This window comes from Bartonella sp. bp_1 (genome assembly GCF_055808085.1).
In genome coordinates, this window is sequence record NZ_CM147851.1 from 2,072,306 (window position 1) to 2,129,513 (window position 57,208).

The 57,208-nt window shown below is 46.8% G+C and carries 60 protein-coding genes and 1 tRNA gene (2 of these 61 cut by a window edge); 36 read left to right on the forward strand and 25 right to left on the reverse strand.

Annotated features, from left to right (window positions below):
* The 3 genes in view from ACYZ97_RS10325 to ACYZ97_RS10335 are tightly spaced (at most 9 nt apart) and all read right to left on the reverse strand, a layout consistent with a single transcriptional unit that may run on beyond the window.
* Positions 1–19, reverse strand: partial view of a c-type cytochrome gene (locus ACYZ97_RS10325; protein ID WP_473298641.1) — the start only. The gene continues 1,292 nt to the left of window position 1, outside the view; only the first 19 of its 1,311 coding nucleotides appear in the window; the start codon lies at positions 17–19; its stop codon lies off the left edge, out of view.
* Between the two features lie 9 nt (positions 20–28).
* Positions 29–1,795: a GMC family oxidoreductase gene (locus ACYZ97_RS10330; RefSeq protein ID WP_473298643.1), complete on the reverse strand. Its 1,767-nt coding sequence runs from the start codon at positions 1,793–1,795 to the stop codon at positions 29–31.
* 3 nt (positions 1,796–1,798) lie between these two features.
* Positions 1,799–2,515 carry a gluconate 2-dehydrogenase subunit 3 family protein gene (locus tag ACYZ97_RS10335; protein ID WP_473298644.1) on the reverse strand — a complete coding sequence of 239 codons (717 nt, stop codon included), beginning with the start codon at positions 2,513–2,515 and terminating at the stop codon, positions 1,799–1,801.
* A 238-nt stretch (positions 2,516–2,753) separates the two neighbouring features.
* On the opposite strand from ACYZ97_RS10335, the gene ACYZ97_RS10340 reads away from it, so the two are divergent.
* From ACYZ97_RS10340 to ACYZ97_RS10350, 3 genes are all read left to right on the forward strand, one after another.
* A complete protein-coding gene (locus ACYZ97_RS10340) occupies positions 2,754–3,134 on the forward strand; it encodes a hypothetical protein (RefSeq protein WP_473298646.1) in 381 nt (126 codons plus the stop codon).
* 9 nt (positions 3,135–3,143) lie between these two features.
* On the forward strand, positions 3,144–3,938 hold the full coding sequence (gene thiD, locus ACYZ97_RS10345) for a bifunctional hydroxymethylpyrimidine kinase/phosphomethylpyrimidine kinase (RefSeq protein ID WP_473298648.1): 795 nt from the start codon (positions 3,144–3,146) through the stop codon (positions 3,936–3,938).
* Positions 3,939–4,258: 320 nt separating this feature from the next.
* The gene (locus ACYZ97_RS10350) at positions 4,259–5,752 is read left to right on the forward strand and encodes a glucosyltransferase domain-containing protein (protein ID WP_473298650.1); all 1,494 of its coding nucleotides are present in this window, start codon (positions 4,259–4,261) and stop codon (positions 5,750–5,752) included.
* Between the two features lie 102 nt (positions 5,753–5,854).
* Here the strand turns inward: ACYZ97_RS10350 and ACYZ97_RS10355 are convergent.
* A tRNA-Gly gene (locus tag ACYZ97_RS10355) sits at positions 5,855–5,929 on the reverse strand.
* A gap of 187 nt (positions 5,930–6,116) precedes the next feature.
* On the opposite strand from ACYZ97_RS10355, the gene ACYZ97_RS10360 reads away from it, so the two are divergent.
* The 8 genes from ACYZ97_RS10360 to modC all read left to right on the forward strand — a co-directional run bounded on the left by ACYZ97_RS10360 (position 6,117) and on the right by modC (position 13,321).
* Positions 6,117–7,082: an ABC transporter substrate-binding protein gene (locus tag ACYZ97_RS10360; protein WP_473298652.1), complete on the forward strand. Its 966-nt coding sequence runs from the start codon at positions 6,117–6,119 to the stop codon at positions 7,080–7,082.
* Between the two features lie 68 nt (positions 7,083–7,150).
* Positions 7,151–8,047 carry an ABC transporter permease gene (locus ACYZ97_RS10365; protein ID WP_473298654.1) on the forward strand — a complete coding sequence of 299 codons (897 nt, stop codon included), beginning with the start codon at positions 7,151–7,153 and terminating at the stop codon, positions 8,045–8,047.
* Positions 8,040–8,834, forward strand: coding sequence for an ABC transporter ATP-binding protein (locus ACYZ97_RS10370; protein ID WP_473298656.1), 795 nt, complete (start codon positions 8,040–8,042; stop codon positions 8,832–8,834). Before ACYZ97_RS10365 ends, ACYZ97_RS10370 begins: the two co-directional genes overlap by 8 nt.
* 15 nt (positions 8,835–8,849) lie before the next feature.
* On the forward strand, positions 8,850–9,896 hold the full coding sequence (gene holA, locus ACYZ97_RS10375; RefSeq protein ID WP_473298658.1) for a DNA polymerase III subunit delta: 1,047 nt from the start codon (positions 8,850–8,852) through the stop codon (positions 9,894–9,896).
* 97 nt (positions 9,897–9,993) lie between these two features.
* Entirely contained in the window at positions 9,994–10,779 is a 786-nt protein-coding gene (locus tag ACYZ97_RS10380) for a TOBE domain-containing protein (protein WP_473298660.1), read from the forward strand.
* Positions 10,780–10,790: 11 nt separating this feature from the next.
* Positions 10,791–11,540, forward strand: coding sequence for a molybdate ABC transporter substrate-binding protein (modA, locus tag ACYZ97_RS10385; protein ID WP_473298662.1), 750 nt, complete (start codon positions 10,791–10,793; stop codon positions 11,538–11,540).
* Positions 11,541–11,552: 12 nt separating this feature from the next.
* On the forward strand, positions 11,553–12,239 hold the full coding sequence (gene modB, locus ACYZ97_RS10390; protein WP_473298664.1) for a molybdate ABC transporter permease subunit: 687 nt from the start codon (positions 11,553–11,555) through the stop codon (positions 12,237–12,239).
* Positions 12,236–13,321, forward strand: coding sequence for a molybdenum ABC transporter ATP-binding protein (modC, locus tag ACYZ97_RS10395; protein ID WP_473298666.1), 1,086 nt, complete (start codon positions 12,236–12,238; stop codon positions 13,319–13,321). Before modB ends, modC begins: the two co-directional genes overlap by 4 nt.
* 78 nt (positions 13,322–13,399) lie before the next feature.
* Here the strand turns inward: modC and ACYZ97_RS10400 are convergent, their stop codons facing one another.
* The 3 genes from ACYZ97_RS10400 to metX form a co-directional block, all read right to left on the reverse strand.
* Complete coding sequence (locus tag ACYZ97_RS10400) at positions 13,400–13,723, reverse strand: hypothetical protein (protein WP_473298668.1); 324 nt, start codon at positions 13,721–13,723, stop codon at positions 13,400–13,402.
* Positions 13,724–13,810: 87 nt separating this feature from the next.
* Positions 13,811–14,431: a methionine biosynthesis protein MetW gene (gene metW / locus ACYZ97_RS10405; protein WP_473298670.1), complete on the reverse strand. Its 621-nt coding sequence runs from the start codon at positions 14,429–14,431 to the stop codon at positions 13,811–13,813.
* A gap of 15 nt (positions 14,432–14,446) precedes the next feature.
* Positions 14,447–15,625: a homoserine O-acetyltransferase MetX gene (gene metX, locus ACYZ97_RS10410; RefSeq protein WP_473300685.1), complete on the reverse strand. Its 1,179-nt coding sequence runs from the start codon at positions 15,623–15,625 to the stop codon at positions 14,447–14,449.
* 168 nt (positions 15,626–15,793) lie between these two features.
* On the opposite strand from metX, the gene hisC reads away from it, so the two are divergent.
* Both hisC and ACYZ97_RS10420 read left to right on the forward strand, forming a co-directional pair.
* Positions 15,794–16,900 (forward strand): histidinol-phosphate transaminase, encoded by a 1,107-nt coding sequence (hisC, locus tag ACYZ97_RS10415; protein WP_473298672.1) that lies wholly within the window; start codon positions 15,794–15,796, stop codon positions 16,898–16,900.
* A 6-nt stretch (positions 16,901–16,906) separates the two neighbouring features.
* Positions 16,907–17,845: a prephenate/arogenate dehydrogenase family protein gene (locus tag ACYZ97_RS10420; RefSeq protein ID WP_473298674.1), complete on the forward strand. Its 939-nt coding sequence runs from the start codon at positions 16,907–16,909 to the stop codon at positions 17,843–17,845.
* Positions 17,846–17,862: 17 nt separating this feature from the next.
* Here the strand turns inward: ACYZ97_RS10420 and ACYZ97_RS10425 are convergent, their stop codons facing one another.
* Both ACYZ97_RS10425 and ACYZ97_RS10430 read right to left on the reverse strand, forming a co-directional pair.
* A complete protein-coding gene (locus ACYZ97_RS10425; protein ID WP_473298676.1) occupies positions 17,863–18,165 on the reverse strand; it encodes a hypothetical protein in 303 nt (100 codons plus the stop codon).
* Positions 18,166–18,184: 19 nt separating this feature from the next.
* On the reverse strand, positions 18,185–19,225 hold the full coding sequence (locus tag ACYZ97_RS10430; RefSeq protein WP_473298678.1) for a DUF2125 domain-containing protein: 1,041 nt from the start codon (positions 19,223–19,225) through the stop codon (positions 18,185–18,187).
* 54 nt (positions 19,226–19,279) lie between these two features.
* Between ACYZ97_RS10430 and ACYZ97_RS10435 the strand changes: the two genes are divergently transcribed.
* Complete coding sequence (locus tag ACYZ97_RS10435) at positions 19,280–19,798, forward strand: gamma-glutamylcyclotransferase (protein ID WP_473298680.1); 519 nt, start codon at positions 19,280–19,282, stop codon at positions 19,796–19,798.
* A 17-nt stretch (positions 19,799–19,815) separates the two neighbouring features.
* On the opposite strand, the gene ACYZ97_RS10440 is transcribed toward ACYZ97_RS10435, so the two are convergent.
* The 6 genes from ACYZ97_RS10440 to hemC all read right to left on the reverse strand — a co-directional run bounded on the left by ACYZ97_RS10440 (position 19,816) and on the right by hemC (position 25,647).
* Entirely contained in the window at positions 19,816–20,550 is a 735-nt protein-coding gene (locus tag ACYZ97_RS10440) for a glutamine amidotransferase (RefSeq protein ID WP_473298682.1), read from the reverse strand.
* Positions 20,551–20,564: 14 nt separating this feature from the next.
* A complete protein-coding gene (locus ACYZ97_RS10445) occupies positions 20,565–21,035 on the reverse strand; it encodes a tellurite resistance TerB family protein (protein WP_473298684.1) in 471 nt (156 codons plus the stop codon).
* 21 nt (positions 21,036–21,056) lie between these two features.
* Positions 21,057–22,601, reverse strand: coding sequence for a heme biosynthesis HemY N-terminal domain-containing protein (locus tag ACYZ97_RS10450; RefSeq protein ID WP_473298686.1), 1,545 nt, complete (start codon positions 22,599–22,601; stop codon positions 21,057–21,059).
* Entirely contained in the window at positions 22,598–23,929 is a 1,332-nt protein-coding gene (locus ACYZ97_RS10455) for a COG4223 family protein (RefSeq protein WP_473298688.1), read from the reverse strand. The genes ACYZ97_RS10450 and ACYZ97_RS10455 overlap by 4 nt, the downstream gene beginning before the upstream one ends.
* Positions 23,930–24,029: 100 nt before the next feature.
* Positions 24,030–24,779 carry a uroporphyrinogen-III synthase gene (locus tag ACYZ97_RS10460; protein ID WP_473298689.1) on the reverse strand — a complete coding sequence of 250 codons (750 nt, stop codon included), beginning with the start codon at positions 24,777–24,779 and terminating at the stop codon, positions 24,030–24,032.
* Entirely contained in the window at positions 24,721–25,647 is a 927-nt protein-coding gene (gene hemC, locus ACYZ97_RS10465; protein ID WP_473298691.1) for a hydroxymethylbilane synthase, read from the reverse strand. Before hemC ends, ACYZ97_RS10460 begins: the two co-directional genes overlap by 59 nt.
* A 56-nt stretch (positions 25,648–25,703) precedes the next feature.
* Between hemC and tsaD the strand changes: the two genes are divergently transcribed.
* Genes tsaD through ACYZ97_RS10490 form a run of 5 tightly spaced genes read left to right on the forward strand, consistent with a single transcriptional unit; the run spans position 25,704 to position 29,154 of the window.
* Positions 25,704–26,783 (forward strand): tRNA (adenosine(37)-N6)-threonylcarbamoyltransferase complex transferase subunit TsaD, encoded by a 1,080-nt coding sequence (gene tsaD / locus ACYZ97_RS10470; protein WP_473298693.1) that lies wholly within the window; start codon positions 25,704–25,706, stop codon positions 26,781–26,783.
* Between the two features lie 10 nt (positions 26,784–26,793).
* The gene (locus tag ACYZ97_RS10475; protein ID WP_473298695.1) at positions 26,794–27,774 is read left to right on the forward strand and encodes an NAD(P)H-dependent glycerol-3-phosphate dehydrogenase; all 981 of its coding nucleotides are present in this window, start codon (positions 26,794–26,796) and stop codon (positions 27,772–27,774) included.
* A 12-nt stretch (positions 27,775–27,786) separates the two neighbouring features.
* Positions 27,787–28,074, forward strand: a complete 288-nt coding sequence (locus ACYZ97_RS10480; RefSeq protein ID WP_473298697.1) for a YciI-like protein — start codon at positions 27,787–27,789, stop codon at positions 28,072–28,074.
* 1 nt (position 28,075) lies between these two features.
* Positions 28,076–28,501 carry an EVE domain-containing protein gene (locus ACYZ97_RS10485; protein WP_473298699.1) on the forward strand — a complete coding sequence of 142 codons (426 nt, stop codon included), beginning with the start codon at positions 28,076–28,078 and terminating at the stop codon, positions 28,499–28,501.
* Positions 28,456–29,154 (forward strand): class I SAM-dependent methyltransferase, encoded by a 699-nt coding sequence (locus tag ACYZ97_RS10490; RefSeq protein ID WP_473298701.1) that lies wholly within the window; start codon positions 28,456–28,458, stop codon positions 29,152–29,154. The genes ACYZ97_RS10485 and ACYZ97_RS10490 overlap by 46 nt, the downstream gene beginning before the upstream one ends.
* A 2-nt stretch (positions 29,155–29,156) precedes the next feature.
* Here ACYZ97_RS10490 and ACYZ97_RS10495 read toward each other — a convergent pair whose 3' ends face one another.
* Positions 29,157–29,723 carry a L,D-transpeptidase family protein gene (locus tag ACYZ97_RS10495; protein WP_473300686.1) on the reverse strand — a complete coding sequence of 189 codons (567 nt, stop codon included), beginning with the start codon at positions 29,721–29,723 and terminating at the stop codon, positions 29,157–29,159.
* A gap of 86 nt (positions 29,724–29,809) precedes the next feature.
* Here ACYZ97_RS10495 and ACYZ97_RS10500 point away from each other — a divergent pair, with 86 nt between their 5' ends.
* Together ACYZ97_RS10500 and ACYZ97_RS10505 are read left to right on the forward strand one after the other, a co-directional pair.
* Positions 29,810–30,493 carry a response regulator transcription factor gene (locus tag ACYZ97_RS10500; protein ID WP_473298703.1) on the forward strand — a complete coding sequence of 228 codons (684 nt, stop codon included), beginning with the start codon at positions 29,810–29,812 and terminating at the stop codon, positions 30,491–30,493.
* 70 nt (positions 30,494–30,563) lie between these two features.
* Positions 30,564–31,028, forward strand: coding sequence for a Crp/Fnr family transcriptional regulator (locus tag ACYZ97_RS10505; protein WP_473298705.1), 465 nt, complete (start codon positions 30,564–30,566; stop codon positions 31,026–31,028).
* On the opposite strand, the gene ACYZ97_RS10510 is transcribed toward ACYZ97_RS10505, so the two are convergent.
* A complete protein-coding gene (locus ACYZ97_RS10510; RefSeq protein WP_473298707.1) occupies positions 30,988–31,764 on the reverse strand; it encodes a class I SAM-dependent methyltransferase in 777 nt (258 codons plus the stop codon). The genes ACYZ97_RS10505 and ACYZ97_RS10510 overlap by 41 nt on opposite strands.
* 40 nt (positions 31,765–31,804) lie before the next feature.
* Positions 31,805–32,074 (reverse strand): hypothetical protein, encoded by a 270-nt coding sequence (locus ACYZ97_RS10515; protein WP_473298708.1) that lies wholly within the window; start codon positions 32,072–32,074, stop codon positions 31,805–31,807.
* Between the two features lie 275 nt (positions 32,075–32,349).
* On the opposite strand from ACYZ97_RS10515, the gene cysK reads away from it, so the two are divergent.
* Both cysK and ACYZ97_RS10525 read left to right on the forward strand, forming a co-directional pair.
* Positions 32,350–33,312 (forward strand): cysteine synthase A, encoded by a 963-nt coding sequence (gene cysK, locus ACYZ97_RS10520; RefSeq protein ID WP_473298709.1) that lies wholly within the window; start codon positions 32,350–32,352, stop codon positions 33,310–33,312.
* 188 nt (positions 33,313–33,500) lie between these two features.
* Positions 33,501–33,923 carry a DUF3830 family protein gene (locus ACYZ97_RS10525; RefSeq protein ID WP_473300687.1) on the forward strand — a complete coding sequence of 141 codons (423 nt, stop codon included), beginning with the start codon at positions 33,501–33,503 and terminating at the stop codon, positions 33,921–33,923.
* A gap of 37 nt (positions 33,924–33,960) precedes the next feature.
* On the opposite strand, the gene ACYZ97_RS10530 is transcribed toward ACYZ97_RS10525, so the two are convergent.
* Both ACYZ97_RS10530 and ACYZ97_RS10535 read right to left on the reverse strand, forming a co-directional pair.
* Entirely contained in the window at positions 33,961–34,833 is an 873-nt protein-coding gene (locus ACYZ97_RS10530; protein ID WP_473298711.1) for a 3-hydroxybutyryl-CoA dehydrogenase, read from the reverse strand.
* A gap of 86 nt (positions 34,834–34,919) precedes the next feature.
* Entirely contained in the window at positions 34,920–35,489 is a 570-nt protein-coding gene (locus ACYZ97_RS10535) for a cob(I)yrinic acid a,c-diamide adenosyltransferase (RefSeq protein WP_473298712.1), read from the reverse strand.
* Positions 35,490–35,569: 80 nt separating this feature from the next.
* On the opposite strand from ACYZ97_RS10535, the gene ACYZ97_RS10540 reads away from it, so the two are divergent.
* A complete protein-coding gene (locus ACYZ97_RS10540) occupies positions 35,570–36,526 on the forward strand; it encodes a YihY/virulence factor BrkB family protein (protein ID WP_473298714.1) in 957 nt (318 codons plus the stop codon).
* On the forward strand, positions 36,523–36,993 hold the full coding sequence (locus tag ACYZ97_RS10545; protein ID WP_473298715.1) for a YaiI/YqxD family protein: 471 nt from the start codon (positions 36,523–36,525) through the stop codon (positions 36,991–36,993). The genes ACYZ97_RS10540 and ACYZ97_RS10545 overlap by 4 nt, the downstream gene beginning before the upstream one ends.
* Position 36,994: 1 nt before the next feature.
* On the opposite strand, the gene ACYZ97_RS10550 is transcribed toward ACYZ97_RS10545, so the two are convergent.
* Positions 36,995–37,699 carry a TlpA family protein disulfide reductase gene (locus ACYZ97_RS10550; RefSeq protein WP_473298716.1) on the reverse strand — a complete coding sequence of 235 codons (705 nt, stop codon included), beginning with the start codon at positions 37,697–37,699 and terminating at the stop codon, positions 36,995–36,997.
* A gap of 117 nt (positions 37,700–37,816) precedes the next feature.
* On the opposite strand from ACYZ97_RS10550, the gene argH reads away from it, so the two are divergent.
* From argH to ACYZ97_RS10570, 4 genes are all read left to right on the forward strand, one after another.
* Complete coding sequence (argH, locus tag ACYZ97_RS10555; RefSeq protein ID WP_473300688.1) at positions 37,817–39,190, forward strand: argininosuccinate lyase; 1,374 nt, start codon at positions 37,817–37,819, stop codon at positions 39,188–39,190.
* A gap of 85 nt (positions 39,191–39,275) precedes the next feature.
* Positions 39,276–39,458: an LPS translocon maturation chaperone LptM gene (gene lptM, locus ACYZ97_RS10560; RefSeq protein ID WP_473298717.1), complete on the forward strand. Its 183-nt coding sequence runs from the start codon at positions 39,276–39,278 to the stop codon at positions 39,456–39,458.
* Between the two features lie 21 nt (positions 39,459–39,479).
* Positions 39,480–40,745, forward strand: coding sequence for a diaminopimelate decarboxylase (gene lysA, locus ACYZ97_RS10565; RefSeq protein WP_473298718.1), 1,266 nt, complete (start codon positions 39,480–39,482; stop codon positions 40,743–40,745).
* Between the two features lie 98 nt (positions 40,746–40,843).
* The gene (locus ACYZ97_RS10570) at positions 40,844–43,360 is read left to right on the forward strand and encodes a TIGR02302 family protein (protein ID WP_473298720.1); all 2,517 of its coding nucleotides are present in this window, start codon (positions 40,844–40,846) and stop codon (positions 43,358–43,360) included.
* A 26-nt stretch (positions 43,361–43,386) separates the two neighbouring features.
* On the opposite strand, the gene ACYZ97_RS10575 is transcribed toward ACYZ97_RS10570, so the two are convergent.
* From ACYZ97_RS10575 to ACYZ97_RS10585, 3 genes are all read right to left on the reverse strand, one after another.
* Positions 43,387–43,941, reverse strand: coding sequence for a TetR/AcrR family transcriptional regulator (locus ACYZ97_RS10575; RefSeq protein ID WP_473298721.1), 555 nt, complete (start codon positions 43,939–43,941; stop codon positions 43,387–43,389).
* Complete coding sequence (locus ACYZ97_RS10580; protein ID WP_473298722.1) at positions 43,934–44,428, reverse strand: HPP family protein; 495 nt, start codon at positions 44,426–44,428, stop codon at positions 43,934–43,936. The genes ACYZ97_RS10575 and ACYZ97_RS10580 overlap by 8 nt, the downstream gene beginning before the upstream one ends.
* A gap of 181 nt (positions 44,429–44,609) precedes the next feature.
* Complete coding sequence (locus ACYZ97_RS10585) at positions 44,610–49,397, reverse strand: NAD-glutamate dehydrogenase (protein ID WP_473298723.1); 4,788 nt, start codon at positions 49,395–49,397, stop codon at positions 44,610–44,612.
* A gap of 292 nt (positions 49,398–49,689) precedes the next feature.
* On the opposite strand from ACYZ97_RS10585, the gene pdxY reads away from it, so the two are divergent.
* Genes pdxY through ACYZ97_RS10600 form a run of 3 tightly spaced genes read left to right on the forward strand, consistent with a single transcriptional unit; the run spans position 49,690 to position 52,118 of the window.
* Complete coding sequence (pdxY, locus tag ACYZ97_RS10590; RefSeq protein WP_473298724.1) at positions 49,690–50,568, forward strand: pyridoxal kinase; 879 nt, start codon at positions 49,690–49,692, stop codon at positions 50,566–50,568.
* On the forward strand, positions 50,565–51,206 hold the full coding sequence (locus ACYZ97_RS10595) for a carbonic anhydrase (protein ID WP_473298726.1): 642 nt from the start codon (positions 50,565–50,567) through the stop codon (positions 51,204–51,206). The genes pdxY and ACYZ97_RS10595 overlap by 4 nt, the downstream gene beginning before the upstream one ends.
* Positions 51,207–51,236: 30 nt before the next feature.
* Complete coding sequence (locus ACYZ97_RS10600) at positions 51,237–52,118, forward strand: AEC family transporter (protein WP_473298727.1); 882 nt, start codon at positions 51,237–51,239, stop codon at positions 52,116–52,118.
* A 63-nt stretch (positions 52,119–52,181) separates the two neighbouring features.
* On the opposite strand, the gene ACYZ97_RS10605 is transcribed toward ACYZ97_RS10600, so the two are convergent.
* Positions 52,182–53,000, reverse strand: a complete 819-nt coding sequence (locus ACYZ97_RS10605; protein WP_473300689.1) for a lytic murein transglycosylase — start codon at positions 52,998–53,000, stop codon at positions 52,182–52,184.
* 349 nt (positions 53,001–53,349) lie between these two features.
* Here ACYZ97_RS10605 and ffh point away from each other — a divergent pair, with 349 nt between their 5' ends.
* The 4 genes from ffh to ACYZ97_RS10625 form a co-directional block, all read left to right on the forward strand.
* Complete coding sequence (ffh, locus tag ACYZ97_RS10610) at positions 53,350–54,903, forward strand: signal recognition particle protein (protein ID WP_473298728.1); 1,554 nt, start codon at positions 53,350–53,352, stop codon at positions 54,901–54,903.
* A gap of 5 nt (positions 54,904–54,908) precedes the next feature.
* On the forward strand, positions 54,909–55,211 hold the full coding sequence (locus ACYZ97_RS10615) for a chorismate mutase (RefSeq protein ID WP_473298729.1): 303 nt from the start codon (positions 54,909–54,911) through the stop codon (positions 55,209–55,211).
* Between the two features lie 41 nt (positions 55,212–55,252).
* Positions 55,253–55,708 carry a 30S ribosomal protein S16 gene (rpsP, locus tag ACYZ97_RS10620; RefSeq protein WP_473298731.1) on the forward strand — a complete coding sequence of 152 codons (456 nt, stop codon included), beginning with the start codon at positions 55,253–55,255 and terminating at the stop codon, positions 55,706–55,708.
* A gap of 295 nt (positions 55,709–56,003) precedes the next feature.
* On the forward strand, positions 56,004–57,208 hold the 5' portion of the coding sequence (locus tag ACYZ97_RS10625; protein ID WP_473298733.1) for a sensor histidine kinase. Its footprint extends 163 nt past the window's final position; the window shows 1,205 of its 1,368 coding nt (coding positions 1–1,205); it begins with the start codon at positions 56,004–56,006; its stop codon lies beyond the right edge, outside the window.

Genomic DNA, 57,208 nt, shown 5'->3' on the forward strand with positions numbered 1-57,208 from the left:
CTTTGAGAATTTTTTTCACCCTATCCTCCTATACCAATGGCCGGGGGTTTTTAAGATAATCGCGCTTCAATGCATCGATCATCCAATAAGTCAACGCTCCGACTGTACCGGTCGGATTATATTGAATATTCTGCGGGAAAGCGTTAGCACCCGGCACAAAAAGATTGTGGTAATCCCAATGCTGCAAGTAACGGTTCAAAGCCGATGTCTTACGGTCCGCACCCATAATAGCACCACCCGTCGTATGGGTGGACTGATAAGGACGCACATCGTATGGATGATCATCTTTCCATGGTGTTGACTGATAGTGATCGGGACCAATCTGCTTGGCAATTTCCACAATTTTCGGTGTAAGATATTGTGTCAATTTTATATCATTGGCATTCCAGTTAAATGTCATACGCATCAACGGGCGGCCATATTTATCCTTATAGGTAGGATCAAGATCAAGATAGGTATCACGATAGGACATATTGGTACCGCTCTGACCAATGCTCATACTATGGCCATACCACTTTCCAATACCTTCCTTCCAACCCGCACCCCATGATGGCGTACCTTTAGGCAACGGCATAGAGCGTGTCGGCTGACCATGATACTGGGTTGACGTAACGCGGCTGCCGCCAATAAAGCCTTCTTTGGCAAAATCAATCTGGTTAATACCAAAGTCATCAATGGCAACACCGTTGGAACCATGCCCGACAAATGGATTGAATACTTTATCTTTGAAGAACAGAGTCGCTCCGCCACCACCGGTCTGATAGGAATAATTACGTCCGATTACACCTTCTCCAGTGTAGGGATCGTAAGGCTGTCCAAGCTCGGATATCAACAATAAATGCACATTATTGAGCTGGAAACCGGCCAGAATCACCAAATCAGCGGGCTGAAAAAATTCCTCACCCTTTTCATTAACATAAGTCACACCACTGACTGTTTTTCCATCTGCCGATTTTTCAACTTTTAAAACATCTGATTTGACACGATATTCAAAAGTTTTCTCACGCTTCAAGGCACCTAATACGCATACCTGGGGCGATGCCTTTGAATAATTCAGACAACCATAGCGCTCGCAGAACCCACAAAAATTACACGGCCCCATCTGCATGCCATAAGGATTAGTATAGGCTTCAGACGCAATTGATGAAGGATAGGGAAAAGGATGATAACCCAATTCCTTGGCCGCTTTTGAAAAGAGCCGCCCATGATACGTCATTTTTGTTGCCGGCATAGGATATGCATTGGTGCGCTTTCCTTCAAACGGATTGCCACCCTCTATGATTTTGCCATTGACATTACCAGCCGTACCGGAAACACCGGCAACCTTTTCAAACATGTCATAATGCGGCTCCAGCTCGTCATAGGTAACACCCCAATCCTGTAGCGCCATATTTTCCGGCACGATATTGCCGAACGTACTCTCTGTATAGGAGCGCAAAACAAATTCTTCCGGATGCGCACGCCAATTCTGACCATTCCAGTGGATGCCGGCGCCACCAACGCCGGTACCCGGCAAGAACGAACCAAGCTGACGATAAGGCAATGCCTTATCGTCCAATCCGTGACGTACTGTAATCGTATGATCTTTCGGACGTACTGCCGTATCAAGTCGAACACCATATTTCAGCTCATCGGCAGGCTTTGGATAAGCCCAGTCTGGCACTGTATCGCGATCTTCACCGCGTTCCAATGCCAAGACTTCGTATCCTTCACGACAAAGCTCTAATCCGACAATAGATCCAACCCATCCCAGGCCGACAATGACGACATCTTTCTTCGGTAATTTTGTTGTCATGATCTAAGCCCTTTCGCCATGCAATGAAACTGGTCCCAACCGGTAAGGCACATTATCTTTTTCAACCCATTCGAGAAAAGAAGCACGTGCACCGGGAAAACCGATATAAACCCATGACTGCATATCGTGATTGCCACCATATTGCGGGTCGGAAAAATAACCTTCTTTGGTGTTTTGCCATAACAGACCAAAAAATTCAGCTGAACGAATATCCGGAATGCTGACCTCATCCTTTTGGATATGTGTCAATGCTTCATCCTGCTTTTGAGCATCAAGCGCAGCAAAAGAAGCGCCATATTTTGTCTCGCACCATGCATCAATGGCAGGAATAGCCGTACGATAGGCAAGAGCCGGCGAAAGCGGTGATTGATAACCGCAATAGTTGGGAGCCTGAACATCAAACGGCCCCTCCAGATACCAATGCTCTCCCTGACCATAGGGGGTACCCATCTGGCGATCAATAAATACCGGCACACGTGCTTCCAATGCGCCAGGCCCCTTACCTTCGGAAGGAATCAACCGTGCCGTTGCAGCCATGATAAACGCCCATTCCTGAGCATTAAAAAAGGCACGCTGATATTTATCAAGCGGCAAGGGCTGTGGTTTTTGTGCAAGGGCATGCCGCGCACTAATAGCAACGGCCGCACAAGCAAAGCCACCCAACATCAAGCCGCGGCGCGTAATGGAAAGAGCCGTCTTTTTCATATGGTGATCTGACAATAGAACCTCCTAAATGGATGCTGCAAATCATTTTGCGCCACCAATAAAGTAATATAATCAAAGGAAAAGATACAAAATATGCGTTAACAAAATAATTGATAATCTTGATACTTTTCATCATGTTTAAAGAGTCTGTTTTCTTTTTAATCATTCATCATTAGATTGGTTCTATCTATATTGTGGAACGGCTATGTCTTTTCAGCTTTTTAAAAACATCGTCTTATCAGCAGTTATATCAATGCCGATTTTGATAACAAACACCAACACGGCCAATACAGCCGGAGATAAGGACCATCCTGATGGCCGCTATTGCGGCGAGGTCCTGCATGCCGGTTATATCGTTAAGTCCGAACTTAAGCTTGAAACTGACAAGACCGGCCACCTCAAAGGCGTCATGCATTATAACGACAACGGTGCCATTACTGATGGCAATGTTGAAGAACTCGACATTGGAAAAGGCCAGACCCGTACTCTGCAATGGCGTGACAAATATGGTTATGGTTATGCTATCTTGCAGTTTGACAAGGAATATAACAGTTTTAAAGGACTCTGGGGCACAGGTATTGAAGCACCGAGCCATCCGTGGAATGGCTCACGCTGCAATGATTATACAAGCTGAGGAAATGAAATGATTGCCAATATTTTGACTATTGCCGGTACGGATCCTTCAGGGGGGGCAGGCATGCAGGCTGATCTTAAAACCTTCTCAGCCATGAAGACCTACGGCTTGAGCGTGGTCACAGCGATTGTCGCACAAAACACACAAGGTGTACGTGCTTTTCAAGCACTGGATGCCAGCTTTGTCGCCGACCAGCTCGACGCAGTTTTTGAAGATGTACGCATTGATGCCGTCAAGATCGGCATGGTTGCCAATGCGGATATTGCTGCAGCTATTGCGGATCGGCTTAAATATCATAACGCCAGAAATATCGTACTTGATCCGGTCATGGTCGCTAAAAGCGGCGATCTCCTTTTAAAAGAAGATGCCATTCAGTTAATCCGCAAAGAACTGGTACCAATGTCGACCATTATCACCCCCAACTTGCCGGAAGCCGGTGTATTGTTGAATCAAAAGCCGGAATGGTCACTGGATGAAATGCGCCGATTGGCCCCAACTTTACTGCAACTGGGCTGCCAATCGGTCCTGCTTAAAGGGGGCCATCTGAAAATAGATACCAGCCCCGATATCTACTGTGATCCAGAAGGCTTGCACGAACTGGATGCCCCACGTATTGATACACATAATGACCACGGTACAGGCTGCACCATTTCAGCCGCGATTACCGCCCTGCTACCGTTCATGGCGCGCAATGAAGCGGTTAAAAAAGCAAAAACCTATCTAACAGAAGCGCTCGAAACCTCTACCCAGCTTGATGTCGGTAAGGGCCGTGGCCCCGTTCATCATTTCTATAACTTGTGGTAAGAAAAATACTAAACTGCACCTGAACCACCACTTACTGCTGACATACAACAGGCAACACCGGCATCTATAGTTCAATCTGTCAAACAACCGATACTATCATCTATCAGCAGCACAATCGTAACAAAATACACTTTTTCTAAATACCATCCCCGATATAGATAACGCCCTTCAATCATGTTAAATCCACGATGAAGATAAAATAGCCACGATAAAAACGGAACAAAATGACCGACAATGACAAGTTTGATCAAGCATAATCGAATCATGACATGTGATAGAATGGCTTCTCACAAACCTATAAGAATAAAGGATTGCAAATAATGCAGCCACTCCCGCCTTTTCTTAAAGTCTTTGTACCGGATGACAAACGTTTTTGTACGGTTGTTGTCATATCAATGCTATTTTTCTTCGCGCCGCTCATTCTCAATAATTATTACCATCGCGATGATTTTATACGCATCCTTCATGAAAAACCCCAGCTCGCTGTCTTTGGCCGTCTGATCGGGGAAGGTGCCGCATTTCTTTTCAGTGCTGACTGGCAATGGATGTCCGATACCGCGCCATTATTTTTATTCATTTCCCTCATCATAAGCGCAGCCTGTATCATCGCCGCAATCAATATTCGCGCTATTGCGTTCAGTAAAACCAACGCCGCCATTATCGTCGCCTCTATTTTCAACCCGTTCTACATCCAGTGTATGCTATTCCGCATTGACTGCCTTACCATGGCCATTGCCTATGGTGCCGCCATACTGGCATGGGCGGTCTTTCATAAACGTCCTGTTAGCGCCTTCATCCTTTGTTGTATATCCGTTGCCTCCTACCAGCCTTTTATCAATATTTTTTCCATACTGGTCTTCATCGAAGCCCTATACAGAATATATCAAGGCGATACGTTCAAAATAGCATGGAAGATCATCGCCAAAGGAATTGCGATAGCCATACCCGCATTGCTACTCTATCTATTGATAAACCATTTTCTGATGAGCGATGACATCTCTGAAAGAGGCACCTTCATTTTGAAGAATGCTGATGCCGCCAAGCTTTTAATAAGAAAACTGGAAGGCATTTATGCCCGTTATTTCGGATTTCTTTCCCTCACCGGGCAAATACTTTACACGATCGCCATTCTAATTGCGCTCACAGAAATCCATCTACATTTCTATAAAGATACCCGTTACACGAAACCTGTATTACGGTCTGCGCTTTCTACGATCTGCCTCATTCTATTTCTGCCGCTATCCCTTGGTGTATTGCTATTTATGGAAGCCAACGATTCGGTACGGGCCAGAACAATTGTCGCCTCAATCCTGTTCAGCAGCATCCTCATATTTCTTGTCATCAATTTCTGTAAACGCTTTAAGGGATATGCTGTCTATTTCATTGTCCTTCTATTCCTGATACCACCTCTTTCTTTTAGCTATATTTTGAATAATGACGTACATCTTAACTACCAATACACACGTTACAATGTCGAAAAACTTGCCAGTGAATTGGAAGATATGGATCAGGAACGACCGATCTATCTAAGCGGCAGTTTTGATTGGGCACCACTGATTAAAAAAAATATCAAACGAGTCCGGCTTGCTCTGCATATGGTTGGCGCATCCGGCGCATGGGTTATTGCCCCCTGGCTACACCAGTATAATTTGAAGAATGTCATTATAGATGATAATCCCGACTATATCCGGAAAGCCCAAAATATTATCTGCACCCATAAACAAAAAGCTGTATCAAAACACGCCCATTATATAATTTATGACATGGGCGACAGTCTTTATGTCCATCTCGGCACCCCGTTTATATGTTCATAGATAAACATACATCTATCGTCATACCGGATTAAGTCAACAAGTGAAAAAAGCACACTTACCCTGAAAGGGTAATGTCTAGATCATCACTGTCATCTGAAAAACTGGAGCGGGCGAAGGGATTCGAACCCTCGACCCCAACCTTGGCAAGGTTGTGCTCTACCCCTGAGCTACACCCGCTCACTAAACCCGACCGGCAAATGCCTGCGAGCGGTGCCTATATGGAACAACCGTGAAGCGATTGCAACACAAAAAATGAATTTTCTTGAAGATTCATTTTCATCCCCTTGAAAACCGCCTTGTACGTTGATTTTGAAACAAAGCTTCAATAAAGTTTTTTTAGAAAAAATATGTTAAGGATAATCTGATGCGGAAAACTCTTTTTGCCAGCCTTGCTTTATGCGCTGCCCTCCTACCTTTAAATTCGTTACAGGCTGCCGACAAGGTACAAGTCGACATTACCCAGATCGTTGCCCATCCCGCCCTTGACGCTGTACGCAAAGGCGTTGAAGACGTATTGGCCAAAGACGGCTACAAACAGGGTGAAAATATTACCATCAATTTTCAATCGGCACAGGGCAATGTTTCCACAGCAACACAAATTGCACGCCAATTTGTCGGTGAAAAACCCGACGTCATCGTTGCTATCGCTACACCTTCGGCACAAACACTGGCTGCCGCCACACAGACAATCCCTATTGTTTTTTCTGCTGTCTCCGATCCGGTTGAGGCCAAACTCGTACAAAGCTGGGATAAACCCGGTGGCAATGTCACCGGTGTCTCAGACCGCTCACCGGTTGACGAGCATATCAAATTCCTGAAAGAGGTTTTTCCCAATCTCAAAGCCATCGGCTATCTCTATAATTCCGGTGAGGCCAATTCGATCTCCAATCTCAAACTGCTGCAAAAGGTTGCCGCTGAAAACAATATCACCATTTTTCCTTCTGCCGCTGCCAAAGCTGCTGATGTCCAATTGGCAACCCGTGCTTTGCTAGGCAAGGTCGATGTCATTTACGTACCGACCGATAATATGATTATCTCGGTTCTTGAAGGCGCATCGGTTGTTGCTGCTGAAAACAAAATGCCGCTTTTTACCGCTGATGCGAGTTCCATAGGACGTGGTCCTTTCGCAGCCCAAGGCATCAACTATTATGATGCGGGTCTTGAAGCCGGAAAAATTGTTGTCCGCATCCTGAAGGGTGAAAAACCCGCCGATATTGCTGTTAGCGTCCCACCAGCCAAAGACATTTCAGTCGATTTGAAAGCCGCTGAAAAAATGGGCGTGAAAATTCCCCAATCAGTGCTTGACCGCGCCGTCAAAGTCATCCAGTAATCGGCAAGAATAGTGATGGGACTCCATTATATTCCATCACCAAAATCTTACCGGTCAAGGGAAGAAGCATGAATATCTCCATCTTTATGGGTGCTGTTGAAATCGGTCTGATCTATGCCTTTATCGGCATCGGCGTTTATCTGTCCTTTCGTATTCTCGATTTTCCCGATCTGACAGTTGACGGATCCTTTGTTCTAGGCGGCGCGATTACTGCCTTGATGATTGTCAATGGCTATAATCCATGGCTTGGCATGGTGGTTGCTTTTGCCGGTGGTGCAATAAGCGGCCTGATCACCGCCATGCTCAATTTGCGCTTCCAGATTCTCAATCTTCTTGCCTCCATTCTTACCATGACGGCACTTTACAGTATCAATCTTCGGGTAATGGGCGGTTCAATCGGCAGCGCCAATCTGCCCTTTTTCGGCTCCGATACAATCATGACACCGTTTTATGGTCTCTTCGGTCTCGAGAACAATTTTGTCCGGCCACTTGTTTTTGCCATACTTGTTGTCATCGCCATTCTTGTTGTCTGGCGTTACCTTGCCAGCGAAGCAGGGCTTGCCATGCGGGCTTCAGGCATCAATCCACGCATGGCCAAGGCACAAGGCATTTCCACCTCGCTCTATATCTATACAGGTATGGCACTTTCCAATGCACTTGTTGCCATTGGGGGGTCACTTTTTGCCCAAATCAATTTTACATCCGATATTACAGCCGGTCCTGGTACGATTGTTTTCGGACTTGCCGCTGTCATCATCGGTGAAGCTATTTTTCGCACACGCAATGTTTTCTGGCTTTTGGTAGCCAGTGCCATCGGCTCGGTTATTTTCCGTGTCGCTACACAATTTGCACTGGCTGGTAGCTCAATCGGTATCTCGACTGTCGATATGCAATTGATCACTGCGGTTATTGTTGCACTTTTCCTGATTATTCCCAGATTTTTCGGAGCTAAAAACCATGATTGAGCTCAGCCATGTCGGCGTGACCTTCAAGCGCGGAACGCCGCTCGAAAAACAGGCATTGATCAATATCGATTTAAAAATTTCCAAAGGTGAATTTGTCACCGTTATTGGCTCTAACGGCGCGGGTAAATCAACCATGCTCGGCGTGCTGGCCGGTGATGTTCTGCCAAGTGAAGGCAAGGTCATTATCAATAATGAAAACGTCACAAACCGTTCAACAGCCGCACGTGCAGACAAAATCGCCCGTGTCTTTCAAGATCCGCTCGCTGGAAGCTGCGGCCCATTAACAATTGAAGAAAACTTTGCCCTTGCCTGTCGGCGCGGGCATCGGCGTGGCATGCGTTTTGCCGTTAACCGCAGCCGCCATAAAAGTTTCCGCGACCGTATAGCAGAACTGGGTCTCGGATTAGAAGACCGCATCCAGAACCGTATGGATTCCCTCTCTGGTGGTCAACGTCAGGCCTTATCTCTCATCATGGCAACCTTGTCTCCTGCCGATGTACTTTTATTAGACGAACATACCGCTGCCCTCGACCCGAGCATGGCTGATTTTGTTATGCAATTAACAGCACGCGTTGTACATGACAACCATCTCACCGCATTGATGGTTACCCATTCCATGCGCCAGGCGCTTGACTATGGCGACCGTCTGGTGATGATGCATGGCGGAAATATTATTTTTGACGTGAGTGGCGAAGAAAAAAAACGTCTTAACGTCAATGATCTGATGGAAAAATTCCGCACGGTGCGCGGACAAGCGCTCGATAGCGATAAAATGTTGATGGACTAGAATCAGGACCGGCAATTGGCGCAAAAAAAAGCTCATGAAGTTGACGCATTTCTGGCTGCACCACCCAGTCTGGTCAAAATTATATTAATCTATGGACCGGATCGTGGATTGGTCAGCGAACGGGCCAAAATATTTGCCACCAAAACGGATATACCAATCGATGATCCTTTTTCCACCTTGAAGATCGATGCTGGCGAAATTGAAAATGATCCCGACCGCCTACTTGATGAAGCCAATACAATTTCGCTTTTTGGCGGCGACCGTCTCATCTGGATTAAAAATGCCGGTGCCCAAAAAGGGCTGGCACAGGCAATTAAAAATCTGATTGCCACACCGCCGGAGCATTGTTTCATCTTGATTGAAGCAGGGGATCTGAAAAAGACCGCCACCCTTCGTACAACAATTGAAACCGGCGCCGGTGCCATGGCGCTTCCCTGCTTTGCCGATGACACAAAAAGCTTGGATATGCTGATTGACACCACCCTTGACCAGTTCAAAACCAATATGTCGCTGGAAGCACGCCGTTTCCTACGAGAAAATCTGGGCGGTGACCGTCTTGCCTCACGCAATGAATTGGAAAAACTTTGTCTTTACGCCATGGGCAAAGATCAAATCACCATGGAAGATGTGCTGCAATCAACAGCCAATGTCAGCGCCATCACACAAGACGCCATTATTGATGCCATATTACTTGGCGATCTTAAGACATTCAGTGAGGATTTTGACCGGCAATTGGCCGGAGGCACGCAACTTTTCATGATCATCAGTACCGCCCAGCGCCAGTTCCAGCAATTGCTTTCGCTACGTTACAGCATGGATACGGAAAAAAAATTGCCTCATGCTGTTGTTGCATCAGCACGTCCACCAATCTTTTTCAAACGACAGAAAATCATTGAAAAAGCTCTTCTTCACTGGCCACTCGATAAAATCCATATGGCCCTTTCACGACTTCAACGTGCCACATTGGAAAGCCGCAAAACAGCTAGTCTTGCCAATGAAATTATCCGGCAGGCGCTTCTGGCGCTGGCTGTTGAAAGTGCCAAAGCGGCACGCCGCCATTAAGTTTCCACCATACCCGGCAATCAATAAACAAAAATTGCACTTGATTATTTCGTTATATAGTCTTTCTATATAGTGTAATATATAGGTGGAATGTCCCTTGAAAGCAACTTTGGCATTAAAAAACGATAGTATCGGCAAAGTCAGCCATGAACGTATCGCATTGCTGGAAGCCGTTGCACGGGAAGGATCGATATCAGCAGCGGCCCGTGCGGTTGGCTTGACCTATAAAGCGGCATGGGACGGTCTGGACGCCATGCAAAATCTTGTTTCCCAACCTCTTTTGAACAAGACATCCGGCGGGCGGCGTGGCGGCGGTGCAACCTTGACACCCGCCGGCCTGCAACTGATTGAAACTTTTCATCAGCTTGAATCAGGCCTTGCCACCATGCTGCATGATGCAGCACGCCAACTGGATGATATCGGCCTCAATTCTGCCGGTCTTCTACAAGGTTTCATGATGCGCACTTCGGCACGTAACCTTTTGGCCGGCACAATCGAGAAAATCGAAAATATAGATATATCCGCACGGGTTAAAATCCGCCTATCGGATAAAATATCCATATCGGCACATATCACCGGCAAAAGTGTCGAAAGACTTGGCCTTGTTGAAGGACGCGGCATTGCCGCACTCATCAAAGCACCTTTTATTCTCATTTCACCAGACAATATCAACCATACATCTGCAATGGAAAACCGGATAAAAGGCAAGATCATACATATCGAGCATGGCAATACGACATCAGAAATCACCATTGATATCGGTGCCGATAAAACTCTGATTGCCAGCCTTGCCACAGTAAAAGCCGATGAATTGGCGTTGACAATCGACCAATCTGTCACCGCATCTTTTGACGCCAATCACGTAATTATCGCGACTTACTAGGAGGGACACTCATGAAATTCAAACTTGCTTTAATTGCAACCGCCTTATTGGCATCATCAACATTGGCCCATGCTGCTGAAACCGTTATTGCCGTTGCTACCAATTTCACCGAACCCGTCAAGGCCATTGCCGAACAATTCAAGGAAAAAACCGGCCATACTGCAACACTTTCATTTGGCGCCACCGGCAACTTCTACAACCAGATCAAGAATGGTGCGCCATTCGATGTTTTTCTAGCAGCCGATACCCAACGCCCGACTAAAATTGTTGAAGAGGGTTACGGCATCAAAGGTACACAATTCACCTATGCCATCGGCACACTGGTCTTGTGGAGTGCAAAACCGGATGTCGTGAAAGGGCCGGAAACTTTGGCCAATACCGATATCAAACATATTTCTTTCTGTAATCCTGATGCCGCACCCTATGGTAAAGCTTCAGTCGAAACAATGGATGCCCTGAAGGTAAGCGAAGCCGTAAAGCCCAAACTAATCGAAGGCCAGAATATTTCGCAGGCTTTCCAATATGCCAAAACAGGCAATGCCGAAATCGGTTTTGTCGCACTCTCACAAGTCATCAATGAAAAAGGCGGCTCACAATGGATTATACCGCAGCAATATTATAATCCGATCAAACAAGATGCCGTCTTGCTGAAAACCGGTGAAAACAATGAAGCGGCCAAAGCTTTTATTGAGTTTCTGAAAGAGCCGGAAGCGGCAGCAATTATCAAAAAATATGGCTATGCCCTTGCTGAAAATAAGTAGAGCCTGATATTCATGTCGCTGCTTTCCGCCCAAACATGGACAGCCATTATCCTGACCGTGCAATTGGCTACGATAACCACTCTTTGTCTAATGGTTATCGGCACACCGATTGCACTGTGGCTGGCTAGATCGCGTTCACGCCTGAAAGAAATCATAGCTTCACTCATCTCTATCCCGCTGGTCTTGCCACCGACTGTGCTAGGTTTCTATCTGCTTGTCATGTTGGGGCCAAATGGTCCCGGCAGATTTATTGCACCTTTTTTCGGTATGGATAAATTTGCCTTCTCCTTCGAAGGTCTGGTCATCGGTTCAATCATCTATTCCATGCCTTTCGTTGTCCAACCGATCCGCAACGCTTTTGAAGCTATGGGCGAGCGCCCACTAGAAGTAGCGGCAACTCTGCGCGCATCCCCGTGGAAGACCTTCTGGACGGTATCTATCCCGATTGCCCGCCCCGGTCTGCTGACAGCCGCTATTTTAGGTTTTGCCCATACTGTCGGCGAATTCGGCGTTGTCCAGATGATCGGCGGCAACATACCGGGTAAGACCGCGGTCATTTCCACGACCATTATGGGCTACGTCGAAGCTGATCAGATACATGAAGCCAATATGCTGGCCGGTATTATGGTGATCTTCTCTTTCCTGATTATCCTGACAGTAACATTGCTGGAAAAATATATGCGGCGACGAATCTTATGAGTCATTTTATCGACATCCAGCTAAAAGGCATGCTTGGTCACTTTGCCATTGATACAAATTTTACAGCTCCGCTGCACGGTGTCACCGCACTTTATGGCCCATCCGGCTGCGGCAAGACCAGTATATTGCGTGCTATTGCAGGCTTGAACCGCCTATCCGGCTTCGTCAAAATCGGTAATCTGGTCTGGCAGGATAAAAAGACTTTTCTGCCTGTCTACAAACGATCTATCGGCTATGTCTTTCAAGAAGCCAGTCTTTTTCCACATCTCGATATACGTGGCAATCTCAACTATGGCACGGACAAACAACAGCGGCAAAATACACCAACTTTTGACGAGGTTGTCGATCTTCTGGGCATTGCCCATCTTGTAAACCGCACACCGCATAATCTTTCCGGCGGTGAAAGCCAACGCGTTGCAATCGGACGGGCACTACTGTCGCATCCTCGCGTCCTGTTGATGGATGAACCACTCTCTGCCCTTGATAAACAAACGCGTGAGGAAATTATGCCCTTTCTGGAGCGCTTACGCGATCAGCTACACTTACCAATTTTCTACATTACCCATGATATGGGTGAAGTCGAACGACTGGCCGATAATATCATACTGATCGAAAAAGGCCACGTTATCGCATCCGGCCCTTTGGAAAAACTACAGGCCGACCCCGCATTACCACTGGCAAAGAATCGCGAAGCCGCCGTTAGTCTGGATGCAAGAATTGAAAAGCATGATAAAAAAAGCGGCCTCTTATCCTTAAGCGTTGCCGGCACACAATTTATGGCCCCTGCCAAAATGGTTCCCCGGACCGACAAAGTCCGTTTGCGTATTGCCGCACATGAGGTTTCCATTGCCGTCGAAAAACCGCGCCCTAGCTCCATATTGAATATATTGCCCGCACATATTCTCTCCATCCATCATATTGATGATTTCGAAACACTTATCCTTCTTCGGCTTGGCACACAAAAAGGCGGGGCAGAAATTCTCGCCCGCCTTACACATTATTCATGCAAAAAACTGGGCCTTAAAAAAGGACTTAATGTTTTTGCCCAGATCAAAAGTGTGGCAATTCTCGCCCGTCAATAATGCCTGTTATTTTCTTTTTAGCACAAAGAACTGACAGCGCTTGAGCCCATGCGCCGGCAATTTTTTGCCCCCATGCCATTACCGGAGATTATTCGCCTTGACTTCAACCCCTAGACGATCACCGGATACCCAACCGGTCTCGGCCGGATTGGAAACCATTTGGACCTGATAGAGTGCACCACGATTTTGCAGTACTCTAACATCGCGCTTTTCGGCAAACTGCTTGCAGCTCTCGCCCTTTTCGTCACAAACGGGTGTCTGCGACAAGATATAACAAGCCGATGGACCGCTTGACTTACAGCTTTTATTGACATGATAATCGAATTGGCCGCCATCCATGGCACAGGCAGCCAATAAGATAGATGCCGTCAATGCAGTGACTGCCATTATAAAATATTTCATTGTAAAAAGCTTCCTCTTGATATCCAGAGAAAACCGCCATGGTATCTCTGCTGGCTTAGTAATATTCTTAAATATGATTTGAGACAATTAGCGGTGTAATAAAAACACCGCCTGCTGGCCAAAAAGATTCCACGCCTTCCAAGGCAGCTTCCATGATACCCGCTGGCCATTACGATTAAGTGCAACCGCATCCTCGACTGTCGCGCCAACCTCTTTGACCATATCAACAAAATCCTCGATGGTACAAAAATGGATATTAGGCGTATCATACCAGCTATAAGGCAGCTCTTTGGTTACCGGCATACGCCCGCGGAAAAGAAGATGGGCACGCGCACGCCAATAACCAAAATTGGGAATCGAAATAATCGCCCGCTCACCGATACGTAAAAGCTGTTCAAGCACCTGTTTGGGATTAAGCGTTGCCTGCAAGGTCTGTGAGAGGATGACATAATCGAAACTTGAATCGGGATAATAGACAAGATCACTATCGGCATTACCTTGTAAAACAGAAAGGCCCTTAGCAAGACAAAGATCAACACCCTGTTGGGAAAGTTCTACACCACGCCCATCTACCTTAAGACGCGTTTGCAGAAGATCCAGCAAAGTGCCATCGCCACACCCGACATCAAGCACCTTTGATTGCGGTTTGATAAAAGAAGCAATGACCTCGAAATCGGTGCGTGTTGCCAAATGTGTTGTCGACTTCATTATATCCGCCATAACCTAGACCTCCAACCCACGTGCACGGGCTGCAGAACTCAAAAAACCCTGCATGGCCGAGAACATGACCGGTTCATCAAGAAGAAAAGCGTCATGGCCCTTATCGGTCTCGATCTCGACAAAAGAAACAGAAGCGCCTGCCGCATTCAACGCATGAACAAAGCTACGACATTGCGCTGTTGTAAACAGCCAGTCACTCGAAAATGACGCCACAAAAAAACGCGTTTTTGTACCTTTAAAAGCATTGGCAAGCTGACCGCCATTTTCCGCTTCCATATCAAAATAATCCATTGCACGGGTCAAATAGAGATAGGAATTGGCATCAAAACGCTCGACAAAAGTCATACCCTGATGGCGCAAATAGCTCTCAATCTGGAAATCGGCATCAAAACCGAAAGTAATTTCATCGCGATTTTGCAAATTCCGACCAAATTTCCGATGAAGCGCCGCTTCGGACAGATAAGTGACATGGGCGGTCATACGCGCAACAGCCAACCCTTTTTTCGGCTTGGTTCCCTTTTCAAGATAACGGCCATTATGCCAGTCCGGATCAGCCATAACCGCTTGACGGCCGATTTCGCCAAAAGCGATATTCTGGGCAGAATGTCGTGCACCTGTTGCAAGCAAAACACTGGAAAATACCCGTTCCTTATAGGCAGAAGCCCATTGTAGCGCCTGCATGCCGCCCATTGAACCGCCGATAACACAAAATAACGTATCGATACCAAGATAATCGATCAACATCGCCTGCGCGCGCACCATATCACCAATGGTAACAACGGGAAAATCAAGCGCATAAGGCTTTTTGGTTTCAGGATTGATGGATGCGGGTCCGGTCGAGCCCAAACATCCGCCCAAAACATTGGAGCAGACAACATAATAATGATTCGTATCAATCATTTTGCCCGGACCAACCAGATTTTCCCACCAACCCGGCTTGCCCGTCACCGGATGATTATTGGCAACGTGTTGATCGGCCGTAAGGGCATGGCAAATCAAGATTGCATTGCTTTTGTCCGCATTCAGCTTTCCATAATCCTGATAGGCAATCTGAAAGGGTGAAAGCACAACCCCGCTATCAAGTGTCAGCGGCCTATCCTTGCCGAATAACGCGACCTTGCTATCAGGCATCGATGCCTGTGTCTTTTTAACTTTTGTCTTGGTATCAGCGCTTGGTTTCATGCGCTTTGTTGCACTATTTCTAATCGTATTCATTTCGGTTGCACCGGCTGGAAAAAGGAACTTTAGCTATGACCGCTTCATGCCAAATGTCAAGATTTTCTCTCGACTTCTATGCCCTGCAGGTTTATTGGCTTGAACACAACCCAAATAAAAGCGGATACAAGACCGATGACAAACACAAAGCCCAATAATCGCCCTCAACCAAAACCCGGCATTATGGACATTGCTACCTATGTACCCGGTTCAAGCAAGGCGCCAACAACCAAAAAAATCTATAAATTGTCATCCAATGAAACACCCCTCGGTCCGTCACCAAGCGCTATAGAGGCCTATCGTCAGGCCGCAGGCCATCTTGAAATCTATCCAGATGGTCAAGCCCTTCAACTGCGCCAGACAATTAGCGATGTTACCGGTCTTCCCATCAATAATCTGATCATCGGCAATGGATCGGACGAACTTTTAGGTCTTATGGCGCAAACCTATCTTGCACCAGGTGACGAAGGTATTATGACAGCACATGGTTTCAGCGTCTATCATATCGAAATTCTGGGCGCCGGTGCCAAACCGGTTATTGTCGAAGAAAAAGATTGCCGCATTGATGTAGATGCTATTCTGGATGCGCTGACAGAGCACACAAAAATTGTCTTTATCGCCAATCCGGGCAACCCGACCGGCACCTATTTGAATAAAGACGAAATCAAACGGCTGCATCAAGGGCTGCCGGCCCATGTCATGTTGGTACTTGACGGTGCCTATGCCGAATATTGTACAGAAGATGATTTCGAAGCTGGAACGGCCCTTGTTGCCGCCAATGAAAATGTCGTCATGACACGTACTTTTTCTAAAATTTACGGACTTGCAGGTTTGCGAATCGGTTGGATGTATGCGCCTGTCCATGTCATTGAAGCCGTCAACCGGACACGTCCGCCTTTCAATTCGAGTGCAGCGGCACAAGCTGCCGGAAGCGCCGCAATCCGTGACCGCACATTTTTGAACAAAGCCATTGCCCATAATACCAAATGGCGGCAATGGCTCAGTGATGAAATCCGCAAACTTGGCCTTGATGTCACGCCGTCATCAGCCAATTTTATTCTCATCCATTTTCCTGCCGACAAAGATCAATCTGCAGCACTTGCTGATGATTATCTCAAGGCTCAAGGCTATATTTTGCGCCGCGTTGCGGGATACGGTTTCCCCAACGCGTTGCGCCTTTCTATTGGAACCGAAGAAGCCAATCGCGGCGTAGTCGCCGCCCTGAAAGATTTTTTGAAGTAGAGAAAAATGTCCAATATCAAATTTGAAAAAATAGCCTTGATAGGCATCGGTCTAATCGGTTCATCTTTAGCCCGAATTATCAAGCGTGAAAAACTTGGCACCCATGTTACTATCGCCACCCGTTCTGAAAAAACACTCGCCCGTGCACGTGAATTGGAGCTTGGCGACAGCTACACAACAAGCAATGCACAAGCGGTTGAAGATGCCGATCTTGTCATTGTGTCCGTGCCGGTTGGCGCCTCTGCAACCGTTGCAAAAGATATTTCCAACGCCTTGAAAAAAGGGGCTATCGTTACTGATGTCGGCTCAACAAAAAGTTCGGTCATAGCACAAATGGCGCCTGAATTGCCTGATCATGTCCATTTCATTGCCGGTCATCCGCTTGCCGGCACGGAATATTCAGGACCCGACGCTGGTTTTGCCGAGCTCTTCACCAATCGCTGGTGCATATTGACACCCCAACCCGGTGCCGATAGCGAAGCACTATCAAAGCTTACGCAATTCTGGGAAGCTTGCGGTTCACGAGTCGACCGGATGGATCCAGAACATCATGATCTGGTTCTGGCCATTGTTTCACATGTACCACATCTGATCGCCTATAACATTGTCGGTACAGCCAGTGACCTGGAAAAAGTCACCCATTCGGAAGTCATTGCCTATTCAGCTTCAGGCTTTCGCGATTTTACCCGTCTGGCTGCTTCCGACCCGACCATGTGGCGCGATATCTGCCTACATAACAAAGATGCCATTCTGGAAATGCTCAGCCGTTTTTCCGAAGATCTGGCTTCCTTGCAGCGTCTAATCCGCTGGGGTGATGGGGATGCATTATTCGATCTCTTTACCCGCACCCGTGCTGTGCGACGCGGCATTATCGAAGCTGGTCAAGAAGTTGATGCCCCTGATTTTGGCCGTCAGGTTGCGCAAAAACACCCTGAAGAAAAATAAAATAGAACCGCCGGACATTATGCATCCGGCGGAATTTCTTCACTATAAATAACCATGTAATAGCCGCTTTCGTGCGCTTGCCTAAGAGCTTCCTGTTTGACAGGATCATCCGGTACATATGTGTAATCCAATGGTTTTTCCCGCAGTATATCCACCGGATACCAACCATTTTCGCGACTTTTTATAATCGCCAACTGCCGTGCGGCTTCTATGGTTTCAGCGCGCGCCAATATAAGTAGAGGATGGCGGCTACCCAACCGGTATATATCCGATTCCTGTGCAATACCTTGCGCAAGAAAGACATAAATTTTTTGTTGCAATGTTTCCATAATCCAACAATCAAACCGGTGGAATATTACCAGCCCTGATAAAGCCAAACCGTATCTCACCATGGACAATATTCAAACCGATTACCGGCAGCCCCTGACTATTTCTAGGCATTGAATTCAAAGCAAAAATATAGGTTTTTATATTTTCTGCCTGATCGGGAAAGAACATCTGGATATTGCGCATCAACGCACTGCTATCTTCGATAGCAAGCTCCAGCTTAGCATCCAGATAGCCGTCATAGGAAAAAGAATATGTACCGGAAAGATTGATGCCACCACCGGATTGAAAAGCCAGTCTAATTTTATCAATACCACCCTTTTTGCCACGCAACCATGCCAAATCATCGCCAGACAGACCTTTGGTCGGCAATACAGCACCCATATTATCCATGGACATCTCGATATTGCCATCAATAAGTGGCAGAAAATGCTGTTGCCCTTCTATGTTAACCGGCACCTTAAGGCCATCAAAAGATGAACGAAGGTGCATGTCCTTTTGCAGCCCGACGACATCGAAACGGAAAAATTCGCCTTCAACCAAAGGTACCATCGAACCAGAGTCGGCTTTTGCACCAATCAAAAAATTCTCGACGAAAAGATCAAGACTATTAGGCAAAGATCCCGCAATATCGGTCTCTAACCGGACAGACTTCCATCGTCCCGTCAGCGGTACAAAATCAGGCAGATCAAGAGTAAAGGGGCTATCAAGCTGGACCTCAAGCCAATGCGGCGCATAAATCGGCGCTTCAACTGCCAGCCCACCGCTGGAAAAGGCCACACCGTCTTTTGGGTCACGCAAACTGAAATCACCGCAACTGATACCAACACGCAAAGGAAAACCGCTTTTGCGCATATTTTCACAATAAACAGCAATGCCCTTTTGGTCTGCCTCATCAACAGCCTCTATGACTTTTTTTTGTACTTTCTCGCCGATCAGGTACCAAGCACCCGCATAAAGCACAACAAGGATAATAACCGCCATCACACTGATGAGTCGAATCCGATGACATTTAGCGGCTTTGCTACGAAAAGGGCTTTCACTTGACGGCATGGCGTTGATCTTTGTATCCCTTGGCTAAAGTGTTTCCATTATAGTAGGAATGATATGGGCGATTTTTGGGTTTTTGGCTATGGGTCTTTGATGTGGAACCCTAACTTTTCCCACGATGATGTGCAACCGGCCCATCTTTATGGCTATCATCGTGCTTTATGTATCCATTCTTTCCATCACCGAGGAACAGAAAAAAATCCGGGGCTGGTCCTAGGGTTGGATCGTGGCGGCTCCTGTCAGGGCCTTGCCTTTCATGTATCCGTTGCCGATTCTGATAAAACCTATGCCTATTTATTGGAACGCGAACAGCCCAACGGCGTCTATGAAGAAAAATACCTCACCACTTATCTCGGCAATGGAAAAAAAGTCAAAGCTCTGGCCTTTGTTGCAGATCGCCACCATAACCAATATGCTGGCAAACAGGATATTGCCACCATGACCCGAATTGTTGCAAAGGCAAGCGGTCTTTCCGGCCCCAATTGTGACTATGTCCTCAACACTGTCATGCAACTGAGACAAATGAAAATTCACGATAAAAATCTTGAAAGCATCGCCAAGAAATTGAAATCCTAATATTGGCCACAAACAAATCAGCCCTGCTGGATAAAAATTTTCTCCAAAAACCGAATAAGCCACTGACGCAAAGGGGCATCATAAATAAAACGACCATCTAAATGTGCTTGCGGTGCCTGTGCACCCTTCATGGTCGCCAAGGTTTGCGCACCATGCACCGTCCAACGTTGCATCATCACCCGGGTCAACTCGGCATGAAACTGCACACCCCATGCCTGTTCACCATAACAGAAAGCCTGAATGGGATAGGCATCACTTTTTGCCAATATACGCGCCGATGACGGTAAATCATATATGCCTTCCCGATGGAAATGATAAACCATATCCGGCCAGTCCATGACTTTTTGACCTTCCGCTGTTGCTGAAATCGGATACCATCCCATCTCGACCGCGCCATCGACACGAGGGGCAACCCGGCCGCCAATCTGGGTGGCCAGCATCTGCGCACCAAGGCATATTCCTAAAAAAGGTTTTTTTTCACGCAACGGCACAGCAATCCAGTCCGCTTCCTGTTGAATAAAAGGACTTGAATCATTGGCACTCATCGGCCCACCAAAAATAATAGCACCCGCATGATTATCCATAGTCGATGGCAACCTATCGCCTATAACAGGCCGTCTGATATCAAGCGTAAAACCGGCCTGCTGAAGCAACTGGCCAACTCGCCCTGCACTCGACGTTGTCTGGTGCAGAACCACTAAAATTTTGCGGGAATTGCCGCCATGTTCAATAATTGTAGCGATTTGTTGCATTATGCTATTTTTTATTATGCGGACTGGTCTTTCTCATGGCAATATTTTGCTGCCGCCATTTCTTGTTGCTGTATCCGATCCGAATCATCAACACCAATCAATTCTGCGATACGCCACACAAGATTTTCTTCCAATTCGTAAACTGTACCATCAGCATAAGCAATATCCCAAAGTAAGCCGATAAAACCGATTCGTTCTTCGTCACTCAATTCATATTTGAGAATACGGCAATACGTCAAAACATCATCTGTCTCATCAAATGCCTTTTCCCCAGCCTCAATCATCGCTTTTAAAGCTGCAGCATCAATCGAGTATTTTTGTTGTAATAATTTTGCCAGCATATGTCGCTCGACCGACTTGTCCTCGCCGTCGGCTGCCACAATCTGGAACATCAAAGCTACAGCCGCGATCCTTGGATCATCTTTTGCAAATTTGATCTTTTCCTGCCCTATGCCGGGTATCCAGCCTACCAGACGTTGAAACACGACCCCTCCCTTATCAGCCAACTAACGGGATGATTTGCCAACACCGGGATCATCAACATTGATCCGGGTTGTATCTTGCGGGGAGATATCACTATCATCAACAACACCATCAAGAACAAGCGGTGGTTCATCAACAATTTTCGGCTGAGCCTCTTCGTTTTTTGAACGGCGCGATACCGTTTTCTTTTTCGTTGCAGATTGAACCACTTCTGTAATAACAGCCGGTTTTTCGGGTATAACCAGATCATCCTGATCCAAAACCGGTCCAAGATGACGTGTCGGTACTTTCCACTCTACACCATCCAACCGGCCTGATAATGGCGATACCGGCGCCCAGTTTTCCAATATCAATCCATCCGCCATCCAAACCGGATCACGTTCGGCCCGTACAGCCCTTTGTAACCATTGGCGCACCCGCCCCTGATCACCACTGGACGCCTCTTCAATATCGGCAAGCAGCAAAAAAACACTTTCACGCGGCTGGTTCTTTACAGCCTTCTCAGCACATTCTTGTGCCAACGCAAACTCACCAGTTTCCAATGCTTGACGCGCAACCAGCATCAAAGATTCAAAATGGGTCGGATTGGCTTTCGCCAAAGTTTGTGCCCGCTTCAACCGTTCAACTGAAGACTGGCCCGATACCGCATTCACATAAGTCGCTCCCAAATCGGGATGCGGATATTTTTTCCACATTGCTTCAATAAGCTTGGAGCCTTTGCGTAATTCTTGCAGCCGGAATAATATATCAGCAGCAACATTGGCAGCCGGTATAAAATCGGCAGCCAGCTTATGCGCTTTCAAAGCAGCCTGACACGCTTCATTAGGATTATTTTCAAAAATATCCATTGCCTGTCCAGTCAACAAAACTGCACGACGGCGCGAAAGCTTATCAGAGCCGCGTTGTATACGCGGCATCGCTTTTTCCATACGATCAAAAAGCTGTACAGCCTGTTGCCACTCACCTTCCACACCCATACGGTCAATAACGGCACGATTGGCCCATTTGACACCCGGAGAAATAAGAATGGCTTCCTGCGCATATTGATTGGCAGCATCAAAAGCACCACTTTTCACCGCTTCATGATAAAGACCAGAAAGACCAAGCAATTTTGTCTTTTCATGTTGGCGCAAACGCTCATAGACGGCAATAGCAGATGCATAATCCTGATCCAATAAATAGGTTTGCGCTTCCAGATAAAGTGTCAGCGGCTCACGATCATCGGACAAAAGACGGTCAACTTTTTTATTCAGCCGACGGGCACTGGCAACATCGCCAGCCAATACAGCAATCAACCCCTGACTCAGCGCTTCACGACCTTTCTCTTCACGATGATAATGATACCGGCGCATCAATGCAGAGGGTGAGGTAAATACAATCCGTACCAGCCATAAAACCAGCCACAACACCACCAATGCGACAAGAGCGGCACTGATAAGAACCAAAACCGATGTTGTATAACGCATATCCCCAAAAGTCAGGACAACATCACCGGGATTACTGGCAAGCCAAGCGAAACCCGATCCCAAAACAGCAACAGCGAGAATGTAAAGAAGTACGCGAATCATTCCTGGCCCTTTACGTTTTGGGTTTTATCTTGAGGCGTCAAAGCCATGGCAATAATTTTAGATAAAACCATATCGGCATTTTGACGGGCCCTGATTTTTTCAATCATATCTTTTGAAACCGCTTTGGCGTTATCCGGTAATTGCTCCCATTCACTCAAGACTTTGGTATAGTCACCGCTATTGAGTGCAACTTCCATACGTGCAGCAATGGCCGATGGCGTATTACCTTCAACATTTCCAACCGGACGGCTTGTCACGATATTCTTGGCACTTGCCCATAATCTCTCGCCATATCCTGCCTGTGCATCAGGCTTATTTTCAGTAGCGGCAATCGCATCGGCCACTTTCGAAAAAGCTGCGCTCAATGCAACCTGATTGGCAAGTCCCTCTTTAGTATAAGGAGCCAAGGCATCCAGAGAAAGCGTATCGGGTGCAATAGTTGAAAATGTCTGAAACTCATTGTCAAAGGAGCCACCGCGATCGACCGCATCTTTCAATGCATGAGCCGCCATTAACAGAGCCAATTCTTTTCCCTGCAGCGGATTTGCAAATTTTTCCGGCATTTCTTCCACTGTTTTAGCAAGTGCCGAAAGCCTGTTATCAAGCTGAACAGTCGCAGCCATTGCCTGATCAGCATGCTGATTGACCTGATCAATACGCTGCAGAGCAGCATTCGCCCGGGCAAGCTGTTCTTCAAAAGTTGAGAAACGGGCCGTCAACGCCTGTATAGCCTCCGGATTACCGGATTGGGCAGAAATACCATCAATAGCCGTTTGCAACTGGCTGACCGAAGACTGCAAGGCATTAAACCGCTCGCTATTTTCACTGGCTGAATGGTCAACCGCCGTATTTTCCACATTCAGTCGCTCCAGTGCCTGCTGTAACGCGGTTTTCAATGAAGCGGTCTCATGCTCATTAGCAGCAAGTGCTTGTTGAAGTGATGCCACTTCCTCCTTGAAGGCTGCAATCTGCTGACCGGCATTTTGATTTGAAACAGGAGCCGTAGATGACATCAAGCCCGAATAATGTATTCCACCGGCGACAATCGCCACGACCAGACCGCCAACAAGACCAGCAATCCAAGGTGAACCGCCGCGCGTCATTGATGATGCCGATGGCGGCGCCATCTTTTCAGCTTTGGATGCCGCAGCAGCAGATTCTTTGGATGTATTCTGACTTTGTTTATCTGTACGCGTCATTGTCTCACTTCCGACTTTTGATTTATCCATAGCAATCGGTTCAGCATCATGGGCAGGCTTGACCGGCTCATGTTCGATCACCAGCGGCTTTCGTGTACTTGACGAATAACGTTTCTTCGACTCTTTCAACAGACAATCCTCACATAAGACAAAACAGTCCATCCTCTATAATGTAGCAGATACATTACTCAGGTGAAGGAATTGTTTAAATAAAAATAAAACAAAAATTTTACCGTGAAATGGATGATAACAATACAAGCGCAGATTCTTCATCAGGCGTCGCACTGACAAAAGCGCTTGAACGCACATCCTGTGGCAACTGATCGGCTATACGCTGTGACAAACAGATGAACTTCATGGATGAACGATACTGCATATCGATTACATTAATCATCTGTGCGGCATAACCTGAATAGACAAGACAAAAATCAATCTGTTGTGACAGATTGATCAAAACATCTTCATCCAAAGAACAAGAACGCGTATCATAGACTTCGATCATGGTAAGCTGGTGGCCCTGCTGCGGCAGACAACGCGATAGAGTATCACGCCGCAATCTACCAGCAAGATATAAAAAATGCTGTGGCAGCAGCACTGCCGTTTTGTCAACCAGATCAGCCGCTGTCGGCAAATGGCATAAAACGGTCTCCATCCCTTTTTCAACAGCAGTCTGTGCCGTTTTCAAGCCAACACAATAGAGAGGCAAACTACGGATATGTTCAAATAATGCATCCGTCATATGTAAAAAAACCGCACTGCTTGTAGCAATCACCGCATCAACCTTGGCAAACGGTTTTTCAACCGGCAGGGCCACAGTTTCTGTTAATGGCAATATAACCGGCAAAAAACCTAAAATGCGCAATTTTTGTGCCGTTGCATCAGCCATGGGTTCCGGCCGTGTAACCAATACTGTTTTGGGCTTACCAACTATCAAAGAAACCTTCCCCTGCCTGCTTTCGTAAATAAAGCGCTGCTTCATGACCCATTTCTTTTGCATCTGCCAAAGAGCCAGACTGTTTTATTTCATAAAAAACATCACCATCAGGATTCAAAATAATACCATGAAAATGGAGCTTCTCTCCATCAATTGTAGCATAGGCACCAAGCGGTGTCCGGCATGATCCATCAAGACTTGCTAGAAATGAACGTTCACAGGCCAATGCAATTTCGGTATCACGGTCCCTAATCGGCGCAAGCAACGCATCAATCCGCGCATCATCCATGCGTGTTTCAATAGCAATGGCACCTTGTCCCGGTGCCGGAACAAAGTTTTCTACCGCCATAATTTCACTGATCACCGATGTCAGCCCCATACGATTAAGACCTGCCATTGCTAAAAAAGTACCATCAACATCACCGTTCTGGACTTTTTTCAAACGCGTATCGACATTGCCGCGCAACAATGCCGTTTGCAAATCAGGACGCAATTTCTTAACCAATGCCTGACGACGCAAACCAGCCGTTCCAATAACCGCTCCATGCGGTAATTCAGCAAAACTTTTTACATGGGCACCAATAAATGCATCACGTGCATCTTCACGGGCCGGAAATGCCGATAAATGCAGCCTATCCGGCAGTTTTGTCGGCATATCCTTTGTTGAATGGACGGCAATATCAATCACACCATCGACCAAAGCCGCCTCGATTTCCTGGGTAAACAATCCTTTTCCACCCACTTCCGAAAGTGCAATTGTCTGAATACGGTCACCAGTTGTCACTATGGTTTCAACCGTCACAGCATCCTGTGGCAGATTATGGGCATCAATCAGTTTTTTACGGACCTCATGGGCCATGATAAGTGCAAGCTGGCTACCGCGAGAGCCTATTTTAATAGAAGGTATTTGCATTATGATACTTCCATGCTACCGATTTCGAATGTTTTAAAAAAGAGGTCTAACCTGAAATGCGCGTCTTGGGAATAGAAACAAGTTGCGATGAAACTGCCGCTGCTATTGTCGAGCGCGATGCAGCCGGAAAAGGCCACATCCTTTCCAATATTGTCTGGAGTCAGATTGACGACCACGCACCTTATGGCGGCGTTGTACCGGAAATTGCAGCACGCGCCCATGTCGAAATTCTTGACGGTCTGATCAAACAGGCACTTGAAGAAGCCGATACATCGCTTGAAAAGATAGATGTAATTGCCGCTACGGCCGGACCGGGATTGGTCGGAGGACTGATTGTCGGCCTTGTCAGCGCCAAGACATTGGCTTTGGCCGCCCATAAACCCTTCATCGGAATCAACCATCTTGAAGGCCACGCTTTAACTGCACGCTTGACCGACAATCTTGCCTTTCCCTATCTTTTATTGCTGGTATCGGGCGGCCATACACAAATCATTGCGGTCAAAGGACTCGGCCAATATGAACGCTATGCAACAACCATTGACGATGCCTTGGGAGAAGCTTTCGACAAAACGGCTAAATTACTGGGTCTACCTTATCCCGGTGGCCCTGCTGTTGAAAAAGAGGCCCTGCAAGGTGATGCCAACCGCTTTGAACTTCCGCGCCCGCTCAAAGGAGAAAAGCGACTTGATTTTTCCTTTTCCGGTCTCAAGACTGCTGTGCGCCAAACCGCAACAGCACAAGCACCTTTAAGCGATCAGGATGTCAAAAATCTTTGTGCATCCTTTCAGGCTGCCGTAACAGATACACTATATGAACGCGTGCAACGCTCCTTATTAAAGTTTAAAGAACAGTTCCCCAAACTTGATCATGCAGCACTGGTTGTGGCCGGGGGCGTTGCTGCCAATAAGGCAATCCGCCAAATATTGGAAACCTTATGCGAAACCCACAATTTCCGTTTTATTGCACCACCTATGGCGCTTTGTACCGATAATGCAGCCATGATCGCCTGGGCCGGTGCCGAACATGCCGCCCTTAACAAACAGGACGATTTTAATCTCGCTGCACGTTCACGCTGGCCATTGGACGAAAAATCTGCTCCAATCATCGGTGCCGGACGGCGTGGTGCGAAAGCTTGAGGAAACTATCATGGTAAAAAAAATAGCAGTCATAGGAGCAGGAGCATGGGGCAGTGCCTTGGCCAGTATGAGTGCTGCTCTCGGCCATCATGTCCATCTTTACGGCCGCGATGAAGCCACCATTGACATGATTCGCACACAGAACGAAAATCCTCGCTATCTACCCGGCATAAAATTGCATAAAAATATCGTTGCAACGACCGATATGGCCAAAGCCCTTGATCAAGCCGAGCGGATATTACTCGTCATTCCCGCACAGACACTTGGCAAGGCGCTGGCTGAATTCGCCCCGCTGATCCCGACATCATCCGCCGTCATCTTATGCTCAAAAGGAATCGAACAAAGTAGCGGCAATTTCATGTCGGAAATTGCAACCAAACATCTTAAAAAGCAGCAGATCGCCGCGCTTTCCGGCCCCAGCTTTGCCGATGATGTGGCACGCGGATTGCCAACAGCTGTTACAATTGCGGCCAATGACAGAACTTTTGCCCATCAACTGGCGCATGAATTTTCCGGTCCACGTTTTCGCTGTTATGCAAGTGACGACATCATCGGGGTAGAAATAGGCGGCGCACTTAAAAATGTTCTGGCGCTGGCTGCTGGCGCAACACGCGGGTGCAAGCTTGGTGCCAGTGCTGAAGCAGCCCTTGTCACCCGCGGCTTTGCTGAATTGCGCCGTATCGCTTCAACCTTAGGCGCCAAGGCTGAAACCTTGACAGGCCTTTCGGTCTTGGGTGACCTAATACTGACATGTTCCTCGCCACAGTCACGTAATTTTTCTTACGGTATGGCGCTTGGTGAAGGACGGTCAACAAACGGTTTACGGCTAGCCGAAGGTGTAGCCACTGCACCAATTGCAGCTAAAATCTGTTCTGAAAAAAATATTGATGCACCCATTATTAGCGCTATTGCCAACCTTCTTGAAGGCAAAATTTCTATTGATGATGCCATAAACGGCCTTATCAATCGCCCCTTGAAATACGAAGATTGAAAGGATCAATCCATGCTGTTTGCTATTCTTTGTGAAGATAAAAAGGACCATTTACAAACACGTCTTGATACCCGCCCTGTCCATCTTGATTATCTCAAGGGCCTTGGCAAGACACTTAAATTCGCTGGCCCGTTTCTTGATGATAACGGCAAGCCTTGTGGAACACTGCTGGTTGTTGAAGCTGACAACAAAGAGGCGGCTGAAAAAATTGGTAATGGCGATCCTTATGCAAAGGCCGGGCTATTTGCCAGTGTCAGTGTGCGCGCATGGAACTGGACCATCAATAATCCAGAGGCATAAAATGGCATATTGGCTTTTTAAATCCGAACCTTTCAAATTTTCCTGGGACATGCTCAAGGCTAAAGGCGACAAGGGCGAAGAATGGGATGGCGTACGCAACTATCAGGCACGTAATAATATGCGCGCCATGAAAATTGGAGACAAAGGCTTTTTCTATCATTCCAATGAAGGACTTTGCGTTGTCGGTATTGCCGAAGTCTGTGCCTTGGCACATCCCGATTCAACCAGTGACGATCCACGTTGGGAATGCGTCGATATTAAAGCGGTTTGCGATATGCCTACACCGGTCACATTGAGTGCCGTCAAAGCCAATCCAAAACTGGCCAATATGTCGCTTGTCACATCCATGCGGCTTTCCGTACAACCGGTACGCCCCGATGAATGGGCAGAAGTCTGCCGTATGGGCAATCTGGATCAAAAATATTGACAGATCATTCTGCCTTTATTGCACGCCATACCCATCCACAAGAAGTGGACGGTGTACCTGAAATCCGTCTTTATCAGGCCCATGAAACAAATGAATTATGGCATCTGACACAAGCAGAACTTGATCATTATAATCTGCAACCGCCGTTCTGGGCCTTCCCATGGGCGGGTGGGCAGGCACTTGCCCGTTATATTCTGGATCAGCCATCAACCGTTCAAGGTAAAAGAGTACTGGATTTTGCCTCTGGTTCGGGGCTTGTCGCCATTGCCGCAATGAAAGCCGGCGCCCATCTGGTTGAGGCAGTCGATATTGATCCTTTTGCCGTCTGTGCCATATCTATGAATGCGCAACTCAACGCCGTCGATCTCAATATTCTTGCCGACAATCTCGTTGGTATAAATAAAGAATGGGATATCCTGCTGGCCGGTGATGTTTTTTATGACCGCCTCATGGCGGAAAAAATTACACCATGGTTTGAAACACTCGCACAAAAGAACATCGATATTTTGATCGGTGATCCCGGCCGCACCTATCTTCCCGATAGAAAAATGATCCGCTGCGCCGATTATCATATCCACGTTTCTGCAGCCCTCGAAGATTGTAACATTAAAAAAGTTACAATCTGGAAATTTCCACCAGCCGCAACATCATAATACTAACCGAGCACAACCATCTTCGTCTCTGCCGAAAGAAAAGGCAGGATGCGCAACATATCACGCCGTGACAAAGCCACACAGCCTTGCGTTGGCGCATAATCATCATGGGCAAGATGGAAAAAAATAGCACTGCCAGCACGCTGGCGGCGTGGCACAATATTCCAATTCATCACGATACAAATATCATAGACATCATCATGGCGCAAAAGCCGTTCCGCACTCTTATGATAAGGCAGTTTGACAGGGCGGTTATAATTGGCATCAAATATACTATCACACCAGCCATCATTTTTACGGCTTGGCAGAATAGAAAGCGCTGACATCGGCACCGGTTTACAAGTAGGCTTGCGATAGCCATAAAGTAAAGCCATTGTACCAATCGGTGTTGCGCCATCGCCCTCGCGTTTTTTTGATGTAAGGCCCGAGCGGCCTAACGCACATGGTAGACGTAGCGGCCCTACAGCCAATATGCCGCGTGAAATTCCCAAAACACTCCGACGCACAGCTAGGATTGTAACAAGTTTCCGCTTTCTTTTTATAGGTGGGCAATGATAAAGAACTTGCATAAGCGATATTTTCACGAAAAGATGTCGTTATATATTCCAGCGTAGAACTCTAGGGGCAGACCCCTTCAGTTGCAATGAGGTTTTAAATGAATAGCCGTACTATTTTGATTGTAGACGATGATAATGATCTGCGTTCCATTCTGGTCGAACAGTTACAGATGCATGAAGAGTTCAACGTTTTACAAGAAATGACGGCAGTAAGCGGCGTTGAATCGGCACGTAAAAACAATGTCGATCTGGTTATTATGGATGTCGGTCTGCCCGATATGGATGGACGTGAAGCTGTCAAGACATTACGTGAAAATGGTTTTCGTGCACCTATCATCATGCTGACTGGTCATGACACGGATTCCGATACAATTTTAGGATTATCGGCCGGTGCAAATGACTATGTGACAAAGCCGTTCCGCTTTGCTGTTCTTCTTGCCCGTATCCGTGCCCAACTGCGCCAACACGAACAAAGCGAAGATGCAACTTTCCAGGTTGGTTTTTACACATTCAAACCCGGACAAAAGCTATTGATTGATGAAAAAGGTTCTAAAATCCGTTTAACGGAAAAAGAAGCCGCCATTATCAAATATCTCTATCGAGCCGGTGACAAAGTAATCAATCGTGACACATTGCTTGAAGAGGTATGGGGTTATAATTCCGGTGTGACAACACATACATTGGAAACCCATGTGTATCGCTTGCGCCAAAAAATTGAAAAAGATCCATCCAATGCCCAAATCCTCGTCACGGATAGCGGCGGTTACAAGCTTAATCCGTAAAATTGTATGGAAAGCGCTTCACAGCATGATTAAATTGTTCTAGGCTTACCCCACCATTATAGGGGTAAGCATGTCTATTGATAACGATATCAATGTGCTGGGAAAGCTTGATATTTTCCGTTCGCTTGATTACGAGCAATTGCGTATCCTTGCTTTCGGCGCGGAACGCCGTGCCTATATTAAAGACCAACTGATTTTCAATGAATGCGACAATGCCGATTGTGCATTCCTTGTATTGGCCGGACAAGTCGATTTATATCGGCATCGCGGCAATAGCATGCAATACATCCAATCGGTCGAACCGGGAAGCCTGATCGGAGAATTAGCCTTGCTTGCCCAAACTACGCGACCGGTTTCAGCCTATTCAGTCAATCATGCAACATTGCTACGTATCAGCCGATCATCTTTCCAGCGCCTATTAGAAGAATTTCCTAAAACAGCAGAAAATTTGATTGAGTATGTACAAAGCACGCTTCACCAGCTGGTAGAAGATATCAGTCGTCTCGCGCCCGAGGCCGGGAATACTCATAAGTAAAGCGTCCGCGCTGAGTTGTCGGCTGCGCACTGAGCGCCGGAACAAACACCCGACGTGACTGGCGTTGATTAACCACAACCCCCTGATAGAGCCGCTTTTGTGCTTCAACAATAATCACCCCCCCGAAATAGGGGAAAAAACGTGCTGCAATATGTCCGTATAATGAAGCGATAATACGAGGAAACCACTTGGGTGACGGTGAATAATAAAGACTGCTGGATGACGCCTGAATAATAAAATTTGCACGATGCAACAATTGCTGCAATTGCCCACCGCTATAAGGCTCACCAAAACCGAAAGGTGTATTTTCATAACGCGCCCATAAACCGCGCCGATTTGGCACCACCAGAACAAGCCGCCCATTCGGTGCAAGAACACGCCACATTTCTTTCAACATTTCTTCGGCATTTTCGGCAAACTCCAATGAATGGACCAATAAAATCCGGTCTACCGATGAATCAGGCAATGGTAGCTCTTCTTCAAAAACAAGAGCGGTGGAAACAGCATCCATACTTGGCCAGACGACAGCACCCTGACGGGCCGGCATCAGGGCAATGGCACGTTCAGCCCTGTCTTTGAAACAATCCAAAAAAGGAAGCGTAAAACCCAGCCCCACCAAACGCTCTTCCGGCAAGGTCGGCCAGTGACGCTCCAATGCACTTAGTAATGTTGCCAAAGTACGCTTGCCTAAAGGCGAAGCATAAAAAGCCCGTAATGCAATCACGTCAATCTGCATGATAGAACCTGTACAGAAAGGCGGACTTGCTCATAATACTTTATTGCCAGCACCCAAGCTGCTTGCCACGCAGATTATGAGCGTCAATATTGACCAAAGCACGCTGATCTTCTTTCATCATATAATAGCGTGAACGACTTTTTATATCAATTTTTTCCCAACCAGCGCATTCAGTCGGCATTTCGACTTTTTGCGTTACGAGTTTTTCACTCCACGCCGTAGCAGTCGCCTTAGCACTGCAGCCAGATGCAAGACCAAGCAACGGTATCGCAACCGATAAGCCTGTATAACGTATCAATTTAGTCATCATTGCTCGCGCCCCTAACCGGTTCCTTCTGCCCGTCCTGTATCAATCAGACCCACTCTAATTTCCCTACTTATCAAATAGTTCTTCGACTGGAAAATCATTACTTAATATAAGGTTAAAATCCGACCGTCTTATGGCGTGGTATTTTTTTTCTTGAATATTGCTATTAATAGTTTTTTTTTGCATCTAGCGTCACTTTTTTGCATCCCCGTCACTCTTTCTTTGAGTCCGACTACGCTATTTTCATGAATACTATACAATGATAAAGGAGCGATGTTATGGGCAAAACGACCGGTCGGGGAAAAATTTACTCAAATATTCTGGAAACAATAGGTAATACACCACTTGTACGCATTGACCGTTTTGCTAAAGAAAACAGCGTTGTTGCCAATCTTCTGGTCAAGCTTGAGTTCTTCAATCCATTAGCCAGCGTCAAGGACCGTATCGGCCTCGCTCTAATCGAAGCACTTGAACAACAAGGCAAGGCAATCCCTGGGAAAACCACACTGATTGAACCAACATCCGGTAACACTGGTATCGCACTGGCTTTTGCCGCTGCCGCCAAAGGCTATCATCTGATTTTGACCATGCCGGAAACCATGTCGGTGGAACGACGCAAACTACTGAAACTGCTTGGTGCCGAACTTGTCCTGACCGAAGGGGCCAAAGGTATGAAAGGCGCCATCGCAAAAGCTGAAGAACTGGCCGCTGAAAATCCCGATGCCGTTATTGCCCAACAATTTGAAAATCCGGCTAATCCAGCTATCCACCGTGAGACAACGGCAGAAGAAATATGGAATGATACCGATGGCAATGTTGATTTTCTCATTTCCGGTATCGGTACCGGCGGCACCATTACCGGTATCGGGCAAGTTATCAAATCACGCAAGCCCGATTTCAAGGTTATTGCTGTTGAACCGAAAGATTCGCCCGTTCTCTCCGGCGGAGCTCCCGGCCCCCATAAGATTCAAGGTATCGGTGCAGGTTTTACCCCTAAAACGCTTGATACAAGTGTGTATGACGAAATTATCGCCGTCTCAAATGAGGATTCTTTTAAAAATGCCCGTGCTATCGCTCGTATTGAAGGTATTCCCGTTGGCATTTCATCAGGTGCGGCGCTGACAGCCGCAATTGAAATTGGCAAGCGCGCTGAAAACAAAGACAAAAATATCATTATTATTATTCCATCATTTGCTGAGCGCTATCTTTCAACCGCTCTTTTTGAAGGTCTTGACGCCTAAATAGAAAAGCGTCCCTCCCGAGCGCCTCTGCTTTACAGCGGAGGCTCTTTTTATTTCAAACCCAAAATAAAAGCTTGATATCTTACGGCGCGCATCAAATCAGAAACAATCACCATTCTTCCAACTATATTTTTGATGATAAATCTATAAAGTTGAGGCAACACTTTTAAACAGCATGGAGATGCATGATGGTTGACTTAAAAATAACCTCGAAAGAATTTGTTTTTGACGCTGTACTGGAAACAGAAAAAGCGCCCAAAACCTGCGAAGTTTTTTTACGCCATCTCCCTTATATCAGCCAAATCATCCATGTCCGTTGGTCAGGGGAGGGTGTATGGATTCCGCTTGGTGATTATGATTTCAAAATCGGTTATGAAAACCATACCTGCTATCCTGCGCCCGGCCAATTTATCCTTCATCCCGGTGGTATAAGCGAAACAGAAATCCTGCTTGCCTATGGCGGCGTCAATTTTGCTTCAAAAGTTGGCCAATTGGCTGGAAACCATTTTATTACCATCACAAACCATCTCGACCAGTTGGCCCTTCTGGGTAAGCGCACTTTATGGGAAGGGGCCCAACCAATTGAAATTCGCCTTGCGGATGCGGCATAATTATCTGCAGGCAAACTTATAATATTCATAGAGCCCGTCAACGTGACGGAACCGGTTCTACGCCACTATAATCATAAAAGCCCTTACCGGTTTTTTGCCCGAGCCATCCCGCTTCGACATATTTGATCAAAAGCGGGCAAGGACGGTATTTTGTATCAGAAAGACCGTTGGCGAGCACCTGAAGCCCCGCCAGACAAACATCAAGACCGATAAAATCGGCTAGCTGCAACGGCCCCATCGGATGATTCGCCCCCAATTTCAGTGCTGTATCAATAGCATCAACAGTGCCGACCCCTTCATAAAGCGTATAGACCGCTTCGTTAATCATCGGCAATAAAACACGATTGACGATAAAGGCTGGAAAATCCTGACTGACCGTATAGGTCTTATCAAGACTTTGGAGAAAAACACCAATGGTTTGAAATGTATCCTCGCTGGTAGCGATGCCACGTACCACTTCAACCAGCTTCATAGCCGCGACAGGATTCATAAAATGTACACCGATAAATTTTTCTGGTCTATCGGTTGTTGCTGCCAAACGGGTAATCGAAATAGTCGATGTATTGGTCGCCAGCAAAGCTTCTTTTTTAAGGGTCTTACACAAATCGATGAAAATATCACGCTTGATATTTTCCTCTTCTCTGGCGGCCTCGATCACCAGATCGGCATGACAAAGCGCTTCCAACTGTGTAACCGTTTTAATCCGTGCATAGGCTTCATTTTTCTGTCGCTCATCAATGCGGCCAGAAGCGCATTGCTTACTAAACTGCGCCTCTATTGTCTCCAACGCTTTTACAAGCTGGTCAGAATTAATGTCCTCAAGCAAAACATCATAACCGGCCAGAGCAGCCACATGGGCAATACCGCTTCCCATCTGTCCGGCACCGACAATTGCCACTGTCTTTAACATGGTTTTCTCCGACAATGATTTCCACCCAAGATCTTTTAACACTTAATCCGGTCATCCAGCATGGTCAATCATTCACAACGCCCAGATTATGAACGATTCTTTCCAGCCACCCATAAAATATCATCTGCACCATTATGATTGGCAATACGGGCCGCAACAAAAAAATAATCTGATAGACGGTTAATATAACAAAGCGCTTGCACCCCGACAGTCTCTATCTCCGATAGACGCACCATTGCCCGTTCGGCATCGCGAGCATGAACACGGGCAAGATGCAAATATGCGCTTAAAGCCGACCCCCCCGGTAAAATAAAGGATTGTAATGGCTGTAAATGTTCATTGAGCTGATCGATTTCATCTTCCAGCCGCTGCACTTGTCGCGCCACAATACGCAAAGTTTCATAATCAGTTCCATCAACAGGTGTCGCCAGATCGGCACCAAGATCAAACAGATCATTCTGGATATCGGCTAAAAAACAATCAATAAGCGCATGCGCCACACTATGAAGGCGTACAATACCGATCACGGCATTCAGGCTATCGACAAGACCATAAGCCTCCACCCGCAAATCGGCCTTCGAACGTCGCGGACCATTAACCAGTGCTGTCGTCCCGTTATCACCGGTTTTTGTATAAATTTTGTTGAGCTTGACCATAAATTCTGTCCATCAATTGTATTTCAGGAACTTTACCGATAGAACGCACCAATATAAAGCCTTTAACCGAGACAGGCAGAATGAGAAACTTCAGGAGACATGCCCTTTATTGCTGGCGTATTCTTTATAATGCCGTAAGCCATTATTTTCGCGACAATGGTTCGGCATTTGCCTCCTATATGACACTTTCCGGCCTACTGGCACTTTTTCCTTTTATGATTTTTGCCACATCACTGGCCAGTTTTCTGGGCGCCGGTGTCTATACCGGCCGTGCCGTCAGTTATATTTTTGAAATGCTGCCTTCTGCCCTTGCCGGTCCGCTATCAAAAGAGGTGACCAATGTATTGAATGTCCAACGTGGCGGACTGCTGACCGCATCAGTTATCATGACCGCCTATTTTGCTTCCAATGGTGTTGAATCACTACGTACAGCATTGAATCGTGCCTATCGCGTGCGCGATCCGCGCAGCATCTTTTTCTGCCGTTTTCAAAGTCTGTTTTTTGTCATGATCGGCACCATCGGCCTGATGGCAATCAGCATTCTTCTTGTACTGGCACCATTGGCCCTGAAAATTGCCCAGCGTGAGTTTCCTGTCATTGCTCCCTATATCGGTACACTGCGAATCTGGCGCTATACCATCGCCATTGTAGTTCTTGCCCTCGGCCTGATCATCGCACATAAATGGCTGCCCGCAGGCAAACGCAAAATGACCGATATCTTGCCCGGAATTTTTGTCACTATGGTTGTCTGGTTCATCGCCTCGATGCTTTTTGCCTCCTATCTGGCGACCTTTGCCAATTATGTCTCGACCTATGCAGGACTAGCCTCGATCATGGTGGCCGTGATTTTTCTTTATATATTGAGCATTATTTTTGTCATCGGCGGCGAAGTCAATGCCGCAATCATGTTCTATCGCAACCGTCCGCAGCAACCGGGACAACCAATCAAGGCAACCGAAAAAATGATTGCTGAAGCGCGAGAAAAAGTCATGCAAGAAATTGAAAACACCATGACCAATAAGAACAAGAAGTCATGACGCCAGCAATAACCCTTTTTATCGATGCCGATGCCTGCCCCGTCAAGGATGAGGTGTATAAAGTGGCAGAACGCTACCAAATCAAAACCTATGTCGTCGCCAATAGTTTTATCCGTGTGCCACGTGAAGACTTCGTTCAGGCCATCATTGTTGAAAACGGATTGAACATTGCCGATGACTGGATCGCCGAGCGCGCCCATGAAGCCGCCATTGTTATCACCAATGACGTACCGCTGGCCGACCGCGTGGTCAAAGCCGGTGGTGTCGCCATCAAACCCAACGGCCATATCTATGACGAACGGACCATCGGCAATGCGCTAGCCACACGCAATTTGATGGAAAGTCTGCGTGAAGGCGGCATGATGGGCGGTGGGCCACCGCCTTTTTCCGCCAAAGACCGCTCACAATTCCTGAGCAGCCTTGATCTTTCTATCCAGCGCCTTAAAAGGCGCGGTTTTACCCCTTAAACTATTGCGCTATCGCTGCACGAATCAAGGCCTTGGCATCGTCATTGCCCCATGGCGCCGAACCGTTGAAAGAACCAATCAGGCAGCCATCACGATCCAGCAACAAAGTCACAGGCAAACCCACAGCCAGACCCTGACTACGCACAACAGAAAAAATCTCCATTGATGGATCACGATAAAGATGAAGTGAATCGGCCTTCACATCCTTTAAGAATTTCAAGACCTTTTCATCCGGGTTTTTATCAACATTAATCGTAACAACAGCGAAATCATCTCCGCCTTCATCTGTTTGCAAAGCAGCCAATTCAGGCATTTCTTGGCGACATGGTACACACCAGACAGCCCATAAATTGACAAGTAGCACTTTACCGCTGAAATCCGCCATGCTTATATCCTTGCCCGCCTGATCATGAAACTTCAGCGCCGCAGCATTATAAGGTTCGTCGGCAAAGCGGAAATTTTTAAAAAAACCTTGGGCTGCAGCCTTTATGGGAGCCAAATGTGACATGTCATTATTGCAGCTTTTAAGCTCAGCGGCAGCGGCCGATGCGATGAAAGACGACAAATCGATGCGGCGCGTGTTGTCATGCCCCCCCATTATCGCGTATAGGGCTAAAGTACCAAGTGAAAAAGCCGCTATGGTCAAGCGCAGCTTTTTAATAAAGTTGTTTTTGAAAGTTCCATACAGGCTCTTTTTACTCATCATTTTTCCGTCCTTCTATCGGGGCTAATCTATATGAAAAACGCGCATATCCGCAAGCCAGCAAAAACCAAATCAACACCAGCCAAACCAGCACAGGCAAAAACTAAAAACAGCAACAAGATGTGGGGCGGTCGCTTCGCTTCCGGCCCGGCCGCTGTCATGGAGGAAATCAATGCCTCTATCGGTTTTGATCAGAAGCTCTACCGGCAGGATATTGCGGGCTCGCTGGCCCATGCTGCGATGCTTGAAAAGCAGAAGATCATCACCAGCGCCGATTATAAAAAAATCAAAAAAGGTCTTGAGACAATCATGACCGAAATTGAAAAAGGCAAATTCGAATTTTCCCGTCGTCTTGAAGATATCCATATGAATATCGAATCAAGACTAGCCGAGCTGATCGGCCCCGCAGCAGGCCGTCTGCATACAGCACGGTCAAGAAATGATCAGGTCGCTGTTGATTTCCGTCTTTGGGTCAAACAGGAAACATTATCAATGGCCGAGCATCTCAAGACTCTGATCGGCATCCTGCTCAACCGTGCCGAAGAACATGTTGCAACGTTTATGCCGGGCTTTACCCATCTGCAAACAGCACAACCTGTTACCTATGGCCACCATCTGATGGCCTATGTCGAAATGTTTACCCGGGACTATTCCCGTATGAAAGACGCCGCCGAACGGATGAACGAATCCCCCTTAGGGGCAGCAGCCCTTGCAGGCACCGGTTTCAACACCAATCGGCAGATGACAGCCAAAGCCTTGGGCTTTCGTGAGCCAACACGCAATTCTATCGACAGTGTTTCCGATCGCGATTTCGCATTGGAATTTCTAGCGGCCGCTTCAATATGTGCCACACATCTTTCACGCATGGCAGAAGAAATCGTTATCTGGTCAACACCGCAATTTAATTTTGTCCGCTTGTCCGATTCCTTTTCTACCGGCTCGTCAATTATGCCGCAAAAGAAAAATCCCGATGCGGCCGAACTGGTACGCGCCAAAACCGGCCGGATCAATGGAGCCCTTGTCGCACTTTTAACCGTGATGAAAGGACTGCCGCTCGCCTATTCCAAAGATATGCAAGAAGATAAGGAAGCTGTCTTTGATGCGGCCCACGCGCTTGAACTTTCGCTTGCTGCCATGACCGGCATGATGGATGATATCATCATCAATACAAAAGCCATGGCGGATGCCGCTGGCTCAGGTTATTCCACCGCAACCGATCTTGCAGACTGGCTGGTGCGTACACTCAACATGCCGTTTCGTGATGCCCATCATGTAACCGGACGTGCTGTTGCGCTGGCTGAAAAGAAGCAATGCGACCTCGCCAGCTTGACCCTAAAAGATCTGCAAACGATTGATAAAAAGATTACAGCCGACATTTTTGACGTATTAAGCGTTGAAAAATCGGTCAAAAGCCGTCAATCCTATGGTGGCACAGCACCATCACAGGTGCGCCGTCAAATTACGGCATGGAAAAAACGGCTTGCCAAACTTTAACGCATTTCTATGTTGCAATAAAAAGTGGAAATGCTCTAATGGACAGCATGATAGAAAATAAGGTTTTGACAGAAACGAGCGGACGATGAAAAAAACAATATCAACTTTGGCTGTTTTATTGATCGGCGCCAGCATTCTTTCTGGTTGCGGTCGCAAAGGTCCACCAGAAGCGCCACCTTCCAGCATGATTGAAAATAGTGAAGGTAAAATGGTGCCAAAGCCTAAAGAAGACAAGCCTTTTATCCTTGATCGCCTGATCAAGCAATAAGGCTAAAGATAAGGATCAATCGTGTCCCATTTCCCATATAAGAATGGCGTTCTCCATGTTGAAAGCGTCACCGTAGCCGATATAGCCCATAAAGTCGAAACGCCATTTTACTGCTATTCGGCAAGCGCGATTGAAGAACGCTTCTTACAGTTCAAAAGTGCCTTCAAGGATGAACCCGTAACCATCGCCTATGCCTGCAAGGCCAATTCCAATCAAGCCATATTGACCCTGTTGGCAAAATTAGGTGCCGGTGCGGATGTTGTTTCCGAGGGTGAACTACGCCGCGTCTTAAAAGCCGGTATAGCCGCTGAAAATGTCGTTTATGCCGGCGTCGGCAAGACGATTATGGAAATGGATTATGCATTGGCTCAAAACATCCGTTGCTTCAATGTCGAATCCGAACCCGAACTCAAACAACTTAACGCCCGTGCTGCTGCACAAGGCAAAAAGGCCCCTGTTTCATTGCGTATCAATCCAAATGTTGATGCCAAAACCCATAAAAAAATATCGACCGGAAAATCGGAAAATAAATTCGGCATTCCGCTACAATCGGCCCGCAATGTCTATCATCATGCCCAAAGCCTGCCCCACATTGTAATCAAAGGTGTCGATGTCCATATTGGCAGCCAGATCTGTGATCTTGGCCCATTTAATGATGCCTTTAAAATTACGGCCGACTTTATTCGTATGCTACACGATGACGGCATCCATCTCAGTCATGTCGATGTTGGCGGCGGATTGGGCATTTCCTATAATAAGGATAATAACCCGCCACCGACACCATATGATTATGCACAAACTGTTTTAAAACATATGAAGCCGCTCGGACTGGATATAATCTGCGAACCGGGCAAGAATCTGGTCGGCAATGCCGGCATTTTGGTGACATCGGTCATTTATCTGAAAAAAGGAGATGGCCGTAATTTTATCATTGTCGATGCGGCAATGAATGATCTGATCCGTCCAACCCTCTATGATGCCTGGCATAATATTATTCCCGTCAAAGAACCCAAGGAGCCTATCGACTTTATCAAGGCAGATATTGTCGGCCCGGTTTGCGAAACGGGAGACTATCTGGGTATTGACCGTATGTTTCCGACACCTGAAAGTGGCGATCTACTGGCTGTCGAAGGGGCCGGTGCCTATGGTGCGGTTATGGCGGGAACCTATAATACCCGTCCGCTGGTACCAGAAGTGCTGGTGCAAAAAGACCGTTTCGACATCATACGCGCCCGTCCCGATTATGATACACTGATCGGTCTCGACCAAGTTCCGCAATGGATCTAAATCTGGAACCTGAAATTTTGTATCCTGCATAATTTTGGCCTCGTCTTTGCCATGATATGCATTATGATGGCGCTGAATCGAAAGGCATTTAGGGCTATATGGATAAGGCCGATAGAAAATCAGACAATTGCCTATCGCTGGCTATTGCCCGCGGGCTAGGTTTTTGCGTTCTGGTTTTTGAACGGATATGGCCAAAAATCCTGCCTCTGGTTCTAATTGTAACAAGCTTTTGTGCCTTAAGCTGGTTTGGATTTTTTAATACGCTCTCTTATTGGCCACATGTTTTTTTGCTCTGGTTATGTGGTTTTGCAGCCATTATTGCAATTTATCCACTACGCCATTTTCAAATACCGTCAAAAGTAGATGTCGATAAACGCATAGAAGCCGCAAGCGGTCTGGCCCATCAGCCACTTGAAGTGCAAGAAGACAAATTGGCCACAGGTGCAGATAGTGCTTTCGCCCAAGCTTTGTGGGCTGAACATCAGCGCCGCATGGCCAACCGGATCAAACATCTTCAAGTCGGGTTGCCCCATCCGGATATTCCCCATCGAGATCCTTATGCATTACGTTCACTGATTATACTTATAACGGCGTTAGGCTTTGCTTTCAGTTTTGGTTCAAAAGGCGGACGCTTAAGTGATGCCTTTGATTTTTCACCGGCTGTCAATATCAATAATATGCGTATTGACGCCTGGATCACACCACCTGCCTATACCAATCAGCCACCTATTTTTCTGACCAAGGCTATCGCACATAATGACGATATGATCATCATTCCTGAAGGCAGCATTCTGAACATGCGCATTTATGATGGCCGTGGAGTGGTTGCTAAACGCAAAATTGAAGGCAAGGGACAAGAAATAATTAAAGCCACAGATAGCGGCCAAAATACAAGAACCAGTGTTTATGAAACCACTTTGACACAAAACAGCAGTATATTGCTGCAGGCACGCCATTTTTCCCAAAGCTGGACTTTCATTGTCACACCAGATACGGCACCAACCATCAGCCTGACAACAGATGAGCCGGGCCGTGTGCTCAATGGTTCGCTGGATCTCAAATATAAAATCGACGATGATTACGGAGCAATAAAAGCCTGGGTCGATATCAAACCCTTGGCAGCCGATCATGATGAAAACGGCCATCCGCTTTATGACGCTCCCACAATCCCGCTGACATTACCACGCGGGGGCAAAGGTGAAGCACAAACACAACAGGATATATCCTCACATCCTTGGGCAGGTTCCGAGGTTGTCCTGACACTCATGGCAGAAGATGGTGCTGGCCATATTGCACACAGCCAAAGTTATACAATGGTTTTACCACAAAGAAGTTTTGGTAACCCGATAGCCCGTGCAATCGTAGAACAACGCCGTATTCTGGTATTGAATGAAGAAAAACTACCATATGTTATGGATATGGTGCAGGCGACAATGGTGCGGCCGGAATCAACACTTGATAATTTTACACAAATGATCGTGTTGCAAAGCCTTTGGCGTAGATTACGCGAAATATATGACTTTCAACAAAGGTCACAATATCTACAACTCAATGAAGACCAGTATCGAAAGCGCCTTCAAGTCGCACAAGAACGGTTAAGACATTCTGCCGATTATATGTGGCAGATTGCATTGAACTTTGAAGGGGACCAACTCGACAAGGCCATGCAACGGCTAAAACAGGCGCAGGCTGCGTTGCGTGATGCCTTACGCAATGGTGCAGGACCGGAAGAAATTGAACGGCTGACGCAGGAGCTGCGTCAGGCAATGATGGAATATATGGATGAGCTTGCCCAACGCAATACAGAAGACCAGCTTGATTCCGATACAATGCAGAATATGCAGGCAATGAACCCCAATGATCTGGAAGGAAAACTCAAACAGCTTGAAGATCTGGCCAAGACTGGCAACCGCGCTGCCGCCGAACAGCTTTTGAACGAGCTTGAAAATATGATGAATAATCTGATGGTCCAGAAAGGCGGCGACAACCAGCAGGCCGGCAACAAGACCGATCAGATGCAACAACAAATGAACAAGCTTGGCGATATGATGCGTCGGCAACAAGAAATGCTCAACGATACCCACAAGCTGCAGGACGAATTCAAGCGTGGTGAGAAATCACAAGATGATTTCAACCAGCAAATGGATGAATTACAAAAACGACAAAACGAGCTGCAATCACAGATGAACGATCTGATGAAAGATTTACAAAATCAAGGTATAAAGCCCGACAATGACTTGAAAGATGCTGAACGCCAAATGCAGCAGTCAGGTGAAGCCTTAAGTAAGGGTGAAGGTGGTCAGGCAGCTGAAAAGCAGGCAGGCGCAATCGATTCCATGCGTAAGGGCGCGCAAGGCTTGATGAAACAGATGAAAGAAGCCATGAAAAAGAATGGCGAAGGTCAGGGTGAAGATAATAAGAATACCGATCCGCTTGGTCGGCAATCCGGTTCTGCCGGCCAAAGCCGCGATGACAATAAGGTTGAAATTCCAAGTGAAACAGATTTGCAGAAAGCCCGTCGTATTCTTGATGAAATCCGCAAGAAACTGGGGCAATCCCTGACACCTGAAATGGAAAAGGAATATCTCGAACGTCTATTACAGTTCGACCGTTAAACATTTATACTTTTACTTTTATAATTTTATACCGACAGACACTCTTTCAAACGGCTGATCATCTGATGGAAAACTGTTGGATTATCAAGCGAACGCGCTAAAATAATCCCCCCCTGAATCATCGCAATGATATCCATCGCCTTTTGACCGGCTAACTGTTGGTCCAATCCCTTTTTTTGTAAGGCTTGCTGCAATGCGAGCGTCCATTGCGTAAAATAATGGCCAATAGTGTCGGCAAACTTATCCCGCGTTGCATCCAGAGAAAAAGCGCCAACAAGACAAATCTTCTCACCAGAGAGAAAATAGTCTTCGACCCGTTCTAACATAATCTCGATAGATGACACCGGATCATCTGTCTGCAGCGGTTTAAAAATATGGCTATCAAACCAGTTTTCGATGTCAGCCAGAACCGCATCAGCCATTTCATCCTTTCCACCGGGGAAAAGATTATAAAGGCTTCCCTTACCCAAACCGGTCTTGTCACTAATGACTTTAAGACTGGCACCTTCAAAACCATATTGACGGAAACATTCTGCCAATTGACGGATAATTTCACGCCTTTGAACATCTCCCTTAACCATGATCAGGTACAATCAATGGATATTGGCGGCAGCTTAGCCGATGATAGATATAGGCAACCAGAACCAGACAAACCGCACCGGCCAAAACAGGAATAAAGACAAAACTCCACGACGGCGATGATGCAAAGACCACTATCGGATCGGCACCCGCCGGTGGATGCGTAATGCGCAAGGCTGCCATAACCGCAATTGATAAACCGACAGCAATAGCAACCGCCCATAGTGTATCAGGCAAGACAGCATGGCAAACAAGACCGACAATTGTCGCCACAACATGCCCTAAAATAACATTCACAGGTTGCGATAACGGACTATTGTGGACAGAAAACAGCAAGACACAACTTGCTCCGAAAGGCGCGAACAATAATGGTGTACCGGCAAAGGTAACAAAAGTGGCAACCACTGCAATAGCAACAAACCCGCCACATCCTGCAAGCATGGCTGCACGAAAAGATACCGGCGCCTGATGGCGGTATAAAAAACCCATAAATAACACTCCTGGTTTATCTTCCACATATATTCGGAAATATAAATTTGTACTGATTGGTACAAAATATATCGAAGTGTCAATTCTTCTTTTATAAAAACTTTATACGCAGCATAAAAACAAAATGCCGGTGCAACAAAGGCACCGGCATCCATAATCATTCAGCAAAATGTGGAAAAAATCATTCGCCGCGGGCAAGACCCGACATCATACCGGCAGCAACACTGAACCGGGAAATATTCAGATCACCTTCAATTAAGGCGTTCATGCGGGTGATTGCATTCTCGACAATGACACCCTCCTTATCCATCCATGCCTGTACCGGATCTTTCTCCTTGCCATAAGTACGAATGACCTTCAGCACAATGGCACGCAGGCTTTCCGCAATCGTATCATTGGCCTGCGCCAATGCCATACCATCATAATAATCAACAACAGGAATGGAACGACCGGCATCCTCGATACGGTTGATACGGAACATTTCAGCAATAGCAAAATAGATATCGGCCGTTTTGACCAGATCACTTTTAGCCTGTCCCGCAACCAGCGCAATATCAGGAATAATCGTTGCAATCTCGAGGGTCGCCAGACGTGCTGCCAGTGCTTTTGGTGCCCCTTCCGTACTATAAAGGCGTGCCTTTTCATCCATCTGATTACGCAGATAGACCGGTACAATCTTAACTAGCTGCTTTTCAATTATCTGACGTGCCTGACGAATATCCTCCACCGCCTTTGCCAAACCGCCAGCCATATCAAGATTACGCAATATCCAGCCGGTTGTATTAAACAACATGGACATCACGGCCATATAGAAACGGTTTTGTGTATTACCTGAAACCTTGTTATCAAGCGCATCAATCTCGTCAAACAACGAGATCATGTCAAAACCATCCCGTACTGCAATATAGGCACGAATGACATCGGCCTGGGCCGCGCCTGTTTTATCCTGAAGCCGGTTGACAAAAGTCGGGCCACCCCGATTAACGACATCATTAGCCAGAAGGGTTGCGATAATATCACGACGCAACTGATGGCCTTCAATATCATCGGCATATTTTTTCTGCATTGCTGACGGGAAATAGCCAAACAAGGCTGTCTTGAAATAAGCGTCATCCACTAATGGACTTTTTGTCAATTCATCCTGCAATGTCAATTTGGCATAAGCCATGATAACCGCCAGCTCCGGTCGAGTCAGACCATTGCCTGCTGCCATACGGTCACGCAGAGCCTGATCGGAAGGTAGAATTTCCACCTGCCGGTCAAGCAACTTATGACGCTCCAGATCATTGATAAAACGTATCTGGTAAGGCAGATCAAGCACACCGCGCTTTTCGGCCAATGACAAGGTCAAAGGTTGCAGATAATTATTGCGCAGCACCAGCTTGGAAACATCGGGTGTCATCTCTTTCAATAATTTGTCACGGGCCTTGCGGGTCAAACGATCTGCCCGCATCGCAGAAGCCAACGCAATCTTGATATTGACCTCGACGTCGGAACAATTGACACCGGCAGAATTATCAATAGCGTCGGTTTCACAACGCCCGCCTTTCATCGCATATTCGATACGACCACGCTGGGTAACGCCAAGGTTGGCTCCCTCGCCAATAATACGGGCACGCACATCCGCACCTGTAATACGAATCGCATCATTGGCGCGGTCACCGACTTGTGCATCCGTTTCCGTTTCACTACGAATATAGGTACCGATACCACCAAACCACAACAGATCAACCTGTGCTTTCAAAATGGCCGTCATAATCTCGAAAGGTGTGCCGCTCTTTTTGTCAAACCCGATCGCCCGTGCCGCTTCCGGTGACAAGGTAATTGTCTTGAGCGAACGCGAAAAGACACCGCCCCCCTTGGAAAGCTTGGTCTTGTCATAATCCTGCCAGCTTGAGCGCGGCAGTTTGAATAGACGGGCACGTTCATTATAGGATTTGGTCGTATCAGGATCCGGATCAATAAAGATATCGCGATGATCGAAAGCAGCAATCAGCTTTGTCTGCTTCGACAACAACATGCCATTGCCGAAGACATCGCCTGACATATCGCCAACGCCGACACAGGTGAAACTTTCTTTTTGGATATCGCGATCCATAAGCTCACGGAAATGACGCTTGACCGCCTCCCATGCCCCTTTTGCGGTTATGCCCATTTCCTTATGGTCATAACCGGCAGAGCCACCGGAAGCAAACGCATCATCAAGCCAGAAATCCCGAGCCTGGCTGATAGCATTGGCTGTATCGGAAAAAGTTGCTGTTCCCTTATCGGCAGCCACGACAAAATAGGGATCATCCCCATCATGGCGAATAATGCCTTTTGGCGGCACAACCTTGCCATTAACAAGATTGTCGGTAATGGAAAGCATAGCCGAAATATAAAGAATATAAGCCTGACGGGCCGCTTCACCAACCAATGCACGATCATTGCTTTGTGGCAATTTATGCGGATAGAAACCGCCTTTCGAGCCAACCGGCACAATAACAGCATTCTTGACTTGTTGTGCCTTGACCAGCCCCAACACTTCAGTACGATAATCTGCACCGCGATCTGACCAACGGATACCGCCACGGGCCACCGGACCAAAACGCAGATGCACGCCTTCCACTTCCGGCCCATAGACAAAAATTTCACGATAAGGACGTGGTTCCGGCAAACCGTCAACCTGACGCGGATCAAACTTGATCGCCAAAATACGACATGGAGAACCATCCGCCTGTCGAAGATAGGCATTAGTACGCAGACTGGCAGCAATCAGATTACGAAACCGCCGCAAGATCACATCATCATCAAGACTTGGCACATTTTGCAATTCAAGTTCGATACGATTCTGGATTGTATTTTCTGTCCGCGTATTATCCTTGGCCTTGAATGCCGGATCAAACTTCAACTGGAAAAGCTGGTAAAGATCACGCGCGATCATCGGATAACTATTCAAAGCCTGAGCCAAACGGCTCTGTGAATAGGAAATGCCTGCTTGTTGCAGATACCGGCCATAGCTACGCAAAATAACAATTTCATGCCAGTCAAGCTTGGCCGTCTGTGTCAGCGCATTGAATGCATCATCAGCCGCATTTTCAGCCCAGATTGCCTCAAACGCCTCAGCCAGACGCTTGCCACTATCACTCAAATCAACAGGCTGACCATAGGCGTTGTCAATCTGCATATCATGAAGATAAACATTATGACCACGACCATCGGGCATTTCCAAAGTCTGTTCAGCAATCACCCGAAACCCCATATTCTCCAACAAGGGAACACGTTCGGAAAGTGCCAGAGCGCTACCACGGTGGAACAATTTCAAAGATGCTGAAAACGCCCCATCATCACGATGGTGGAAAAATTCGACATAAAGCGGATTGGCTTCATCCAGTGACAGAATATGGGCCGCATCCTGCAAGGCATTTTCCAGCCCAAAACCATTGCGATAGCTTTCCGGGAAAGATACCGCCAGCATTATCTGTTCCTGCGGTATCTTTGTATCATGGGCGGCAAGATAGATATTGTCTTCCCAATTGCGAATAAGCGCGCCAATATCGCCTTCAAGCTTTTGTCGCGAATATTGGGGTGCTGCCTCACTGCCCTTGCGATGGACAACATAATAGACACGTGTCAGGGCACCTTCGAGAAACAATGGCTGGAACTCGAAAAGATCCCCACCATAAATCTCCATCAAATAAGTTCCGATTTTCTCACGGATCGATGAATCATAACGATCACGCGGTACGTAGACCAGAACCGAGACAAACCGGCCAAATGGATCAGCATGGGCAAGTGCACGCACGCGCGGCACTTCACCAAGCTCCAGAATAAGACGGATATTTTCAACCAATGTATCAATATCGGCCCTAAACATTTCATCGCGCGGATAATTTTCCAGCACATTGATCAACGCCTTGCCGGAGTGGTCAGACGCATTAAAGCCAAGACGCTCGACTACGGCCTTGGCCTTCTGCTTCAAGAACGGCACTTTCAAGACAGAGCTGGTATAGGCAACCGATGTAAAAAGGCCGACAATGCGCAACTCACCCGTCAATTTTCCCTTATCATCAAACAGCTTGATGCCAATATAATCAAGCCATACCGGACGATGTACCATCGTTCGGCTGTTAGCCTTGGTTACAATCAGTATGTCATCACTTTCCATAAAGGAAAGAACTTCGCTTGGCGCCTCTTCAACCCGTGCATCACCGATAATACGTACGGATGCATCCGTTAGGATGCCCAGCTTCAAACCACTGGCCTTAAAAGCTGTTTGCGGATTTTTACCCTTTTTGAAGTCATAGGCACGCGCACCCAGAAAAGTAAAATTATTATCCATCAACCAGCGTAAAAATTCGACTGCCTGAGCAGCCTTTTCACGATATTTGGCTGGCACCTTCTTTTCATATTTTTTAGCCAGCCCTTCAACGCGTTTGAGTATTTCCGGCCAGTCCTCGACCGCAGCAGCCACCTGCATCAAAACATCCGACAGGGCTTTTTTTAGATCTTTGGTCTGGGCTTTAGATAAAAGCTGCATATGAATCTGCATCACACTGATACGACGTTTACCTTTCGGCGCTGATGATGTCGGAGCCTCTGCCGTCAGAACCAGTCGTTCCTTGCCCTCTTCCTGCAAGTCAAAAACCGGATGCACGACAAGATAAATCGGCACACGCGCTTCATTGATAACATTCATAACGGAATCAAGTAGAAAAGGTTTATTGTCATTGACAATCGTCAGAACACTGAGTGGTACACCCTCACGTTCCAAAGCCGCATTTTCAATACTAATATTCGGCTTGCCCGCTTTCTGACCGATTAACACCTCAAACGCCATATCTGCAGCTTTTATCAATGTCTCATTCTTATAGAGGCAACGGTCTTCCTCGGAGACCGATCCGAAAAGCAATGGTAATAGGCAGCCCGATTTAGGCTTTTTTCTTGAAATGGCAATATCGGTGAATGATTCCTGCGTGGTCTTGTTCATCAAGACAATCTCCCTATAACCAAAGTCTCGCTTTGCTGTTCCTCAAACCAGCATTTCTAACATATGGGACGAAAATGACCTGAAAAACACTGTTATTTTCAAAAACCTGCACTATTTTCTTCAAAAGTTTGTGTTTTTTATCAAAAATAAGCTAAAAATTCCGTTATTTTGATGAAAATCAATTCAACACCCCGCATACCAACCATAGCCCGTTTAAAAATAGATGCTTGTTAAGAACCGAATGAAGCGTTAAGTCACAATAAATGCTTCATACACCAAAGAGGCTGTCGTTATGACAATAAAAAAGTCGGTGCTTGTTATTTCCAGTCATGTCATACGCGGCTCTGTCGGCAGTCGCGGCTGTGTTTTTGCACTTGAATATTTCGGATTTCCGGTATGGTCTATGTTAACCGTCTCCATGACATGGCAGCCGGACCATGGAAAATCACACCGGCTGAATATTTCCGAACAGGATTTTCAGGGCTGGGCACAAGACATTCTCAAATCACCATGGCGTCATGAAATCGGCGCTGTTCTGACCGGCTATTTTGTCTCGCCTGAACAAGTTGCAATCGTTGCTGATCTTATCAATAAGCTAAAAGAGAAAAATGATGATCTTCTTTATGTCTGTGATCCAGTCATGGGGGATGAAGGTGGCCTTTATATACGCGAAGATACAGCAATCGCTGTACGCGACAAACTGTTGCCACTTGCCGATATTGCCAAACCCAATCGTTCAGAGCTTGAATGGATAAGCAATCGCAAGCTTGACGACAATCAAGCCATAATAGATGCAGCTCGCAGCCTTAAACGACCAACTGTATTAATAACATCGGCATGGCCGTTTTTAAAAAATAGCACCGGAAACCTGCTGGTAACACCGGATGATGCCATTCTGGCCGAACATCCTTTAGTTGATAACCCGGTTAATGGACTGGGTGATTTGACAGGCACGCTTTTCCTGGTACATCTTCTCAACGGACTGGATAAATTGGAAGCCTTACGACGGACAACAGCTTCTGTTTATAGCGTATTACAACATACTATGAAAAATGGCGGCTATGAACTGTTACGTGAATCATCGCTTAATGCCTTGAGTGAACCACTCACCCATATTGATCTGCGCCACATCGACAACAAAAAAAGTATAAAGAAAGCCTCTTCATTATGACAGATCTTCCCAAAAAGCTGCTTGATGGCTATCGCAATTTCATGTCCACCCGTTTTTCCAACGAGCGCTCACGCTACCAACATCTAGCCAAAGAAGGTCAGGCGCCGGAAACCATGGTCATTGCCTGTTGCGATTCACGCGCAGCACCGGAAAATATTTTCGACACCGATCCAGGCGAGATCTTTGTCATGCGCAATGTGGCCAATCAGGTGCCACCCTTCCATCCCGATGGTGAATATCACGCAACATCTGCCGCTCTCGAATATGCGGTTCAGGCTTTGCAGGTCAAACATATTATTGTGCTTGGCCATGGTCGTTGCGGCGGCATCCAAAATGCACTTGACCTTAAATCAAAACCTTTATCGTCTGATGACTTTATCGGCCAATGGATGGGCCTACTGGCACCGGCGGCAGAAAGCGTTGCCGCCAATAATCTCATGACAGCAGGGGAACGCCAGACAGCATTAGAACGTATTTCAATCCGTTATTCATTAGAAAATCTACGCACATTCCCATGGCTTAAAAAGCGTGAGGATGAAGGAACACTGACCCTGCATGGCGCATGGTTTGATATTTCAACTGGCGAATTATGGGTTATGGAAAAAGCAACTGGTGATTTTTTACGACCCGAACTTTGAAAACGACCATGAACAAATAAAGGAAACACCATGACAATTTCAGTGGCTTTTCCTTTTCTCTATATGACTGCCGGTATTCTAGTTACACATTTCAAGCTCGATAAAAAGGGGCATATCTGTTGGTTTGCATCCTCTGCCTTAACCAATATCGTCATTCCCATCGTCGTCGTCTATAATATCTTTTTTCACGAAAGCGGTGTTTTCATCATTATGATTTCCATAATGATGACCATGGCAATCATGCTCGCTGGCTTTTTCATTCTATCAAAAGATATCATCAAGAGCCTCTGCTTTTGTTATCTCAATATCGGCTGGCTCGGCATGCCACTGGTCGTTTCCCTTTATGGCGACCAGGCCGCCATGGTAATGATTGCCGCCTATGTTGGCAGCTCCGTTTTCGGCAATACAGCCGGAGTTGTCATGATGATTCGTGATGCCCATCTCATGGGCCGCCTGATCAAGACCTTCAAATCACCAATGATATTTTCTATTTTCATCGGCCTGGCACTTATTCCTATCAGCCATTTGATCGAACCAATTATCCATTATCCCTATCAAATCTCTAAAGTCGCCATGAGTGCTCTTGGCATGTTCGTATTAGGCTCATGGATAGCCGGAACAAAATGGTATAGCAAAAAAGAGTTATGGACGGCCTTGTGGATGGCAGCTTTACGCTTCATCTGTTTCTCATCGCTGATCAGCCTTGTTGTCATTTATGGCTATTACTTCAATATTGCCCTGATTAAAAATAATCTTGTCATCTTTTATTTTATCGGCCTTCTACCACCCGGTGCCGCCATTATTGTTCTAGAAACATATTATATGAAATCCGGCAGGTCGACATCACTTATATCCATCGGCACCATAATCAGTATCTTCCTGATTATGCTTTATGCCCTGATCACGACATGAGTTTCTATGAATAAAAAAACCGGTCTTTTAGACCGGTTTTATAAATGGCGGATAAGGCTTTTATCAGTTACCGTCAATCTGTTTGCCCATAATGGCAATTGCCTGCTGGTAGACACTGGCAGCATTCCAGCCCTGTATTGCCGAAAAATTCGGCTCGCCCAGCTGATAACCGGCGCCGGCACGCCAACCATGGCCTTTCAGGAAATTGGCTGTTGATGCCAATGCATCCGCCCGTGAATGGATCATGTCGATATGGCCGTTACCATCACCATCAGCACCATAAAGCAAAACATTTTTCGGCAAAAACTGCGTCTGGCCGATTTCACCATGCATCGCACCAACTGAATTAGGATCAAAATCACCACGATCAATCAGTTTCAATGCCGCATAAAGCTGTTCGGTAAAGAAAGCCGAACGACGGCAATCATAAGAAAGGGTTGCGACAGCCGACAATGTATGCTGCTTGCCCATATAAGAACCAAATGCGGTTTCCATACCCCAAATAGCGATAATCGGGCCGGCAGGCACACCATATTTTTGTTCCAGACGGGCAAAAAGGGCGGCATTTTGTTTCTTCATTATCTTGCCACGGGCAACAATGGATGCAGATCCACGCTTTTGCATGAATTGACTCAGGCTCAGCTTGAAACTTTTTTGTCCGCGATCGGCACTAATGGTTGCCTGCGAATATTTGACATTGCCAAGTGCTGCCATACCACGTTTGCCAACTCCTTGAGCCGCAGCTTCCTGCTTGAATTCGGCAAGCCAATTATTAAAGCCGGCAGAGTTATTGCCACATTTAGGTGCTGCAATAGCCGTTCCCAGCCCCAAAGCGAACCCCATAAAAATAACGCCCGTTTTGAGGGCCGCCTTATAAGACATTGTCAAATCCTTATCTCCTGACAACTTCATGCAATGATCCCTTTGCCATATAACAACTTTGACGAGAAAAAAAGAGGTTGGCGGCTTTTGCAGACATTAGCGAACTGAAAAAACTTGACTCTTTACCTGTTTTCCTATTTGAAGAGTATAAATCTGCGACAGGTATGCACTTGGAGCCACTGACCGGGACCCTTAACGGTATAAAAAGATCCCGGAAGTCAACACCCGACAGCGCGATGCGCCCTCGGGTGCCAAAAGCTTTTGACGTGTCTATAACCGCAAAATAATGCTGTCTTTTCAATATGGTTATCCATTTTGAAGAAAAGGCATAAAACTAAAGAGTGAAAGCATGTTTGAATCCTTGCAGGAACGCCTTGGTTCCATCCTGAATAATCTGACAGGCCGCGGTGCCTTGTCGGAACAGGATGTCACAAGTGCACTTCGCGAGGTACGCCGTGCCTTGATCGAAGCCGATGTGGCACTTGATGTTGTGCGCTCTTTTACCGACCGCGTCCGTGAAAAGGCTGTTGGTGCCAATATATTGAAGTCCATCAAGCCGGGACAGATGGTCGTCAAGATTGTTCACGATGAACTCATCGAAATGCTTGGTAAAGAAGGCGTTTTTATTGATCTAAACGCACCAGCACCGGTTGTAATCATGATGGTGGGTTTACAAGGTTCGGGTAAAACCACCACCTCGGCAAAAGTTGCAAAGCGCTTCACAGAAAAACAAAACAAAAAAGTTTTAATGGCGTCGCTGGATACCCGCCGCCCTGCCGCACAAGAACAATTACGCCAGCTTGGTGAACAGACACAGATTGCCACCCTGCCAATCATTGCCGGACAATCTCCGGTCGAAATTGCTGCGCGTGCCGTACAGGCAGCCAAACTCGGCGGCCATGACATTGTTATTCTTGATACAGCTGGCCGTACCCATATTGACGAACCGTTGATGGTGGAAATGGCCGAAATCAAGGCCAAGTCCAATCCACATGAAATTCTGCTTGTGGCCGATAGTCTGACCGGTCAGGATGCTGTGAATTTAGCACGTTCTTTTGACGAACGTGTCGGTATTACCGGTATTGTCCTGACCCGTATGGACGGTGATGGTCGCGGCGGCGCTGCTCTTTCCATGCGTGCTGTGACCGGCAAACCGATCAAGGCAATCGCCACCGGCGAAAAAATGGACGCTTTGGAAGATTTCCACCCCAAGCGTATTGCCGATCGTATTTTGGGCATGGGCGACATTGTCTCGCTGGTTGAAAAAGCCGCCGAAAATATCGATCAGGAAAAAGCTGCTGCCCTTGCCAAAAAAATGCAGGCTGGCAAATTCGATCTTGACGATCTGGCCGAACAATTAAAACAGATGAAAAAACTTGGTGGCATGGGCGGCATTATGGGCATGATGCCCGGTATGGGAAAAATGAAAGACCAGATGACTGCAGCCGGTTTGGATGATAGCATTTTCAACCGCCAACTGGCCATTATCTCGTCCATGACACGCAAAGAACGTGCCAATCCGGACATTCTAAAACATAGCCGCAAACAACGTATTGCCAAAGGTTCCGGCACATCAGCCGCCGACATCAACAAGCTTTTGAAAATGCATCGCCAGATGGCCGATATGATGAAAGCCATGGGCGGTAAAGGTAAAGGCGGCCTGATGAAGCAAATGATGGGCGGGCTGGGCGCAAAACTTGGTTTTGGCGGCGGCATGGGCGGCGGTATGCCTGACCTTTCTTCAATGGATCCTAAACAATTGGAGGCCTTGCAAAAACAGGCTGAAAGTGCCGGCCTTGGCAATAAATTGCCCGGTCTCCCCGGTAGTATAGGTGGCGGCCTTCCGAGTCTTTCCGGCGGCCCTAAATTGCCCGGCTTACCGGGCCTACCTAAAAAGAAATAAAAATCATGAGTGAAAATAAATTACCTGACGAACTTCTGGAACTGCGTGCATCTATTGATAATTTTGATGCCGCCCTCGTTCATATTTTGGCAGAACGCTTCCGCTGCACCAAAGCTGTAGGCATACTCAAAGCCAAATACCAATTGCCGCCTGCCGATCCTTCTCGCGAACAGCGTCAAATCATCCGGCTGCGCAAGCTGGCTGAAGAAAGCCATCTTGATCCTGATTTTGCAGAAAAATTTCTCAATTTCATCGTCAAGGAAGTTATCCGCCATCATGAAGATACAGCCTCTAAACATAAAGGCTAAAAATTGGTCGCAAGACCAGAACCGACAATAGGAGAAAAAATATGTCGTTGAAAATCCGTCTAGCCCGTGCGGGCTCCAAGAAACGCCCTTACTACCACATTGTTGTGGCTGACGTTCGCAGCCCACGCGATGGTCGTTTCATCGAAAAAGTTGGCTTCTGGAATCCGATGCTGCCAAAAGATGGTGATCGTGTAAAACTAGAAACAGCCCGTATCGAATATTGGTTGGGCCACGGCGCTCAGCCGACAGATCGCGTACTTCGTTTCCTTGACGTGGCCGGTCTTGTTAAGCGTCCAGCACGCAGTAACCCGAAAAAAGCCGAGCCAGGCAAAAAAGCTCAAGAGCGTATTGCTGCTGCAAAGCAGGCTGAAGAAGATTCAAAAGCTGCTGCTGAAGCCGCAGCCGCGGCTCCGGCCGTTGAAGAAGCTCCGGTAGAAGCCGTGGCTGAAGAAGCTGTTGCTACAACTGAAGCACCCGCTGAAGAAGCAAATGCCTAAAAGTAAATAGATAAACTTTAAAAAGGGACGCCTTGCGTCCCTTTTTTACAAATCAACTTAATATAAATTTTTATTTTCCTGTTTTGTATTCAGGAACAGCTTTTAGACATTGGTCGATAAAACACCCGATGTATAAGGTCCTAAAGAGTTGACCCGATAGAGCTTTTAATTCGACAACACCGATATTAAAAGCATCCTTTTACCAATATATTGAAATCCATTATATTGTACATGCCGAGCATAGTATCTTTGTCATCACCCACAAGCTGAAATGGCATAAACGGAGCGAGTAGAAATGAAGCGGGCTAAAAATCAAGATTGGCGCAATAAGCTTATTTTAGACAACGCACTCGATTATGCAATCATGACAGCTGACATGAACGGCCATATTCTAAGCTGGAGTTCTGGAGCCCAAAAATTGTTTGGCTGGAAAGAAACAGAAATTATCGGCCAACCATTAGACATTCTCTTCACGGATGAAGACCGCAAAACAGGGCAACCCGCAAAAAGACGAGAAATGGCAAGCCTTCATCATCTTGACCCTGTCGAACGATGGCATAAACGCAAAGATAATAGTTTCTTCTGGGCTTCTGGCGATCTTCAGGCCTTTTTTGACGATGACGGCAAACAACAGGGCTTTTTAAAAATTGTTCGTAATCGTACGTCTGAGCGTCAACAGGCTGAAGCCTTACGACTGTCGGAAGAACGGGTGCGTCTGGCACAAGAAGCTGCCGGTATCGGTGCCTTTGAAATTGATCTTGACCGTAAAATAATTGAACCGACAGAACAATTTTGCCGTCTTCTCGGCCTTGAAACACAAGCAGAAATGCCTTTTTCTCAATTTATTGACTGCCTCATCAACGACAAAAATAATCTCGCTCGGCAAATTCTTGAGACCATTGATGGTGAAAGCGCCATTCTGCATCTGGAGTTTCCCATCCAACGTATCAATGATCAGAAAATCCGCTGGATGGGCTATTGGGCCGAAGCCGCACCATCCAAACAGGCCGATAATAAATTCCACCGAATTCTTGGTGTTTTACAAGACGTAACAGAACGCCGTGAAGCACAGGAAAAACAGGCCATACTCTCGCAGGAATTAGCACATCGGGTTAAAAATATTCTCGCAATTGTACAAAGCATTGCCAATCAGGCATTGAACAATAATGCACCCGCCATTGAAGCCAAAAATGACTTTTCAACCCGTATTGCAGCACTTGCCCGTGCACAGGATATATTAACCCATGGTGCTGCCAAAAGTGCCGATTTGCAAACAATTGTTGAAGCCAGTCTCGATATACATGGTAGCAATCATCCACGTTTTACTATTGACGGCCCTAAAGTGAACCTATCACCACAAGCGGCCCTATCCATTGCACTAGCGCTACATGAGCTATCCACCAATGCTGTCAAATATGGTGCTCTGTCCATAATGGACGGCCGCGTTATCATCCATTGGTCAAAGCAAAATGATAACTTTACCTTTCAATGGCGTGAAGA

Excerpts from the sequence above, each read along its gene's own strand:
- ACYZ97_RS10540 (WP_473298714.1), top strand. The coding sequence starts at position 35,570 with ATGAGAAACTTCAGGAGACATGCCCTTTATTGCTGGCGTATTCTTTAT.
- modC (WP_473298666.1), top strand. The coding sequence starts at position 12,236 with ATGAGTCATTTTATCGACATCCAGCTAAAAGGCATGCTTGGTCACTTT.
- tsaD (WP_473298693.1), top strand. The coding sequence starts at position 25,704 with ATGCGCGTCTTGGGAATAGAAACAAGTTGCGATGAAACTGCCGCTGCT.
- ACYZ97_RS10525 (WP_473300687.1), top strand. The coding sequence starts at position 33,501 with ATGGTTGACTTAAAAATAACCTCGAAAGAATTTGTTTTTGACGCTGTA.
- ACYZ97_RS10595 (WP_473298726.1), top strand. The coding sequence starts at position 50,565 with ATGACAGATCTTCCCAAAAAGCTGCTTGATGGCTATCGCAATTTCATG.
- ACYZ97_RS10450 (WP_473298686.1), bottom strand. The coding sequence starts at position 22,601 with ATGATTCGCGTACTTCTTTACATTCTCGCTGTTGCTGTTTTGGGATCG.
- ACYZ97_RS10440 (WP_473298682.1), bottom strand. The coding sequence starts at position 20,550 with ATGCAACAAATCGCTACAATTATTGAACATGGCGGCAATTCCCGCAAA.
- ACYZ97_RS10515 (WP_473298708.1), bottom strand. The coding sequence starts at position 32,074 with ATGATGACTAAATTGATACGTTATACAGGCTTATCGGTTGCGATACCG.
- ACYZ97_RS10460 (WP_473298689.1), bottom strand. The coding sequence starts at position 24,779 with ATGAAGCAGCGCTTTATTTACGAAAGCAGGCAGGGGAAGGTTTCTTTG.
- ACYZ97_RS10490 (WP_473298701.1), top strand. The coding sequence starts at position 28,456 with ATGGGCAGAAGTCTGCCGTATGGGCAATCTGGATCAAAAATATTGACA.
- ACYZ97_RS10340 (WP_473298646.1), top strand. The coding sequence starts at position 2,754 with ATGCCGATTTTGATAACAAACACCAACACGGCCAATACAGCCGGAGAT.
- ACYZ97_RS10480 (WP_473298697.1), top strand. The coding sequence starts at position 27,787 with ATGCTGTTTGCTATTCTTTGTGAAGATAAAAAGGACCATTTACAAACA.
- ACYZ97_RS10545 (WP_473298715.1), top strand. The coding sequence starts at position 36,523 with ATGACGCCAGCAATAACCCTTTTTATCGATGCCGATGCCTGCCCCGTC.
- ACYZ97_RS10370 (WP_473298656.1), top strand. The coding sequence starts at position 8,040 with ATGATTGAGCTCAGCCATGTCGGCGTGACCTTCAAGCGCGGAACGCCG.
- ffh (WP_473298728.1), top strand. The coding sequence starts at position 53,350 with ATGTTTGAATCCTTGCAGGAACGCCTTGGTTCCATCCTGAATAATCTG.
- ACYZ97_RS10575 (WP_473298721.1), bottom strand. The coding sequence starts at position 43,941 with ATGGTTAAGGGAGATGTTCAAAGGCGTGAAATTATCCGTCAATTGGCA.
- ACYZ97_RS10580 (WP_473298722.1), bottom strand. The coding sequence starts at position 44,428 with ATGGGTTTTTTATACCGCCATCAGGCGCCGGTATCTTTTCGTGCAGCC.
- ACYZ97_RS10600 (WP_473298727.1), top strand. The coding sequence starts at position 51,237 with ATGACAATTTCAGTGGCTTTTCCTTTTCTCTATATGACTGCCGGTATT.
- ACYZ97_RS10430 (WP_473298678.1), bottom strand. The coding sequence starts at position 19,225 with ATGCCGTCAAGTGAAAGCCCTTTTCGTAGCAAAGCCGCTAAATGTCAT.
- ACYZ97_RS10535 (WP_473298712.1), bottom strand. The coding sequence starts at position 35,489 with ATGGTCAAGCTCAACAAAATTTATACAAAAACCGGTGATAACGGGACG.
- ACYZ97_RS10510 (WP_473298707.1), bottom strand. The coding sequence starts at position 31,764 with ATGCAGATTGACGTGATTGCATTACGGGCTTTTTATGCTTCGCCTTTA.
- modA (WP_473298662.1), top strand. The coding sequence starts at position 10,791 with ATGAAATTCAAACTTGCTTTAATTGCAACCGCCTTATTGGCATCATCA.
- hisC (WP_473298672.1), top strand. The coding sequence starts at position 15,794 with ATGACAAACACAAAGCCCAATAATCGCCCTCAACCAAAACCCGGCATT.
- ACYZ97_RS10420 (WP_473298674.1), top strand. The coding sequence starts at position 16,907 with ATGTCCAATATCAAATTTGAAAAAATAGCCTTGATAGGCATCGGTCTA.
- lptM (WP_473298717.1), top strand. The coding sequence starts at position 39,276 with ATGAAAAAAACAATATCAACTTTGGCTGTTTTATTGATCGGCGCCAGC.
- ACYZ97_RS10495 (WP_473300686.1), bottom strand. The coding sequence starts at position 29,723 with ATGCAAGTTCTTTATCATTGCCCACCTATAAAAAGAAAGCGGAAACTT.
- ACYZ97_RS10500 (WP_473298703.1), top strand. The coding sequence starts at position 29,810 with ATGAATAGCCGTACTATTTTGATTGTAGACGATGATAATGATCTGCGT.
- ACYZ97_RS10570 (WP_473298720.1), top strand. The coding sequence starts at position 40,844 with ATGGATAAGGCCGATAGAAAATCAGACAATTGCCTATCGCTGGCTATT.
- ACYZ97_RS10530 (WP_473298711.1), bottom strand. The coding sequence starts at position 34,833 with ATGTTAAAGACAGTGGCAATTGTCGGTGCCGGACAGATGGGAAGCGGT.
- ACYZ97_RS10330 (WP_473298643.1), bottom strand. The coding sequence starts at position 1,795 with ATGACAACAAAATTACCGAAGAAAGATGTCGTCATTGTCGGCCTGGGA.
- ACYZ97_RS10485 (WP_473298699.1), top strand. The coding sequence starts at position 28,076 with ATGGCATATTGGCTTTTTAAATCCGAACCTTTCAAATTTTCCTGGGAC.
- metX (WP_473300685.1), bottom strand. The coding sequence starts at position 15,625 with ATGAAACCAAGCGCTGATACCAAGACAAAAGTTAAAAAGACACAGGCA.
- ACYZ97_RS10615 (WP_473298729.1), top strand. The coding sequence starts at position 54,909 with ATGAGTGAAAATAAATTACCTGACGAACTTCTGGAACTGCGTGCATCT.
- pdxY (WP_473298724.1), top strand. The coding sequence starts at position 49,690 with ATGACAATAAAAAAGTCGGTGCTTGTTATTTCCAGTCATGTCATACGC.
- metW (WP_473298670.1), bottom strand. The coding sequence starts at position 14,431 with ATGAAGTCGACAACACATTTGGCAACACGCACCGATTTCGAGGTCATT.
- ACYZ97_RS10365 (WP_473298654.1), top strand. The coding sequence starts at position 7,151 with ATGAATATCTCCATCTTTATGGGTGCTGTTGAAATCGGTCTGATCTAT.
- ACYZ97_RS10585 (WP_473298723.1), bottom strand. The coding sequence starts at position 49,397 with ATGAACAAGACCACGCAGGAATCATTCACCGATATTGCCATTTCAAGA.
- ACYZ97_RS10505 (WP_473298705.1), top strand. The coding sequence starts at position 30,564 with ATGTCTATTGATAACGATATCAATGTGCTGGGAAAGCTTGATATTTTC.
- ACYZ97_RS10550 (WP_473298716.1), bottom strand. The coding sequence starts at position 37,699 with ATGATGAGTAAAAAGAGCCTGTATGGAACTTTCAAAAACAACTTTATT.
- rpsP (WP_473298731.1), top strand. The coding sequence starts at position 55,253 with ATGTCGTTGAAAATCCGTCTAGCCCGTGCGGGCTCCAAGAAACGCCCT.
- thiD (WP_473298648.1), top strand. The coding sequence starts at position 3,144 with ATGATTGCCAATATTTTGACTATTGCCGGTACGGATCCTTCAGGGGGG.
- argH (WP_473300688.1), top strand. The coding sequence starts at position 37,817 with ATGTGGGGCGGTCGCTTCGCTTCCGGCCCGGCCGCTGTCATGGAGGAA.
- ACYZ97_RS10360 (WP_473298652.1), top strand. The coding sequence starts at position 6,117 with ATGCGGAAAACTCTTTTTGCCAGCCTTGCTTTATGCGCTGCCCTCCTA.
- ACYZ97_RS10350 (WP_473298650.1), top strand. The coding sequence starts at position 4,259 with ATGCAGCCACTCCCGCCTTTTCTTAAAGTCTTTGTACCGGATGACAAA.
- ACYZ97_RS10435 (WP_473298680.1), top strand. The coding sequence starts at position 19,280 with ATGGGCGATTTTTGGGTTTTTGGCTATGGGTCTTTGATGTGGAACCCT.
- ACYZ97_RS10475 (WP_473298695.1), top strand. The coding sequence starts at position 26,794 with ATGGTAAAAAAAATAGCAGTCATAGGAGCAGGAGCATGGGGCAGTGCC.
- hemC (WP_473298691.1), bottom strand. The coding sequence starts at position 25,647 with ATGCAAATACCTTCTATTAAAATAGGCTCTCGCGGTAGCCAGCTTGCA.
- ACYZ97_RS10400 (WP_473298668.1), bottom strand. The coding sequence starts at position 13,723 with ATGAAATATTTTATAATGGCAGTCACTGCATTGACGGCATCTATCTTA.
- cysK (WP_473298709.1), top strand. The coding sequence starts at position 32,350 with ATGGGCAAAACGACCGGTCGGGGAAAAATTTACTCAAATATTCTGGAA.
- modB (WP_473298664.1), top strand. The coding sequence starts at position 11,553 with ATGTCGCTGCTTTCCGCCCAAACATGGACAGCCATTATCCTGACCGTG.
- ACYZ97_RS10605 (WP_473300689.1), bottom strand. The coding sequence starts at position 53,000 with ATGTCTTATAAGGCGGCCCTCAAAACGGGCGTTATTTTTATGGGGTTC.